Consider the following 55,431-nt stretch of genomic DNA (forward strand, 5'->3'; position numbering starts at 1 on the left):
ATTCAACGCCTGCCCGCACGCGTTGTCCTTGCCTCACGCGCTCATGGTCGAGGGCAGGCATCGAACAAACCTAAACGGTTTGCGTCCGTTCGCTCCTCAAACTCGTCGCTGGACAGCGGTAAGTGGAGTTCAGCTGCCCAGGAGCGCCGAATCGGCAGCGGCTCTTCCCAACCCCGAACAGCCGTTGAAAGTTCCCGAAGCCGACGTTTTAGGGCTGCGGAAGTCCCCCTGCGTAAAATGCGCTAGGCGAACGTAGCGCGTCGTCGCACGTGCGACAATTTGGTTTTCGCCTGCGCCCGCACCGCCCTTGAGCGCCTGCACCGCATCGGCACAGGTCGGGCCATCCGGGGCCATATATCATGAACCTACAAACACCGGTCTTGCCCCCCGACTGGGTAAGGCGTGCCGAGTCGATAGAAGGCGTCGAGCGCATCGAAGCGTGGTTTCACGGCAGCGCGTATTCGATGCACCGCCACGACACCTACGCGATTGGCCGCACGCTCGCTGGCGTCCAGAGTTTCAACTATCGGCGCAGCCAGAGGAACAGCCTGCCGGGCAACACGCTCGTGCTGCATCCCGATGAGGCTCACGATGGCCAAGCGGGCACCGATGAGGGGTTCCAATACCGGATGGTCTACGTAGAACCCGCTCTCTTTCAGGAAGTGCTCGGCGGACGAGCGCTGCCGTTCCTCGAAGGTGGCGTGACTACCGATCCGCGCCTTGCGGTTGCGACCGCAGCGTTGCTGCAGCATGTCGGCTATACGCTTGAGCCGCTTGAACAGAGCGATGCGCTTGCCGAATTGGCGAATGCCCTGGCCGCCGTCACCGGTACGCCTACACGAACTGCCAAAGGGGACTTCCTCGCTGCGCGGCGCGCACGCGACTATCTGCACGCGAACTGCTCGCGCGTTGTCACGCTCGACGAACTTGAAGCGGTGACGGGCCGCGATCGCTGGAGCCTGTCGCACGATTTTCGCAGGTTCTACGGCACGAGCCCGTATCGGTATCTGACGATGCGGCGTCTCGACGCAGTGCGCCACATGCTGCTCGCTGGCACCTCGCTCGCTTGCGCTGCTGCAGCCGCGGGTTTTGCTGATCAGAGTCATATGACGCGACACTTTTCGAAGACATTTGGACTGACGCCGGGGCGCTGGTTACAAGTCGCGGGCGGCGTTTTGCGCGGCTAAAAACACCACGATCGTTCAATACGACCGAAAGGAGTATGCGTATCCTCAACGCATCAACCTTTGAACGGAGAGAACGATGTCCCAATCCTCGAACCATCCCACCGCGCCGGTCACCCGCGGCCAGTGCCACACCATCGATCTGATGGGCAAGATCGCGCAGATTAACGATCACTGGCAACCGCGCGTTGTCGCTGAAATGAACGACTATCAATTCAAGGTCGTCAAGGTCGAAGACGACTTCGAGTGGCACCGACATGCCGATACCGACGAAGCGTTCATCGTCCTTGATGGTGAGCTGCGTATCGATTTTCGGGCAGGGCCTTCAGGCGATGGTTCGATCGTATTACGTGCCGGACAGCTGGGAGTAGTTCCGAAGGGCGTCGAGCACAAGCCCTGTGCAAACGGAGAAGTTAAGCTGCTGCTTATCGAGCCGCGAGGTGTGGTGAACACGGGCGACGGCGCGACAAGCGAGCGTACTGTCGCAAACGACCAGTGGATTTGAGCCGGCCGCCGGGGTATGACCGGTGAGATGAGCGGACGGACACGGGCGATTCTTCGGGGGCGCGATTGTCGTGGATTTGAACCCGCCAGTTGAACGTCCGCTCGTGTCCGGATCGAGGTAGTGCCGCCCGCGATTCGCTCGCCGGAGACCGTCCATTGAGCGTCGGCGGACGACGCCTTGGATATTCAAATTGGAGGGTGACCCCGACCGACCGCTGATGGCCCGCAAGTACGCATTGGCGCCGGTGTAACGCGCCATTTGCGGCCCGCGAGCTGCGGATGGCTGGAAGGCGGAGTACAGCAGCCTCAGCACGGCCAACCGCCGAAGCATCGCTATGGCCGACGATCTGCCGGAGGAACGGAGTGGTCGACGGCCATTGTTCGTTTGAGGCGACCTCGCGTGAGGCTCAGCATCGGCCTCGTGGCTCGAAGAGCCGATTTTCAAATCGTCAAGTCAACCGTCTTCCGCCGCCGCAAGGCGCGAATGGCCGAAAAACGCGCCGCATCCGCCCTGATGCGCCGTAACGAGTAGCCATCCCGCGCGCGTATCAAAAGCTGCAGGCTAAAGCGACTGAGGAAGGTATTTCTGCGCCAACGCCTCATACAGCGGCGGAGCGAAGAGCCTAGACACCTGGCTCGAAATCAGCGCCGTGGCCATCAGCGACAGCACGAGCGCGTGACCGTTGATCATCTCGATGACGATCACGAATGCTGTAATCGGACTCTGCGTGACTGCGGCGAGATAGCCCACCATGCCCAGCGCGATCAGCATCGGCAATTGCATGCCGCCGAAAATCTGGTGAAGCGCGTTGCCGATGCCCGCTCCAATCGCGAGCGATGGCGCGAAAAGTCCGCCGGGCGCGCCGGGAAGATACGAACCGACCATCGACGCCATTTTCAGTAGCGGATAGCTCGCGCCGAGCCGCGAATTGCCTTCGAGCATACCGCGCGCTTCCGCATAGCCGCTGCCGAACGTATGACCGCCCGCTGCCACCCCGATCACGGCGATGAACAGGCCGCACATGGCGCCGAAAGCCACGGGATGCGACTGGCGCCAGCCGACCATTCGTGCCGGCATCCAGCGCTGCGTGTTCAGCAATAGCCAGCAGAACATCCCGCCAGCGATGCCCGTTACCGCGCCAAGCAGAACGACTGCGAGCGCGAGCGATTCGGGAAAATGCCCGTCCAGTTGAATGGTGCCGAAATAGGTGTAGTTGCCTTGCAGCGCGAGCGACACGATACCGGCAAAGATGATCGCCGTGATCAGCACGCCGCTGGTGCGCTGCTCGAAGCTGCGCGTGAGTTCTTCGATAGCGAACACCACGCCCGCGAGCGGCGCATTGAACGCAGCCGACAATCCGGCGGCCGCGCCCGCGAGCGCCAGCTTGCGCTCCATTGCGCCGCCGCGAAAGCTGCGCAAGCGCAACGGATAGAAGCGACGCAGGCTATACATGAGCGCCGCGCCGACGTGAATGGTCGGCCCTTCCCGCCCGATGGTGAAGCCCCCGAGAATCGACAGGAACGACAAGGCGATCTTGCCCACGAGAATCCGGATGGTGAGCAGCCGCGGCCCGAGCTCCCGCCCGTCATGCAGCGTCGCGATGACCTGCGGAATGCCACTGCCTTCCGACCCGGGAAAGAAGCGGCGCGTCACCCAGACGCCGAATGCGCCGATCGCCGGCGTGATCACCAGAGGCAACCACCAGCAGACGGCCGTGAAGCGTAGAAAGGTGTCGTATCCGAAGTCGATGAGCCGCGCGTACATGACCGCGACGAGCCCCGTCGCGACCGCGCCGAGCCAGAACACGCCGTAGTGCAGCCATAGCCGCCTGCCGCGCAATATCGTGCGTCGGTCGATGAATCCGGGGATGCGCATCGGAAAATGGAGAACTCGAATTTAAGGCACATTGTGACATAAATTCGATTCTTCCTTCGATGCGACCCGGCTCGTGTGTTATCGGCTCACTCTCGCCTGTCGTCGAAGACCCAGCCGAACGACCCATAGTGCGATTTGTGTTCCGCTGCCAGCCTGAGCAGACATCGCTCGCCTTTGGCTGTCAGATGCACCTGCACCTGTCGACGATCCGTCTTGTCGATCTTGCGCGTGACGAGGCCCGCAGTCTCGCATCGCGACACCAATGCAGCCGTTCCGTTGGGCGCGGCCTGCAATCGCTCCGCGAGTTCGCCGACGGTGGCCCACTTGCGCTCGGGGAATCCGCGAACGTGCAGGAGCAACTGATATTGAAGCGTGGTGATCCCGGCCGCATTGGAGATCTCTTCCGACACACGCAGGAATTTGCGTAGCTCGTAACGGAAGAGCGACATCGCTTCCAGATCGTGCTTGTGAGGAACTGCGGCTTTCTGTTTCGTGCTCGATGACATGGGCGGCCCTGATTCGACATTGACATGACGATCCGACCACGCGCATCGGATTTCGTCATTCGTGTTCGCGGATCATACCCAGTCCTGGAAACGCGGGCGTGCCGTGACGCCCGCTTCGCCTTATTGCGACATCGCGCCCGATGCGGGATGGTCCATGCCCATCGCGTCATGCTTCTTCATCTTGTCGCTCTTGCTCATCTTGTCGTGAGACATCTTGTCGTTGGACATGCTGTCTTTCTTCATCGCGTCGTGCGACATCGCGTCGTTGGACATCGTGCCGCTTGCCTGTGCGAACACGGCCGATGTGCCCATGGCCAGCGCCGCTGCGAGTACGGCCGTCATCAATCGCTTCATAGCTTCTCTCCTTGGTGAGTCAAACATGGCATCCGGACAATCCGGAACCGGTGGATGGTTCGGCGCTCAGGATCCGCCGAACCAGTTGTATCCCTGGTCGACCCAATAGCCGCCCGGATAGGTGTTGGTCACGAATATCTCGACGATGTGCTTCGGATTCTTGTAGCCGAGCTTGGTCGGCATGCGCAGCTTCATCGGATAGCCGTATTTCGCCGGAAGGCGCTGCCCGTCGTATTCGAACGTGAGAAGCGTCTGCCGATGCAGCGCCGTCGGCATGTCGATGCTTTCGTAGTAGTCGTCGGCGCAGCGGAAGCCGACGTACTTCGCCGTCGTGTCCGCGCCCACGCGCCGCAGGAACTCGGCGAACGGCGTGCCGCCCCAGCGCCCGATGGCGCTCCAGCCTTCGACGCAGATGTGCCGCGTAATCTGCTCTTCGTGAGGCAGCGCGTATAACTCCGGCAACGTCCAGACGCGTTGTCCCGTCACGAGCCCGCTCACCTTCAGGCGATAGTCGCTGCCGTTCACTTCGGGTACGTCATCGATCCCATAGAAGGCGTTGAATGGAAACGGCCGCGTGAGTTGCGCTTCGGTATAAGTCGGCGCGAGCCGCTTCGGATCGAAGAGCCACGCCTGCGCACGATCGTTCAGACGCGATACGGCGGTGAGGAGCGTGTTGACGGAGTCGTCGTCGGTGATCGAGCAGCCGGTCAGCAGAGCGAGCCCGCCCAAGGTCAGCATGCGCTTGCCGAACAAGCGCCGCGACGGCATATCGAGTTCGCGGCGCGCATCCGCCAGCACGGAAGCACGATCGACCGTGATGATTCGCTTGTCGTTGGATTTCATGGCGTGTTCCTCAAATGCATCAGCGGCCGCGCAGCATCGTCACGAGCGAGCGCGGCACGAGCGCGACCATCGTCACGTGCACGACGACGAACGCCGCCATCAATGCCATCGCGCAGAAGTGCACGACGCGCGCGTTGTCATAACCGCCCATCAGCTCGCGCAAGAGCGGAAACTGCACGGACTTCCAGATCGCGAGCCCCGAGAGCACGAGCACGATCAGATCGACGACGACCGCGAGGTAAGCGAGCTTCTGCACCGCGTTGTACTGGCGCAGATCGGCGTGCGCGAGCTTGCCGCTCAATGCGGCGATGAGATCGCGCAGCACGGCGCGCGGCGATAAAGGGAAAAACTTCGAGAAGAATCGGCCGCTCGCAACATTGAGCGCGACATAGACGATGCCGTTGAACACCAGCAGCCACATCGCCGCGAAATGCCACTGCAAGGCGCCGCCGAGCCATCCGCCGAGCGTGATCGACGGGGGAATGACGATGCCGCGGAACACCGGCGACGCGTCGTAAATGCGCCACCCGGAGAACATCATGATCAGCGCCGCGATCGCATTGAGCCAGTGCGTGACGCGCAACCAGAACGGATGGATCGGTGCATCGGGAGGCGAGCTTTCGCGCACTGGCGAAAGTGGCGGTCTCATCGCTTTCATATGGATTACCTCGAAAGTCGAACTGAAGCTTGGTTACCGGTTAATTCGTCGCCTGGGCGTCGCTGGTTACAGCGCGCGAATGAACCGGCATCTTTTTGTGACCGATTCGGGAGAAACCCGCGAAACAGGCAGGCCATGCTGTAACGCGTGGAGGGAAAAGAACGAACTAAGGAAAGGCACGAGGGAAACGACGAACATGAACCAGGACGGCGTCATTGCAGCGCATCACGGCTTCGCGTACTGTGTAGCGACCGATGCAAAACGCAGCACGCCGCTCGCTTGCGCTGCGGCGCGCGAAATTTCGTCCCGTTGTCCCGCCCCTACAGGAACCATGTCGCACGATGCGGAAAGCCGGCTGAAAGCGTTGTTCATCAGCGGACTTGCAGGCGATCAGAACGCGTATCACAGCTTTCTGCAGGCTCTCACACGGCATCTGCGCGGCTATCTGCGAAAGCGCATTCCGCATCGTCTCGACGATGTCGAAGACCTCGTCCAGGAAATTCTGCTGGCGGTACATAACGCGCGACACACCTATCGGTCCGATGAGCCGTTGACGGCGTGGCTGCACGCGATCGCGCGCTACAAGCTGATGGACTTCTTCCGCTCCCACGCACGTCGTGAGTCGCTGAACGTCCCGCTCGACGATCATGAGGAACTGCTCGCCGCCGCCGACGACGAACCCGCGCAGGCGCGGCACGACATCGGCAAGCTGCTCGAGCATCTGCCGGACAAGCAACGTCTGCCGATCGTTCACATGAAACTCGAAGGGCTGTCGGTGACGGAAACCGCGCAGCTCACCGGTCTTTCCGAGTCGGCCGTCAAGGTGGGCGTGCATCGCGGACTCAAGGCGCTCGCGGCTAAAATCCGGGGATTGCGATGAACACCGACGAACTCATCTCCCTCCTTTCGAACCAGGTGACGCAGGTCGACCGTAGGGCCATCGCACGCCGGTTCGTTCAGGCGCTGCTGATCGGCGCAGCGGGCTCGCTGGTCCTGATGAGCATCGTGTTCGGCGTTCGTCACGATCTCGGGAGCGTCGCCGGTACGGGCATCTTCTGGGCGAAGCTGGCCTTTCCGCTGGCGGTCGCCATCGGCGCGCTGCTCGTCATCGCCCGGATCGGCCGGCCCGGCGCTCGTGCGGGATATGCGTGGGCGCTCGTGGCCTTGCCGTTCGCGGCGGTCTGGATCGCGGGCTGGATGATCGTCGACAACGCGGGCCCGAACGCGCGTGCCGCATTGGTGCTCGGTCAGACGTGGCGCACCTGCCCGTTCAACATCCTGCTTCTTTCGATGCCGACCTTTCCCGCTGCGATGTGGGCGATGCGATCGCTCGCGCCGACGCGACTGCGGCTTGCAGGCGCCGTCGTCGGCTTGCTGGCAAGCTCGACGGCGACGATCGTCTATTGCCTGCACTGCCCCGAAATGAGCCCTGCATTCTGGGGCGTGTGGTATGCGATCGGCATGCTGTTGCCCGCGCTCATCGGTGCGTGGACAGGCCCGCGATTTCTGCGCTGGTAGTGCGACCGCTATCCGACGACGCGTGCCCATGCCGCCCGAATGCGACGCCCGCGATCTTCGAGAAGATACGAAGCGAGCAGCGCCAGAAGTCCGGAGACGACGCCCGTCAGCAGGTGCTCGACATAGGGCAGACGGTAACGGCTCGCGTGCGCATACGCATCGCCGATTGCAGTCAGCAAGCCGACGATCGCTGCATTGCCGTACCGGTTTTCGTAGAGCTTCGCGGCGGGCGTAAAAGTCAGAAGCACCGCCAGAAGTCCGGTGAAAAGTCCGGTCTTGAACGCTACGGTCCAGTGAGCCATGCTCGCGATATTGCTCCAGCTGCCCGGCATGCAGGTCATGCACGCGCTGGTCGGCTGCCAGAAACGCTGAACGAATAATCTGACCCGCCGCTTCAACTCGCTCGACATGATCGACACCCCTTCTCATTCGTCGATGAGATTCGACTGGCTTCCGAGCGCGCGATCTATTGCTTCGAGCGCGTAAATGAAACCGGACTTCCGGCCTTCTTGCCTGATTCGCTGAAGCTCCTTAATCGAGGCAGCGTTCCGATCACCCCTTCCGTACGAGACAAGCGCGCGTGCGCGCCCCACGTAGAACGCTGAAAAGAGCGATGGCTCCCGGCGAGCGTATTCCTCCAGCGCCGCCGCATGATGCTCGGCCGCATCCCAGCGGCGCCGATCGATGCACGCTTCGATCGCGTCACGTCGAAAGAGAAAGTGATTGTGGCTCACCGCGCCGGCCGTGAGCAGCGCCTGCGCTTCCGCAAGCGCGCTTTCGAATACATCGATGTCGTCTGTCACGCGCGCAAGGACGCCCAGATAATGCGCGCCCAGGTAGGCCATGCCCGTCTCCCGGCTGATCGACAAGGCCTCCGCGATATCGTCCAGCGCTTCGCGCCCGCGCCCCGCGATCCGATGCAGTTCCGCACGAAGCGCAAGCGCTTCGCCTTCGAATCTTTTCGACTTCAGTTCGCGCGCACATCGCAGCGCAGGTTCGACGTGCTCCCACGCACGATCCCATTCGGCGAGATCGTGCAGGCAGTGCCAGGCCGCGTGATGAGCAACGGCGAGCGCCCGAAGATGCCTCACCTTCTCGGCCGCGGCGACACTCGCGAGCGCGGCTTCCAGTGCGGCCTGTGTCTTGCCTGCGAACCACGCCGTGATGGCGCGCATGGGAAGATTGGCGACAGCGATACGTCCGAACCCGTGGCCTTCGCAGAGTTCGATGCAGCGGCGGAAGGCGTCGTGAGCACTGATCATCCGTCCGCGCATGTACTCGGCATCGCCAAGCCCGCCCAGCGCTGCCGCTTCCTGTTCGGCGTCGTGCGCCTCGCGCGCGAGTGCGAGACTGCGTCCATGTTCGCGCACGCAGCCCTCGATATCGCCGCGCGGAAAGCAGAGATTGCCGCGCAGGAAGTGAATGCGCGCCGCCTCGCGCTGAAAGCCCTGTGCGGCAGCGACGCCGGCGGCGAGATGGAGATCGGCCCATGCGCCGTCGAGATCGTCCGTGACGCGCTTGACCGTGGCGCGCCCGATCCACGCCTGGCAGCGCTGCGCGTCGGACACCGCGACCTCGAGCGCGGCTTCGAATGCCGCGAGCGCCGACCGCATGTCGCCGACATCGTGCAGGATATCGCCGCGAAGGCACTCGAGCGCGACGCGCTCGCTGCTCTCGCGCGCAAGCTGAAGGCCCCGTTCGACGAGCCGGAGCGCGGATTCATGGCGATGCGCCCTCGCCTGCGAGCGCGCCGCGTCGCAATAGGCGCGCGCCGCCTCGCTGTCCATTGCCCGATCGAGATGTTCGGCTCGCAGCAGCGGGTCACGTTCCGCATACCACTGCGCGGCGCGACGATGCAGCTCGCGACGCCGGCTTTTCAGCAAGCCGTCATAGACGGCGTCGCGAATGAGTGCGTGATGGAACAGGAATCCGGCACCCTGACGCCGCAGCAAAAGACTCGTCACGAGCGGCTCCAGTGCGGCGCCGGCGCCATCGACGAGATACTCGAGCGCGTCCTTCTCGAAGAGTTGACCGAGTACCGAGGCGGCCTGCAAGACTGTCCTGTCGACGGCGTGGAGCCGATCCATCCGCGCCTGCACGAGACTGCGCACCGTGGCCGGTACGCCGGTTTCGCCGGTTTCGTCGCTTTCCTCCGCGTTGCCCAGCAGCTGCTCGAGAAACAGCGGATTGCCCGCCGCCCGCGCGATGCAGCGCGACGCGAGGTCCGCCGCCGCACCGGGAAACGATGCGGCCATCGCGTGCGCCTCGCTGACGCTGAGCGCAAGGAGATCGACGAGCGCGTACGGCGCGCCGGCCGCCGCGCGCCACGATTCATCGAACGCGTGGCCGGCGGGACGAGCGGTCAGCACCAGCACTGCCGGACACTGCGCCACGGTCGCCGACAGCCCGGCAAGGTCATTGAGCGTCGATCCATCCGACCAGTGCATGTCCTCGACGGACAATAGTCGAGGTTGCCGGCGGCTCGCGCGCTCGACCAGCCGGCTCACGACATGGCGCCGCCCGCCGGCGCGCGTCGCGTTGTCCATCGCTTCGTAGATTGCGCGATCTTCGAGTGACATCGGCACATCGGCGAGATCCTTCAGAAAAAGCGCGTCGCCGCGATCGATCAGGCCGTCGCCGATCGCGTGCTCGACGCCGCTCACGCCGGCCTGCGCATCACTCGCGTCGTCGAGCGCCAGAAGCCCGCGCACGAGAGACTGCATCGCGCCCCGTCCGGTGGCGGCGCCGAAATCGAGCACGAGGCCGCCGTGGCAGAGAAAGCCCGCATCGCGCGCCTCGCGTTTGAGCTCATCGAGAAGGCGCGTCTTGCCGATTCCGGCCTCGCCGCGCAGTAGCACGGTGCGACCGGCGCCGCTCTCGCGACATGCCTCAAGCATCGCGCGAAGCTGGCGCAGTTCGTCGAGACGACCGACGAACGGCCGTCCCGGCGCACTGTGCAGGAGACCCGCGATACACCACGCCGAAACCGGCTCCGCGAAACCCTTGACGGAAAGCGCGCCGCGTCCGGCGCACTCGACGCGGCCGGCCAGCGCGCGCCGCACAGCCTCCGAAATCAGAATTTCCGCGGGCCCGGCCGCGTCGGTGAGACGCGAGGCGAGATTGACCGTCTCGCCGGTCACGGTGTACTCGCGATGCGCGGCGCTGCCCGTGCCGCTCGCAACGACCTCGCCGCCCGCAATGCCGATATGCACCGCGACCGAACGAGTGAGAGCGCGCGACAGGGCGGGCATCGCGTCGCTGATCGTGAGCGCCGCCCGCACGGCGCGTTCGACATCGTTGCCGTGCGAAACCGGCGCGCCGAAAACCGCCATGATCGAGTCGCCGACATGCTTGTCGACGTAGCCTCCATGCTGCTCGACGATGCGATCGGCCGTCTCGAAGTATCGATCGAGCACGGCGACGATTTCTTCCGGATCGGCTTCCCGGCTCATTTTCGTGAAGCCGCACAGATCGGCGAAGAGCACCGCGACCTGCCGCCGTTCTCCTTTCGCCCCGTTCGGGCTCGTGCCCGCGTCTGCCGGGCCGGTGCGCCCGCGCAGTTCCGTCAGCGCATCGAGCAATTTCCGGCGATGCCCGACCGAAGCGATTCCAAGATCTTTCAGGTCGTCCGCGGTAAGGCTGCGCAGCACGTCGGCGTCGATGGCGTTCTCGGCGAACACCGTTTCGTACCGTTCCATTCCGAGGCTGCGCAGCCAGACGGCGACGTCCACGATATCTCCGGGCGAAGGAATCGAGTCACTTCAAAGATAGCATCTGGACCCCCGGAGACTCCGTCAATCGGCGGACCGATAGTGATTGGAACGATTAATGTCAAATCGCGAATACTGATTTGGGCGAATCAGGGTTTTTACCTACAACGCCGCGTCCTACACTGCCTCTCAACGACGAAGCAGTGGAGAGAAACCTCACCACCCACGACGTTCCCCAAAATCAGCATTCGGAGGTCATCATGTTCAAGTCCATCGTTCCCGCCATCGCCATCGCTGCCGTTCTCGCCGTTCCGGGTTTCGCCCAGGCGCGCGAAGACGGCCCGGTCACCCGCGCGCAAGTGCGCGCCGAACTGGTTCAACTCGAGCGCGCGGGCTACAACCCTGCGGCCGATCAGACGACCTACCCGGCCCAGATCCAGGCAGCACAAGCCCGTGTCGATGCGCAGCAAGGCGCCGCTGCGTCGTCTTTCGGCGGTGCAAGCGAAGGCGCATCGGCGTCGGGGCATGCGGGCCGGTCGAGCTTCCTCGACCGCATCGTCCGTCCGGAGGCGGCCAATCCGGTCGATTTCAATCGTCCGTAAGCCGCTTTTAGCGCAAGAACGCCCGGCCGCGCGCCGGGCTTTGCGCTTTCCAGACCGATGATTCGAGCCGTCCGGCCACCTTTCATCACCCTGTAATCCGTCGATTCGACGATGTTTTCAGACTCGGCCTTTTTCATCGGCCAGTCCGGCGGCACTACAATTTGTGTCTGTCGTTGACACAAACTTTGGATCCGCTGCCTCATGCCCATGCCGTCCCTGCGCCTCGTTTTCGCCTCCCTCGGATTTCTCGCCCTCGCTGCCTGCGCAGGCCGCAGCGCGGTCACGCCGAGCTATCAGCAGGAGCTGTTCAGCACCGGCGCGAGCCCGTTCGCGCACAATTTCGACGCCACCGTCAACGAAACTTGCGAGGCCGCGCGCCGCGCGCTGCTGTCGCAAGGCTTTCTCACGACGATGGGCCAGCCCGACACCGTCGACGCGACCAAAAACTTTCAGCCGAGCGCCGAGACGCACGTCGTCGTGTCTTTCCATGTGGTGTGCACGCCTGGCGAGAACGCGACCAATCAGAGCATCGCGTATGTGAATGCCGTGCAGGACGGCTATGCGCTCAAGAAGAGCGATACGTCGGCGAGCGTCGGGTTGAGCGTGTTGGGGTCGCTGTCGCTGCCGATCCGCTCGAACAGCGACGCGATGGTCAAAATCTCGAGCGAGACCGTGCCCGCCGGCAAGTTCTACGACCGCTTCTTTTCCCTGATGGGCCACTATCTGAACACCGTGCCGCGCAGCGCGCCCGTCGCGGCGGACGAAGTGAAGAGCAAGCCGCTCGCGCCGTCGCTCATCGTCAACTCGCCCGAACTCACGCCGACACCGATCGTCGTGCAGACGCCCGCCGCTGCAACGGCGATCCAGGCATCGGATGCAGTCGCGGCCGGTGCCTCGGATGTGTCCGCGGCGGCGTCCGCAGCGCCAGCGGCGCCGCGAACCACCACGACTCAATAAGCCGCGCGCCGCGTCAGTTCGGCACGTTGACGATGCCGCCCGCCGTCGTAATGGCGTTCGCGCCCGGATCAACGGCGATCGGCGGCAGATTGGACGCCGTGAGCGCAGGCGCCGATCCCGCCTTGCCGCCGCGCGCCACCGTGCGCACCACTTGAGAAGGGGGCAGCGGCGCATTGTTCTTCAGGTGATTCCACATCAGGTTGAGCGCCTGAATGTCGTAGTAGTGGACCGGAATGAAGCGCGTGTCGAAGCCCGCCACGCTCAGGAACGCGTCGAAGTGCTGGCCGTTCGTGATTTCATAGAGCGAAAGCTGGCTGTTGTTGCCCTCAGCCACCCGATTCGCGCCGAGATACGGCCGCGACGCATGGTTGATCGGCACGAGCGCATCGGCGCGGCCCTGCACGATGATCGCAGGCTTGCCGCGCAGGTTCGCGTTCACGCGGATCGCATTGACGTTGGCCACCATCGTCGCATTGCCGTTGGTCCACAGCGAGCGCAGGCATGCGGCGCCCGCGTAACTGGCATCGGGCGTCGCCAGGCGATGATCGGCCGCGCCCGCCGTCCCCGCGTTGTAAATCAGGTTGATGCCGTTCGTCGGCGGCACGCCGTTGCCGTTGCCGAAGAGCGTCGGCATCGGCGAGACGAGCGGCGCGACGCCCGCCGCGCCCGTTAGCGCGTTGGTCGTGCCGAAGCTGAAGTCGCACAGGTTGTCGAGCACGCTCGCCTTCATGTACGCGTCGGCATACGTGACGGCGACGGCCGGCACCGCTTGCGAGTCCCACATCGGCGCATGGAGCGTGTCGGAGTCGGTCTCGTAGCCGGCCTGATGCAACTGGTTGAGCGCGTCCGTGGCCTGCGCGACGGTATTGCCGCCGGCGACGAGCCCGCTCGCGGCGAGCGTCGCGCACCGCGCCGTGCGGATCGCGTTCGTGGTCGCCACGGGCAACGTCGTCAGATACGGCGCGCCGGCTGCGGCGGGCGCGAGCGCCGCGCAGGGCTGAAGCAGATTGGCGAGCGTCATGTAATCCGCGAGCGGCCGCCCGAACGAGCCGACCGGCACGCCCCCCTGCCGCACCGAGACTTGCGACGGCAAATTCAGATTGATCTGCGGCTCGCCGACGACGACCGCCGTGATCCAGCCATCGGTGTCCTGCTCCGCCGCCGCCAGCGATGCGCCGCCGCCGTTGCTCACCGATGCCGCGATCGTCGTGATGCTGCCTTTGCTGTAGCGCACCTGATGCGTCGAGCCGCTGACCGGGCCGAACATGTCGTTGAGCGCCCAGTATGCAAACTGGATCGCCTGCAGCGTGTTCTTGCCCCAGTCCTTTTCAGGGTTCTGTTGCGAATGCGCGTGCTTGTACGCGTAGCGGTTCGGGAAGGCCGAATTGAACGACGACAGCGCCGATGCGCTCGCGTTCGCCTTGAAGATCGCCTTCGTCCCGGCAATGTCGGCGTTCGCGAGCGTGCCGTCGATCAGCGTGACGAGATTGGTCGACAGTTCGTGGCCGCCGTTGCCGCTGCCCTTGTCGTTATAGGCCACCGCGCAGCCGCGCTTCAGGCCCCACTCGCCTGCCGCCGAAATCGCACCGTAGACGCCGCGCGACCCCGACGACGTCGCCGTGACGATGCAGGGCTGATCCGGGTTGAAGCTCTGCGGGATCTGCACGAGCAGGCTGACGTTCTGCGTGCCGCTGCCGTCATCCGCGTAGGCGATGTATTCCTTGCCCGCGATCTTCCCCTCGCCGAGCGTGTCGTTGCCGTTCAGATCGACGTTCGGCCCCCAGAAGCGCCCGTAGCCGCCGTTCGACGACATGTCGACGAGCGCGCGGTAGTTCGAATAGATCGCGAGGCGGCGCAGTTCGGCGGCCGTCGGCGCCGCCGGCTTGGCGAGCGCGGGCGCGGTCGCCGACGCGAGGCCCGTCTTGCCGAGACCGGCCGTGAGCAGGTCGTCCGAGACGCCGTCGTAAGTCTGCGTATTGACCGAGCCGGAGATGAAGCTCGGCAAGGTGTTGGTCGGCTGGCTGCTGCCGTTGTCGTCATCGCCGCCGTGGCATGCGGCGAGCGCCAGTGCGGCGAGCGCCGCCAGCGCGACAGTGCGCGGCATGTGCTGCAAAGTCTGCAACCTCTGGGTACGCGCGAATCTTTTCATTGTGGGTCTCCGCCATACGTTCCGATGAGTGGTGCAACCTGAGAGGGCAACACGTCCGCGAGGCTCGCGTGCGCGCCGCGCGGCCGTTGGTGCAAGTATCGCGCCTTATCCGCCGGCGGTCTTGGCCAAATTCACGCCGCGGCAGCGAAAGCGCCAAACGACAACGGGCTCCGGCAGCAAAGCCGGAGCCCGTTTGAACGCTCGCTTGACGAGCTAAAGCCGGCGGCATCGTGCGACGTCGCCGGCTTTCTGTAACTCGTGTTACTGCCCGCCGCCTTGCACGCCGAGGGTGAGCTTATTGGAGACCGACTTCACACCCGGCACGCCCTTTGTCACTTCTTCGGCCTGGGCGATCTGGCCGCCTTCCGGCACCGTGCCCGTCAGCGTCACCGCGCCGCTGCGCGCGCGCACGAACACGTTCGACACATCGAAGCCCTGCGCCTTCGACAGCGCGCGGCGCACGTCGTAGCCGAGCTTGCGGTCGGTCTTCTTGGTCGCGGATTTCTGAGCCTTCGCCTGCGCCGCCGAGTCGGTGCTCGTGGCCGCCGCGTCGCTCGATTGGGCATAGGCGCTCGATGCCACGGCCACGCACACCACCACGCCCAGCGCCTTCAACAGATCGACTGCTTTCATGATTTCTCCTTTTGTTTCGCTTGTTGACTTCGCACAGTTGCTACTTCGCTCGTTTTTGCACTACAAAACCGGACCGCATTCCCAGCGGCTGGGCTACGACATCGAGCGGCTGCCCGTGGCCACGCGCGCCCGGGGCCTGAAACGGCGCGCGGGCATGACGGCGGCGAGCCGGCGAATGCGGCTCACGGTGCTGCGAGAGACTGGCGAAAGAAACAAACTGCGGCCGGTTGGTCGGGCGGAAAAACCCCGTCGGCTCGAATATGACCTGCCGCATGGCGGCTGACTGGCGCGGCTCACGAACCCACATTCCGGGCTGCGGCCCGCGAAAAGCCTTGTCGTGCGGCGGCGAACGTCAATTTAGCCCAGCGCGGCCATTAGCGCAAAGCATTTAACAATGCGACCTTCCGCGAAGCCGCGCACGCGCAACAGCACCGCCTGCGCCGACACACGTCCGTCACAGTCCGCACGCGCCGCGCGGCCCGCCGGAGGCCGATCCATCTCCTGTACCATCGACGCCATGCCGGCCGCCCGGACGCGCCGCTCGCGCGCCACGCCGAACCCGTTCGTGGAAATGACCGCGCATCGCGATCGGTTAAGCTCGCGGGCACGCAGTTTTACGATTACCGACGAGATGACCCACCCTTCAGGAAACAATCCGGGCACCGATCCGGACGTCCCACCGGCACGCAAGCCGCAGCAGCGGATCGTCGCACGCTTCGTCGCGATATCCTGGCGCGACCTCGCGCTCACCTTCGGCCCGATCCTGCTCGTCTGCGCGGCCGCGCTCTATGTCGCCGTGCGGCTGATCCAGCCCGCGCCGCCGAGCACGCTGACCATCGCCGCCGGGCCGAAAGGCAGTTCGTTCTGGACCAGCGCGCAAAAATACAAGGCGATCCTCGCGCGCAACCGCGTGACGCTCAACGTGCTCGAGACGCAAGGCTCGCTCGACAACCTGACCCGTCTCGACGATTCGAAATCGAACGTCGACGTGGGTTTCGTACAGGGTGGCCTGACCAAGCCGGGCACGACGCACGACAACCTGGAATCGCTCGGCAGCGTGTCCTATGTGCCGCTCGCGGTGTTCTATCGCGGCGCGACAGTCGTCAGCCGATTGTCGGAGCTGAAGGGCAAGCGGCTCGCGATCGGCGCGGAAGGCAGCGGCACGCGCGTGCTCGCGCTCACGCTCCTGAAGGCGAACGGCATCGAACCGGGCGGCGACACGGAGCTGCTGCCGCTCGCCGGCGACGACGCCGCGAAAGCGCTCGAAGACGGCCGCGTCGACGCCGTTTTCCTGACAGGCGACTCCGCCCAGCCGCCGACGATGGCGAAACTCTTGCGCTCGCCGGGCATCCGCTTCATGGATTTCGTCCAGGCCGATGCGTACGCGCGCCGCTTTCCGTACCTGACGGAAATCGAGCTGCCGATGGGCGCCTTCGACTTCTCCCGCAACCTGCCGCCGCGTCCGGTCCACATGATCGCGCCCACAGCCGAACTGGTTGCGCGCGACAGCCTGCATCCGGCGCTCTCCGACCTGCTGATCGAAGCCGCGCGCGAGGTGCACGGGCGCGCCAATCTGCTGCAGCGGGCCAACGAATTCCCCGCGCCGCTCGTGCACGAATTTCGCATCAGCGACAACGCCGAGCGGTATTACAAATCGGGTAAGAGCTTCCTCTACCGCACGCTGCCGTTCTGGCTCGCGAGTCTCGCGGATCGCGTGCTCGTCGTGCTGCTGCCGCTCATCGTGGTGCTGATTCCGGGCTTGCGGCTCGTGCCGGGGCTGTATCGCTGGCGCGTGAAATCGCGAATCTATCGCTGGTATGGCGCGCTCATTGCAATAGAGCGGGAAGCGATCAGCGGCCCCGATACCGCCCAGCGCGATGCCCTGCTCGACCGCATCGACGCGATCGAAACGGCCGTGAATCGCATGAAGATGCCGCTCGCGTTCGCGGATCAGTTCTACGTGCTGCGCGAGCACATCGGCTTCGTGCGGCAGCGCCTCGCGCATGTGCCCGTCGCGCAGCCCGACGAAGCCCCCGCGCGCGACGTGGCGCAACCGGACGCGTCCGTTGTCGCTTCGCGGGCAGACACGGAACAAGGCAGCACGTAATATCTATTGGAGGAACGCAAGAACGGGATGCAACGCCGCGCGCGTCGCATCCGCCATGCAGGACACGACAAAAAACGAACAGATGAGGCTCAGGCGCGCGTTTGCGCGAGCAAAGCCAAGGAATCTCAGGGAGAAGGGAACATGAGTGCCCCGCATTCGACCAGTACTGGTCATCCGTACTTTTTCTTCGACTTCATTTCGCCGTTTTCGTACTTGCTGCTCGAACAGCATGAAAAATGGCCGGACATGCCGTTCGAGCTCGTCCCCGTCCAGTTGATGAAGCTGCTCGACCGCTGGGGCCAGCCCCACGCCGCGACGATTCCCTCCAAACGCGTCTTCACCTACCGGCACGCGCTGTTCCGCGCGGAACAACTGGGCATTCCGTTCAGGATGCCGCCCGCGCATCCGTTCGACCCCAGCAAGGCACTGCGGCTCGCCGTGCTGGCGAACGGCGAGATCGGCCGCGTGCGCGAGATCTTTCGCTACATCTGGCGCGAGGGGCGCGATCCCTCCACGCCGGAGGGCTTTCGCGGATTGTGCGAGCGCGTCGGCATGCCGGACGGCGAAACGCGCATCGAGGACGAGGACGTCAAGGCGAAGCTGCGCGACAACAACGACCGCGCGGTGGCGATGGGCGTGTTCGGCGTGCCGACCTTCCTCGTCAACGATCAGATCTTCTGGGGCGAGGACACGCTGCCGATGGTGCTCTATGTCGCGCGCTCGCCGAACTGGCTCGACGGCGCGGAAGTGAAGCGCATCAGCGCGCTGCCCATCGCGCCGCGAGATGCCGATTTCGGTTGATGCTGGCCGGGTGGGCGCTCGCGCCTATGCCGTGCATAGCGCGCTCGCTATGGTGTCAAAAACGGATAAGCGTTTAACTTCGGGTGAGGGTTCGCGAGTTCGCGCCCGTGCAACCCGAATTCAACCGTTTCGCAAGCCATGAACGATCCCGCCGACTCACTCGACATCTGGCTCATCCGTGTGCTGCGCACCCTGCTGCTGGAGCGCAGCGTGACGCAGACCGCGCAACGGCTGAACCAGACGCAGCCGGCGATCAGCACCGCGTTGCGCCGCCTGCGCGAAATCCTGAACGATCCGATTCTCGTGCGCGGCAAGCAGGGCATGGTGCCGACCGAGTACGGCGAATCGCTGCTCGCGCCGGCGCAACGCGCATTGCGCGAAGTGGAATTCGTCGCGACGCCGCACGGCGATTTCGATCCGGCAAGCTCGCGCCGCACCTTTCGCGTCGCCGCGCCGGATTATCTGAACGATTTCTTCATGCCGACGCTCGTCGCGGCTTTTCGCGACGCGGCGCCCAATGCGCGTCTGGAGATCGAGTCGCTCACGCCGATGCGCGACCACGAGCGCATGCTCGACGAAGGCGAAATCGATCTGATGGTCGCCAACTGGACGAAGCCCGAGCCGCGCTTCGAACGCCAGGATCTGTTCACCGACGTATTCGTCTGCCTGATGCGCGCGAACCATCCGCTCGCGCGCGAGCCGCTGACGGTGGAACGCTATGCCCTCGCCGCGCATCTCGCGCCGACGCCGTATAGCGGCGGCAGGCGGCATCCGATCGACGTCGGCCTTTCGCGCGCGGGCATCGAGCGGCGCATCGTCACGACGATTCCCTACTTCGGACTCGTGCCGCAGGTGCTTTTGCAGTCGGACCTCATCTTCACCGCGCCGCGCCGGTTCGCGCAGCACTATGCGGCGATGCTGCCGCTCGCGGTGCTCGACTCGCCGGTGCCGTTTCCGCGCATCAAGTGCTATCAGCTTTCGGTGCCGCAGCCCGATCAGCCGACGGATGTCGCGTGGCTGCGCACGCTGATGTCGACCGTGTCCGATTCGCTCACCCGCAAGAAGGCCGTCGCGGCGCCCTCGGGAGACGAGACCCGCGAACTGGGCGAACTCGCGAAGTAGCGCACGCCTGGCGGGACTTCGGTACTATCCGGAACGACACCTCGCCGGCCCGCCCACATGGACGCACTCGACAAACTGATCCAGCTTGCGCACCTCTCCGGCGCCCTCGATCTGCGCTGCCTGCTGAGCGGTCCGCTGGAACTCGATCACGCGCCCGCGCCCGCTGGCGAAGCGGTGTATCACGTCGTGCTCGATGGCGCGTGCACGGTGCTTCGAAAGGGTCATGCGCCGCTCGAACTGCGGGCAGGCGACATCTTCTTCTTGCCGCGCGGCGACGCGCACGTGCTGAGCATTCAGCCTCGTGAAAACGGGGCGGCGAAGACGGAGATGAACGTGCGCCACAACGGCGCGGTCACCGTGGAAAGCAATTGCGGCGGGCAGCCCCCGGGCGTGGACTTGCTGTGCGGTCGATTTCTCTATGCGCCGCGCGCCCTGCTGATCGACGTGTTGCCGGATGTCGTGCATGTGTCGTTCGCGAATGCATCGGCGACTTACCTCGCGCCGCTCGTCCAGACGATGCGCCGCGAGGCGGAAGAGGCGCAACTGGGCGCGCCGTCGATCGTCACGGCCCTGTCTACCGCACTCTTCACGATGGTGTTGCGCGCCTGGCTCGACGGGCAGCCCTCGCTCGCGGGCGTGCTCGGACTGCTTGCGAACCGGCGGCTGGGCGCGTCGATCATCGCGATGCTGGAGCGCCCCGCCGAACCGTGGACACTCGAAATGCTGGCCAAGGAAGCGGCCATGTCGCGCGCGACGTTCATGCGCGCGTTCTCGGCGCGCTCCGATAGCTCGCCGCTCGCCTTGCTGAGTCACGTGCGCATGCAGCTCGCGAGCACGATGCTCACGCATACGAAAAAGAGCATCGCGGATATCGCGGCGGATGTGGGGTATCAATCCGAGGCGGCGTTTTCGAAGCGTTTCAAGGAGCTTTACGGGGTGGCGCCGGGGAGGTTTCGGGCGACGAACGGGTTGGGCTAAGTCAGCGGAAATCGGAGCGGTAATACGCGTGGTGATCCTCGGCAGCATCGTGCTGCGCGGCGGGCGCCGCGATTTCGCTTGCGGCGGACGCCGGCGCATCGTGCTCGACGAGTTCCGTCGCCTGGCCGAGGTTCGCTTCGCTTACAAAGATGCCGTGCGAAAGAAAGTAGCCGCGCAGCGCGCACACGACGCGCTCCTGCACGCACATTCTGAATTCGAGCGATGCCGATTGCCTGCGCGACGGCTGCCGCGCGCCTTTCGTTCTCAGATTGGTGACGTGGTAGATGCCGGTGCCCGGAATGCTCGTCGTGATGCGGCCGCGCGTGTTGTAGGTGAACCCTTTTACGCCGATCGAGGTGCTGATCCCGCTCTTGCTCAGATTGACCGCACGCCGGGCAATATCTTGATGCTCTCGCGAAAACCGAACCCCATCACTGCTTCCCTTACTCAAATCGTCGATTCCGACATGTCAGGGATGCAGGTTGAGCGATCTATCCGACCGTTCCGAGGACATCGCACCGAGATCGACAAAGACAGTCACGAGGAGCGAAACGGTGCTTCACGCGGTCGCGCAGACTGTTCGTGACGCTTCGGCCCCCACTCGCGCCGCCACCTCCTTCACCCTCAACAACTGCGCCGCGACCGCCAACCCGATCGACCACGGCGCTTTATCGGCGATCCCTTCCACGCCGATCGGACACGTGATCTCCGTCAGCCGCTGCGCCGCCACCCCGCGCTCCATCAAACGCCGCTCGAACTTCACACGCTTCGTCTTCGATCCGATCAGGCCGAAGTAGGCGAAGTCGTCGCGCCGCATGATGCGTTGCGTGAGCGCGAAGTCGAGCGAATGATCGTGCGTCATCACGATGAAGTACGCGCCCGCCGGCGCCTCGTCGACGATCGCATCGTGCAGATCGGTCGCTTCGATCTGCACGTTCGCCGGGACTTCGTCGGGGAAGAGTTCGTCGCGCGCATCGACCCACTGCACGACGCACGGCAGCGTGCCGAGCACCTTCACGAGCGCGTGGCCGACATGGCCCGCCCCGAACAGGACGACGTGCATCATGACCGCGCACTCCTCACCGCGTTGACTGCCTTGAGAATCGCTTCCGCCGTGGCGGGCGCGTTCAACGGCGGATTCACCTTGTGATCGCCGACCGCGGAAACGGCGTCGCGGATCGCGAAGAACACCGAGAACGGCAGCAACAAGGGCGGCTCTCCCACGGCCTTCGAGCGATGGATGCTGTCTTCCGCGTTGCGGTTCTTGAAGAGATCGACGCGGAAATCGGCGGGCATGTCGTTCGTCGTCGGAATCTTGTAGGTGGACGGCGCGTGCGTCATCAGCTTGCCGTTGTCGTTCCACCAGAGTTCTTCCGTCGTCAGCCAGCCCATGCCCTGCACAAACGCACCTTCGACCTGGCCTTTGTCGAGCGCCGGGTTCAGCGACGCGCCCACGTCATGCAGCGCATCCGCGCGCAGCACGCGCATCTCGCCGGTCAGCGTGTCGATCACCACTTCCGATACGGCCGCGCCATAGGAGTAGTAGAAGAACGGGCGGCCCTGCATCGTCGCCTGATCCCAGTAGAGCTTGGGCGTCGCGTAGAAGCCGTCGGACCACAACTGCACGCGCGCGAGATACGCCTTCTGCACGACTTCGCCGAACGGAATCGCATCGTCGCCGACGATCACGCGATCGTTCGCGAAGCGCACCTGCTCCGGCGTGACCGTGCCGCCGCCGAACTTCTCCGCCGCGAATTTCGCGAGCCGTTCGCGCAACTGGCGCGCGGCGTCCTGCGCGGCCTTGCCGTTCAAATCCGTTCCCGTCGATGCGGCCGTCGCCGATGTATTCGCAACCTTGCTCGTGTCGGTGGCCGTCACGCGCACGCGCTCGAAGTTCACGCCGAGCTCATGCGCGACGACCTGCGCGACCTTCGTGTTCAAACCCTGGCCCATCTCGGTGCCGCCGTGGTTCACGAGCATCGAGCCATCCGTATAGATGTGAACCAGCGCGCCCGCCTGATTGAAATGCGTCACGTTGAACGCGATGCCGAACTTCACCGGCGTCAGTGCAAGGCCTTTCTTCAGGATTTCGTTGTTCGCGTTGAATGCGTTGATGGCCGCGCGCCGCCGACGATAATCGCTCGTCTCTTCGAGCTCGGCGATCAGCTCGTGGATGACGTTGTCTTCGACCGTCTGCCCATAAGGCGTCTTGTTGTTTTCCGTCTTGCCGTAGAGATTCGCGCGGCGCACGTCGAGAGAATCCTTTCCGACCGAACGCGCGACGTTGTCCATGATGTACTCGATCGCGAACGCGCCCTGCGGCCCGCCGAAACCGCGGAACGCGGTGTTCGACTGCGTGTTCGTCTTGCCGCAATAGCCTTCAATCTTCACGTCCGACAGCCAGTACGCGTTGTCGAAGTGGCAGACGGCGCGCGTCATCACGGGACCGGACAGGTCGGCGGAGAAGCCGCAGCGCGAGGTCATGTCGACGCAAACGCCTTCGATCTTGCCGTCGTCGTCGTAGCCGACTTCGAAGTCGTAGATGAAGTCGTGGCGCTTGCCGGTGATCATCATGTCGTCGTCGCGATCGGGACGCAGTTTCACCGGGCACAGCAGCTTCCACGCGGCGAGCGCCGCGCAGCACGCGAAAATCCCCGACTGCGATTCCTTGCCGCCGAACCCGCCGCCCATGCGCCGGCATTCGACGAGCACGTTGTGCGAATGCACGTTGAGCACGTGCGCGATGAGATGCTGCATTTCCGTCGGGTGCTGCGTCGAGCAGTAGACGTGCATGCCGTCGTCGTCCTTCGGCACGGCATAGGCGATCTGCCCTTCGAGATAGAACTGTTCCTGACCGCCGAGCTTCATCGCGCCGCGCTCGTGGTGCGAGGCTTTCGCCATGCGCCCTTCGGCGTCGCCGCGCGACAGCTTCAGCGGATTCAGCACATACGATTCGGCCTTGCGCGCGTCCTGCGCCGTCAGGATCGGCACGAGCTCTTCGAACTCGATCGTCGCGCGGCGTGCGGCAAGACGCGCCGTATCGTGCGATGTAGCGACGACGATGAACATCGGCTGGCCGACGAACTGCACGATGCCCTGCGCGAGCACCGGATCGTCGTGAATGATCGGGCCGCAATCGTTGACGCCGGGAATGTCCTCGGCGGTAAAGACGGCGACGACGCCCGGCGTCGCGCGCACGGCGTCGAAGTTCATCGACACGATCTTCGCGTGCGCCTTCGGGCTCGTGCCGAGCGCGGCGTGCAGCGTGCCCGCGACGGGCGGGATGTCGTCGGTATAGCTCGCGCGGCCGCTCACGTGCAGATGCGCCGATTCATGCGGACGCGACACGTGGACCTGCTTGAACGCGTCGATTTCGTTCGCGAGCGACTGGGCTTCGGCGAGAAAGGCTTCGGCTTGCTGATTCATTGTCTTGTTCTCCCTTTTCGCTTACTTCGCTTCGACCAGTTCGATTGCACGCACGTCCAGCTTCGATTTATCGAGCGGATCGTGCGGACGCGTCTCCAGCCAGAAGCGATACAGCAGGCTCTTCGCGGTGTCGAGGCGATAGTCGCTGCTCGCGCGCATGTCGGTGAGCGGCTGGTAGTCCTTCGAGAGCGCGAGCATCGCGGTCTGGACGGTGGCTTCGTGCCAGTGGGCATCGGCGAGAACGGCTTCCGCGTGCGATGCGCGCTTCGGCGTCGCGGCCATGCCGCCGTAGACGAGGCGTGGCTCGCGGATCGTGTCGCCATCGGCGATGAACGAATACGCGGCGTACACGGCGGAAATATCGGAGTCGAAGCGCTTCGACAGCTTGTAAGCGCGGAACTGCAGCGTCGCGCGCTCGCCTGCGCGCGTCGGCACGCGAATGGCGGCGACGAACTCGTTCTCGCGCATGTCCTTCTTCTGGTACGCGATGTACAAGTCTTCGAGCGGCATCTCGCGCGTGCCGTCCACGCTTTGCAGCACGACGCGCGCATTCAACGCGATGAGGCCGGGCATCGAATCGCCGATCGGCGAGCCGTTCGCGACGTTGCCGCCGAGCGTGCCCGCATTGCGAATGGGCAGCGACGCGAAGCGCTGGCACGTTTCCCCGAGTTCGGGATAGATCTTCACGAGTTCCGCATACGCGCGTTCGACCGACACGCCCGCGCCGATCTCGATCCAGTCGTGCGTCGTCTCGACGTGCTTGAACGATTCGATCTGCCCGATATAGACGATGTCGCCCAGATCGCGCAGTTGCTTGGTGACCCACAAACCGACATCGGTGCTGCCCGCGAGAATGCGCACGTTCGGATTTTTGTCCTTGATCGCAGCGAGCGCCTCGGCGGTGCGCGGCGCCTCGAACCGGCGGCCGGCGTGCTCGTAATGAAACGTGTCGTCGCGTTGGATGCTTTCGAGCGTGCGCGCGATCGCCGGAACGTCGAGGGGCGCGAGCGGCGCGTGATCGAACATCTGCTCCGCCGCGTCGATGATCGGCCGATAACCCGTGCAGCGGCACAGATTGCCCGTCAGCGCGTCGCTGATTTCCTGGCGCGAAGGCTTCGTCTTCTCGCATGCGCCCGGGCAGCCGGTCGTCGCATGGCCGTGCTTTTCGTAGAGCGCGAACATCGACATTGCAAAACCCGGCGTGCAGAAACCGCATTGCGAGCCGTGGCAATCGACCAGCGCCTGCTGCACCGGATGCAGCGTGCCGTCCGGCTGGCGCAGGTCTTCGACGGTGAAGAGCGCGCGGCCATCGAGCGTCGGCAGGAACTGCACGCACGCGTTCACGGCCTTGAATGCGACGCCGCCCGCGCCGTCCGGCTCGCCGATGACGACTGTGCACGCGCCGCAGTCGCCTTCCGCGCAGCCTTCCTTGGTGCCGGTGCAGCGCGCGTCCTCGCGCAGGTATTGCAGGACGGTGCGCGTCGTCGACGCGCCGCTCACTTCCTGGATCGCGTTGCGGTGATAGAAGCGGATCGGCTGGGTCATGTGATGTCTCGGGGCTCTTCGATGCTTTTCTGCTGGTTGCGCGGGATGCGCAGCCGGTGGCATGTGCGACTTCGCGGGACTTTCTCGGACGGGTCCTGTCGCTTCGATGATTCGAAAGCTATCACCACCAAAAACCACAACCCATAGGCGGCATTGCATGAACGACATATTCTTCGTCCGATATGTGCCCTGAGCTTTATGCAGCAAGCCTTTCGGAGTTGCCGCCCGATCGTTCTGACCGTCGATTTGTCCCACCTGGTTACAAAACACGTGCGACGTTGCGCCGCAACATATGGGAGAATCACGCCTTCGCGCCGAATTCAACCCCGCACTTTCCCTATGTCCTCCGAGCCTCGCATCGCGCCGCAGGGCGATTTCGCAGTCACGCTGCGGATTCTGCCCGTCGTCCTGTACACATTCCTTTGCTACCTGACGATCGGTATTCCGCTCGCGGTGCTGCCGGGTTACGTGCATACGGATCTGGGCTACGGCTCGGTCATGGCGGGCGCGGCGATCAGTGTCCAGTACTTCGCGACGCTGATGTCGAGGCCGCTCGCGGGCCGCACCGCCGACACGCTCGGCCCCAAGAAAACCGTGCTGTACGGCCTCGCGGCGTGCGCGGCGAGCGGCGTGCTGCTGCTCGCGTCGGCGCTCGCGGCGCAATGGCATGCGGTGAGCCTCGTGCTGCTGGTGATTGCGCGGCTCGTGCTCGGCTTCGGCGAAAGCTGGGTCGGCACGGGTTCGATCACGTGGGGCATCGGGCGCGTCGGGGTGACGAACAACGCGAAGGTGATTTCGTGGAACGGCATCGCGACATACGGTGCGCTCGCGATCGGCGCGCCGCTCGGCGTCGCGATCGATCATTCGCTCGGGTTCGCATCGCTCGGGGTGATCGTGATTGCGCTTGGCGGCTTCGGCTACTGGCTCGCGACCCGCATGGCGAGCGTGCCGATCGTGCATGGCGAGCGCATGTCGTATCGGAGCGTGTTCTTCCGCGTGTTGCCGCACGGGCTGGGACTCGCGCTCGGCTCGGCGGGCTTCGGCTCCATCGCGACGTTCATCACGCTCTATTACGCCGCGCACAACTGGCCGAACGCGGCGCTGTCGCTCACGGTGTTCGGCACGATGTTCATCGGGGCGCGGCTGCTGTTCGCCAATACCATCAAGGCGTACGGCGGGTTCCGCGTGGCGATCGTGTCGTTTGCGTTCGAGTGCGCCGGGTTGCTGATGCTGTGGCTCGCAGCCGAGCCGACGATCGCGCTCGCCGGCGCCGCGCTGACCGGCTTCGGCTTCGCGCTGGTGTTTCCGGCGCTCGGTGTCGAGGCGGTCGGGCTCGTGCCGCCGGCGAGCCGGGGCGCGGCGCTGTCGGCTTATTCGGTGTTTCTGGACTTGTCGCTTGGGCTGACCGGGCCGCTCGCGGGCTATGTCGCGGGCGAGTTCGGGTATGGGTCGGTATTCTTGTTCGCCGCGCTGGCGGCGGCTGCGGCGGTGGCGCTGTCGTTTGCGCTTTATATGCGCGCAGGGCGCGGGGTGGGTGGGCCGGCTACGGTTTGAGACGCGCTTCGGGCCCATGGTCGATACGAAGCTGCAGAATGCGAACCGGGCGGCTCGAAGTGCAGGGAACCTCGTCAAGATAAGAGACGGGACGCCCCTTCGTCTTCAATGTTTGTCTTAAAATCCCCGCTTGGCCCATTAGCGTCCGCTTTATGAACCCGACCTCGGAAGACCGCTGGCGCGACTTGCGCCCGGACCCGGACAGCGACACACCGCTCTATCTCCAACTCGCTCGCAAGCTCGCCAACGCCATCCACGACAATCGCTGGAACGCAGGCGAAGCGCTGCCCTCCGAGCGCGTGCTGTCCGATGCGCTCGGCGTCTCGCGGATCACATCGAGAAAGGCGATCGCGCTGCTCGTCGAACAAGGGCTGATTCGCCGCGAGCAAGGCGCGGGCAGCTTCATCACGCCGCGTTATGAAGATCCGCTCTCGCGTCTGTCGAGCTTTTCCGAGATGCTGCGGCGGCGCGGCTTCACGCCGAGCTCCAGGTGGCTCTCGCGCACCATCGAGCCCGCCAATCGCGATGAAGTCATTCAGCTCGGCCTCTCGCCCGCCGCCACCGTCACGCGCCTGAAACGCCTGCGTCTCGCCGATGACATCGTGATGGCCGTCGAGAACTCCACGTTCCCCGCGTCGTGCATTCCCGATCCGCAGACCATCGGCGATTCGCTCTACAGCTATCTCGATGCGCGCGGACTTTCCATCGTGCGCGCGCTTCAGCATTTTCGCGCAGTGAACGCGAGCGAGGAGATCGCGCGGCAAATGGGCATCGCGCCGCACGACGCGCTGCTGCTCATCACACGCGTCGGCTACACGGCCGATCAGCGCGCGATCGAACTCACCGATACCTACTGCCGCAACGATTACTACGATTTCGTCGCGGAGTTGCGAAAATAAGCCCAGCCCGATGACCGACACTGCCACAGCCCAGCCGTCCGACCGATCGCTCTCCATCATGCTGTGGCTCGTCGCCACGGGCTTCTTCATGCAGACGCTCGATTCGACGATCGTCAACACCGCGCTTCCCGCGATGGCGAAGAGCCTCGGCGAAGCGCCATTGCGCATGCAGGGCGTCGTGATCGCCTACTCGCTCACGATGGCGATGATGATTCCCGTCTCCGGCTGGCTCGCCGACAAGCTCGGCACGAAGCGCGTGTTCTTCAGCGCGATCCTCGTGTTCACGATCGGCTCGCTGTTGTGCGCGAAAGCGCAGTCGTTGCAGGCGCTCGTCGCGTATCGCGTCGTGCAGGGCGTGGGCGGCGCGATGCTCTTGCCGGTCGGGCGTCTCGCCGTGTTGCGCGTGTTCCCGGCGGAACGGTACCTCTCGGCGCTCGCGTTCGTCGCGATTCCGGGGCTGATCGGCCCGCTCATCGGCCCGACGCTCGGCGGCTGGCTCGTGCAGATCGCGTCGTGGCACTGGATCTTTCTCATCAACGTGCCGGTGGGCGCGATCGGCTGCATCGCGACGAATCTGTACATGCCCGACAGCCGCAATCCCGCGACCGCGCCCTTCGATCTCGCCGGCTATCTGCTGCTCGCCGTCGGCATGGTCGCGCTGACGATTTCGCTCGACGGCCTCGCCGATCTCGGCCTGCAGCATGCGATCGTCATCGTGCTGCTCGTCCTCTCGTTCGGCTGCTTCGTCGCCTACGGCCTCCATGCGACGCACGCCGCCCAGCCAATCTTCTCGCTCGATCTCTTCAAGATCCACACCTTCAGCGTCGGGCTGCTTGGCAATCTGTTCGCGCGCATCGGCAGCGGCGCGATGCCGTATCTGATTCCGCTGCTCCTGCAGGTGAGCCTTGGCTACACGGCGTTCCAGGCCGGCATGATGATGCTGCCCGTCGCCGCCGCGGGCATGGCGTCGAAGCGCGTCGTCACGCGTCTCATCGAAAAGCACGGCTATCGGCGCGTACTGGTCGTGAACACGGTTCTGGTCGGGTTGATGATGGCGAGCTTCGGACTCGCGAGCGCGCATCAGCCGCTATGGCTGCGGCTCGTGCAACTGGCGATCTTCGGCGCCGTCAATTCGATGCAGTTCACCGCGATGAACACGCTCACGCTGAAGGATCTCGGCACGGGCGGCGCGAGCAGCGGCAATAGCCTGTTCTCGCTCGTGCAGATGCTGTCGATGAGTCTCGGCGTGACCGTGGCGGGCGCGATTCTGTCGACGTTCACGGGGCTTCTGCCGCAAGTCACCGAATCGAACTCGCTGCCGGCGTTCCACGCGACGTTCCTGTGCGTCGGGATCATCACTGCGGCGACGGCGTGGATCTTCGGTCAGCTCGCGCCGGAAGTGCGCGCGGCACGCCGCAAGCCCGATCCTTCCGAGTCGAACTGAGACGGCGCGTGAACGCGCACCGCGCCGGTGCCCGGACGCACGATCGCGCGGCGCGCGCTCCCGGCTCTGTTGCACAAGCGTCCAATCCGCACACGAAAGGGCCGCGCGGCGCACCCGGTAACCGCTGCGACCCGCCTGGGTATTGAATTCGCACGCTTTTTGCTCGAACGCTGAGATGCCGATCCGGTAAACTATCTCGATAAAAATCACCCGCCTTGCGCCCAGACCCCATGAGCATGGTTGATCTCGACCCTCCCCGCTTCCAGCCGCCTCGGCCCGTCGCCGGCGACGATGGATCGCGTCGCACCGTGCTGTACGGCGAGTACACCGTTTTCAGCGTGTTCCAGCCCGTGTTTTCCGTGTCGCACCGGCGCGCGATCGGCTATCACGCGTCCCTGCGCGCCCGCGATGACGCGCATCGTCACATTCCGTCTCACGAGGTGTTCACACAAGCGGCGCGTCGCGGCGATCTGCTCGAACTCGGCCGGCTCGCGGAATCGCTGCATCTGGGCAACTTCAACGCCTTCGACAGCCACGACGAATGGCTTTTCCTGAGTCTGCATCCCGCTGCGCTGATGGACACGAGCTACGGCGATGCCCTGCTCGCATCGCTGAAGGATGTCGGCCTGCCGCCGCAGCGCGTCGTGCTCGAAGTTCCCGAGCAGGCGGGCGGCGAGACGACGCGATTTGCCGAAATCGTCGATTCGCTGCGCAAGTCGGGCTTTCTGATCGCGCTGGACGGCTTCGGCGTGAAGCATTCGAATATCGATCGCGTGTGGCATCTGCGACCCGATATCGTGACGCTCGACCGCTGCATCCTGCAGCAGGCGACCGAGCATTCGCATATCGAGCGCGTGCTGCCGCGTCTCGTGTCGCTGCTCCATGAATCCGGCCAGCTCGTGTTGATGGGCGGCCTCGCGACCGAGCGCGACGCGTTGATCGCGCTCGAATGCAACGTGGACTTCGTGCAGGGCGCGTATTTCGCGCAACCGAGCGTCGATGCGGTGCACAGCGAAGTCGCGGCAGGTGTGATGGATGCGCTGGCGGCGGCGTCGCGCGAACGCGTCGCAGCGCGCGAGCGGGCGCAGGTTGCGCGTCTCGGACCTTACGTGAGCGGGCTCGAGCGCGCGTCCGTCAAACTCATGGAAGGCGAATCGCTCATCACCGCGACGAGCGAGTTGCTGCAGCTCGCCGACACCGCGCGCTGCTTCCTGCTCGATCAGGCCGGACGTCAGATCGGCGACAACGTCGTGCCGGTCGTGCGCACGTCGCAGCGCGCGAAGCGCTTCAGCCCGCTGCTGCATTCGGAGGGCGCGAGCTGGGAACGCCGGCCGTATTTCATCGAGGCGCTGCGCGCGCCGGGGCGTGTGCATCTAACGGCGCCGTATCTCTCCATCAACGATGCACATCTTTGCGTGACGGCGTCGATCGCCGCGCAGACGCCTTACGGACTGCAGGTGCTGTGCGTGGACATCAACTGGGAAGGCGCGAAGCAGCGATAGGTCTACGCGCCGTTTCCGGAATCGGGGCGAAGCAGATCGAAGCCGGCGAGTGCGAGCACGCCGGCGAGCACGATGAGCGCGGCGGAATGGCGGCCGAAATACAGCAGCGCGGCCGCCGACCAGGCCGCGAGGCACAGGCCTGCGAAGCGTTTCATGATGACGATGCGATTAGGAACATTGCGACAAGCCGCCATTCTAGGCTCGTGTTCCGACCCGCGCAGCGACGGCACGGCTGAATGCGCGTCAGGCGCTCGTCCGCACGTGCTTTGAGAACCAATGAAAAAAGCCCTCTTACGAGGGCTTTATCTGTCTGCGGCCTTCAAAACTCACTGAAGAACGCCGCAACCGGATTCATGCGTGATTACGCACCGAAATTCTTGGCGGCGAAATCCCAGTTCACGATGTTCCAATAAGCCTCGATGAACTTCGGACGGGCATTGCGATAGTCGATGTAGTAAGCATGCTCCCACACGTCGATGGTCACGAGCGGCTTCGCGTCGGTCGTGAGCGGCGTGGCGGCGTTGCTCGTCGACACGATATCCACCGTGCCGTCGGTCTTCTTCACGAGCCAGGTCCAGCCCGAGCCGAACGTGCCGGTCGCGACCTTCGCGAATTCTTCCTTGAACTTGTCGTAGGAACCGTACTTTGCGTTGATCGCATCGGCCAGCGCGCCGGTCGGCGCACCGCCGCCCTTCGGCGACAGGCTGTTCCAGAAGAACGTGTGATTCCACACCTGCGCCGAGTTATTGAAGACGCCGCCCGACGACTTCTTCACGATTTCTTCCAGCGGCAGGTTCTCGAATTCGGTGCCGGGGATCAGCTTGTTCAGGTTCGTCACATAGGTCTGGTGGTGCTTGCCATAGTGATACTCGAGCGTTTCTTCCGACATGTGCGGAGCGAGCGCGTTCTTGTCGAACGGCAGCGGCGGGAGCGTATGTTCCATGATGCGAGCTTCCTTTCTATGTGGATTGTGGGAATGTGAGGATGAGGCAGTGGAGCAATGGATTGTAGGCGAGTTGGGATAACCCAGCAAACCGTGTGCCCTTTATGAGCAAGATTGCTTTCTATATGCCTCGGGCGGCGTAAAAAGTGCTCTTACGAGCCTCTCCGGGCACGTCAAATGTACGCCGATTTTGCGTCTCGCGTCGTGCTCAGAATTCGTCCGACAGACGCGGCTGAACATCAGCGAGCAACACGTCCGCGGACCCTTGCGCGAGATGCACCGTGAGCGGCCGCCTCGGTTTCAACGCGTTCGGCGCACGCACGGCGCGGCCGGATTGCGCATCGATCAATGCGGCATAGCCGCGTTCCAGTGTGCGCTGCGGACTGAGCACCTGCAAGCGCGCCGCCAGTTCCGAGACGCACGCTTTCTCCCGCTCCGCGCGTCGCTGATGCGCGCCGCCGATCCGCTGTGCAAGTCGCAGCAAATGCTCGCGTTCAGTCGATACGTCCGGACGCTTGCGCTGCCAGCGGTAATGCACCAGCGCGAAATGCGCGCGCGCGTCGCGTACGGGTCGCGCGCCTGCCGCTGCGAGACGGCTCGCCAGTTGCCGCAGATGCGCCCGCTGCCGCGCGAGCCGCTCCGCGGGACTGACGAGCCTGCGCGCGAGCCAGTCGAGTTGCTGCGCGCGCCGCTCCATCGTCCGGCCGAAGCTGCGCGCGAGCGCCGCATGGCGATGATCCAACTCGCGCAACAACAGCACGCGCTGCGGGCTGACGAGTTCGGCGGCGGCGGTCGGTGTCGGGGCGCGCACGTCGGCGGCGAAATCGGCGATGGTGAAATCCGTTTCATGGCCGACGCCGCTCACCACGGGCAACTCGCTCGCCGCGATCGCGCGGGCGAGCACTTCTTCGTTGAACGCCCACAGATCCTCGATCGAGCCGCCGCCGCGACACACGATGAGCACATCGACTTCGCGACGCGCGTTCGCGGCCTCGACCATCGCCGCGAGCTTCACGCCGACGCCCGCGCCTTGCACCGGCGCGGGATAGACGACCACCGGCACATGCGGCGCACGACGCGCGAGCGTCGTGAGCACGTCGCGCAAGGCGGCTGCCTGCAACGACGTCACGATGCCGATGCCACGCGGATGCGCGGGCAGCGCCCGCTTGCGTTCAGCCGCAAAGAGTCCTTCGCTTTCGAGTTGCGCCTTCAGCCGCAGGAACGCCTCATAAAGCCGGCCCTGCCCCGTGCGCCGCACCGCTTCCACGTTGAGTTGCAGCTCGCCGCGCGGCTCGTACATCGTGACGAGCGCGCGCACCTCGATCTTGTCACCCTCGCGCGGCATGAACTCGGCATATTGCGCGCGGCCGCGGAACATCACGCAGCGCATCTGCGCGTTCGCGTCCTTGATCGAAAAGTACCAGTGGCCGCTTGCCGCACGCGTGAAGTTCGACACCTCGCCCGACACCCAGACGAGCGGAAACGACCGTTCGAGCATCGAGCTGATCGCGCGATTGAGCACGGAAACGGGGATGACGGCATCGCCGCTTTGCGACGACAGGGAATCGGGAGTCATGTCTGGATGAGAAAAATGCCTTGGGCCGCAGCTGCTGTGTCCGATGGACAAACGGCGCCAATCGAGGTACGCAAGTGTAACAAGTGTCCACACAGAAATACTTACCGCCAGCCGCGCCGCGGTGTCGCCGAAAGCCCGTCACTGCATATCAAGTATCTGTTTTTATAGCGATTTGTTTTCGTGAACACTCTCATTCCCGGAGCAACTCTTTCCTTACGCGGTTTCGCGCTCGCCGCGTCGCAAGTTCTTCACAGACTTATCCACAGGCGCCTGAAGCGAGCCGAGCCGAATTCTCATACGTGCGGGCGACTGGCGCCCACGGCTCACGCGCGCTAGAGTGCCGGGTTCCAGCACCGGCTGGCGCGGCCGGGTCTCATTCGTCCCGAGCCGCGACTCGCCGGGCATCGTCCAACGCCGACCGTATTCGAGGAGCTGCCGTTGCACGCCATGCCGTACCCGACCTGCCGCCCGCCAGCGTTTCGCGCGAAGGCGGTCCATGTCTGATTTCAAGCCGCCGATCGAGAACTTCCTCGCCCGCGAATGGCGCCGCCGCGGTCCGGTCGCCTGGGCGCTGACGCCCTTCGCCTGCATCTTCGGTGCGATCGCAGCCGCGCGGCGCGCCTGCTACGAACTCGGCTGGATAAAGCGCGTCGATGTCGGCGTGCCGGTGGTCGTCGTGGGCAACGTGACCGTCGGCGGAACGGGCAAGACGCCGACTGTCATCGCGCTCGTCGAGGCATTGCGCGCCGCAGGGTTTCAGCCGGGCGTGGTCTCGCGCGGCTACGGCGCGAAGGTCGCGAAGCCCACGGGCGTCACGCCGTCCTCCGCCGCCGCCCAAGTCGGCGACGAGCCGCTCCTGATCGCGCGACGCACGCACGCGCCGGTGTTCGTCTGCCCCGATCGCGTCGCCGCTGCGCGAGCGCTGCTAGAGGCGCATCCGAACGTCGATGTCCTCGTCTCCGACGACGGCCTGCAGCACTACCGCCTCGCTCGCGCGTTCGAGCTCGTCGTGTTCGATGCGCGTCTCGGCGGCAACGGCTTTCTGCTGCCCGCGGGTCCGCTTCGCGAACCGATGTCCCGCCGCCGGGACGCCACGCTCATCAACAGCCCGTACGAACGCACGCTGCCGCCGTGGCCGGACACGTTCGCGCTCGAACTCGAATCCGGCGACGCGTGGCTGCTCGACGATCCGCATCAGCGCCGCCCGCTCCATCAGTTCGCGGGCGAGAAAGTGGTCGCCGCGGCGGGCATCGGGTCGCCGGAGCGATTCTTCGCGACGTTGGGCGCGGCGGGCATCGTGCCCGCGACGCGCGCGTTCCCCGATCACTATTCGTATCGCGAGAATCCGTTCGCGGGCGTCGAAGCCGATGCGATCCTGATCACCGAAAAGGATGCAGTAAAATTTGGGGCCTGGCGCGACGCACGCATCTGGGTCGTTCCGGTGCAAGCCGTGCTGAGACCGCGCCTCATCGCTCTTGTTGTGGAGAAACTCCGTGGACGCACGTCTGCTTGAAATCCTCGTTTGCCCGATCTGCAAAGGCCCGCTCAGTTACGATCGCGCGGCGCAGGAACTCGTCTGCAGCGCCGACAAGCTCGCCTATCCGATCCGCGACGGCATTCCCGTGATGCTCGTCGACGAAGCGCGCCAGACCGTCGAGGGCACGCCCGTCGAGCCGATCAAGCCGAACGGCGACGCCTGAGTGCGCTGACATGTCCGTTCCGTTCATCGCGGTCATTCCGGCGCGTCTTGCTTCCACCCGCCTGCCGAACAAACCGCTCGCCGATATCGGCGGCAAGCCGATGGTCGTGCGCGTCGCCGAGCGCGCGCGCGAATCCGGCGCGAGCCAGGTGCTCGTCGCCACCGATTCCGATCGCGTGGTCGAAGCCGTGCGCGATCACGGTATCGAAGTGATGATGACGCGCTCGGATCATCCCACCGGCACGGACCGTCTCGCCGAAGTGGCGACGCGCCTCGGCTGGGACGATGACGCGATCGTCGTCAACGTGCAGGGCGACGAGCCGCTCATCGATCCGCAACTCGTGCGCGATGTCGCCGCGCACCTGTCGGCGCATCCCGGGTGTGCGATCGCGACGGCCGCGCATCCGATCCACGATCCCGCAGACGTATTCAATCCGAACGTGGTGAAAGTCGTGCTCGATGCGAAGAGCGTCGCGCTCTACTTCTCGCGCGCGCCGATTCCGTGGACGCGCGATGTCTGGCAGCCGCACTGGCCGGATGTCGCCGCGCTGGCAAAGCTGCCTTCCGTGCCGGAGAACGTGCTGCGCCACATCGGGCTTTACGCGTATCGCGCGAAGTTTCTCCGCGACTTCCCGACGCTTGCGCAAGCGCCGATCGAAGCCGCCGAAGCGCTCGAGCAACTGCGCGCGCTGTGGCACGGTGAGCGCATCGCGGTGCGCGTGACGCAGGACGCGCCGCCGCCCGGCGTCGATACACCAGCCGATCTCGAGCGCGTACAGGCGCTCTTCCCCACAGCCGACTGAGCGCCGCCGCACAACCCGTGTAAACCCCGCCGACGCCCAATTGGCGGGGTTTGTGGCGTTTTCTATCCGCGTTATTACGGTCGCGATCGTAAAGAGCCGTGGCATAATCAAGCGATTGCGCGAGCCTTCCGGTCAGCGCCACGCTCAACGTTGCGCCGCTGTCCGCAGGTGCCCGCCGTCTCCCTTTCGGCCGCGCGCCCTGTCGTCGACGCCGCACGAGCCAAGCACCGGATGTCAAATCAGCCTCGCGGCTTGAAGCGGTTTATAGACGATTCGGAGAGATCACCATGCGTTTGATCCTGTTGGGCGCACCCGGTGCGGGCAAGGGCACCCAGGCAAACTTCATCAAGGAGAAATTTGGCATTCCGCAGATTTCGACCGGCGACATGCTGCGCGCAGCCGTCAAGGCAGGCTCGCCGCTCGGCGTCGAGGCGAAGCGCTACATGGACGCGGGCGAACTGGTGCCGGATTCGCTCATCATCAATCTCGTGAAGGAACGCCTGCAGGCGGACGACTGCAAGAACGGCTATCTGTTCGACGGCTTCCCGCGCACGCTGCCGCAAGCCGAAGCCATGAAGGATGCCGGCGTCGCGATCGACTACGTGCTCGAGATCGATGTTCCCTTCGACGAGATCATCACCCGCATGAGCGGTCGCCGCGTGCATGCGGCATCGGGACGCACGTATCACGTCAAGTTCAATCCGCCGAAAGTCGACATGACCGACGACGTCACCGGCGAGCCGCTGATTCAGCGCGACGACGACAAGGAAGAGACCGTGAAGAAGCGTCTCGAGGTGTACGTCGCGCAGACCAAGCCGCTGATCGCGTACTACAACGACTGGGCGAAGACCGGCGAAGCGCCGAACGGCCTGAAGGCGCCGGCGTATCGCAAGATCTCGGGTCTCGGCACCGTCGATGAAATCCGCACGCGTGTGTTCGACGCGCTGAAGTAAAGCGCGCGAGGCATCACGCCAGGAAAAACCCGCTCTCGACGAGCGGGTTTTTTTACGCCCTCGCGTATGAATTCGCATGACCATCGTGCGAATTTGCAGCATGCGGCTTCGCTACAATCGACGCGTTTCCCACGAGGACGACATCGGCGCGAGCGGCCTGTACCCGGGCCCTCGCACGCACGAATCACATAAAGGAGAAGAATCATGGAGATGCAAGGCAATGTCTTTCTGATTACCGGCGGCGCGTCGGGACTCGGCGCGGCAACGGCGCGGGTGATCGCGGCGCAAGGCGGCAAGGTCGTGCTCGCCGACATGAACGAAGCGGCGGGCGAAGCGCTCGCGAAAGAGCTGTCCGGCGCGTTCGTCAAATGCGACGTGAGCCAGGAAAGCGATGGTCAGCGCGCCGTCGATACCGCGTCGAGCCTCGGCACGTTGCGCGGTCTCGTGAACTGCGCGGGCATCGCGCCGGCGGCGAAGACGGTCGGTCGCGACGGTCCGCATGCGCTCGACCTGTTCTCGAAAGTCGTTGCGGTCAACCTCATCGGCACCTTCAACATGATCCGGCTCGCGGCCGCCGTGATGTCGAAGAACGAAACCAACGATGCGGGCGAGCGCGGCGTGATAGTGAACACGGCGTCGGTCGCGGCATATGACGGGCAGATCGGCCAGGCGGCCTATGCGGCGTCCAAGAGCGGCGTGGCGGGCATGACGCTGCCGATCGCGCGCGATCTGAGCAAGAGCGGCATCCGCGTGATGACGATCGCGCCGGGGCTGTTCGAAACGCCGATGCTGCTCGGCATGCCGAAGGAAGTGCAGGACGCGCTCGGCGCGATGGTGCCGTTCCCGCCGCGTCTCGGAAAGCCGGACGAATACGCCATGCTCGTCAAGCAGATCTTCGATAACCCGATGCTCAATGGCGAAGTGATCCGTCTCGACGGCGCGATCCGCATGCAGCCGAAATGACGCTTCGGATGTGAAAACGGCGGGCTTCTTTCGAAGTCCGCCGTCCGCGTTCAGTCGCCGTTGTGCTGCGTGCGCTGCCGCAGCTCATGCAGCTCGGTTTCGACGACCGTCGCGTCCTCGGCATCCGGGCGCATCTCGATGTAACGCTGCAAATCTTCGAGCGCCGGCCGCAGATAATCCAGACGCGCATACGCGAAGCCACGATCGCGTACTTCCTCGATGCTGTTCGGCAATGCGATCACGAGCCGCTGCTGAACCGCGAGCAGACGCTGCCAGCGTTCCGTCTGCAAGTAGACGCCCTTCAGATTCCGCAGCATGCGCGCGACGATCTCGCGCCGCGTCGCGGGTTGCAACAGCACGCGCAGCGCGCTGCCGATCGATTCGCCCACGCGCTGCACATACGGCTCCAGCATCTCGACCATCTGCGCTTCGGAAAGCGTCTGACCGGTAGTCGGATCGAGCATCAGATCGTGGCCCGGCGTGGCGACGCGCAGCAGGAAATGCCCCGGAAACGACACGCCGCGCACCGGCAATCCGAGTTGCTCGGCCATTTCCAGATAGACCACCGCGAGCGAAATCGGAATGCCGCGACGCCGGCGCAGCACCACGTTCAGATGGCTGTTGTCGGGATCGTAGTAATCGTTGAGATTGCTGGAAAAACCCAGCTCGCGAAAGAAGTATCGATTGAGCGCATCGACTTTCTGCTTGACGCTTGCGTCCTCGGGCATGCGGCGGCGGGCGCGCACGACGAGTTCGTCGATCTCCGCGAGCGCGGCCTGCATGTCGAGATCGGGATACGCGTCCTGCGCGAGCGACAAAGCCGCTTCCGTGAGCGGAAGGCTGTCGTCATCCGCCATCAGCGAAGAAAAGTAGTCGAGGATACGCGTTGTCGTCATCAAAGCGTGCGTCTCTTGAAATAGGCGTACTTGAAGCCCATCGCGGACAGAATACCGAAATATAGCGCGGCGAACACGACGAGACTCGCGCCGAGCAGCGCGATGCGCAGGAACGGCGTCGCGCGCATGCCGATCCAGTCGAAATTGATCGTCACCCAATGCATCGCGCCCGCAAGAATCAGGCAAGCGCCGATCAGTTGCACGAAAAAGCGCAGCCAGCCCGGCGACGGCTGGTAGATCTTGCGGCGGCGCAGGCCCGCGAACAACAGGAGCGCGTTGGCGAGCGCACCGAGGCCGATCGAGAGCGTCAGACCCGCATGCGAAAAAATCGGCACGAAGATGTAGTTGCTCACCTGCGTCATGATCAGCACGAAGACCGCGATCTTCACCGGCGTCTTGATGTCCTGCTTCGCATAGAAACCCGGCGCGAGAATCTTGATGAGGATGAGCCCGATCAGCCCGATCCCGTACGCCGCCAGCGCGCGGCCGACCATCACGACGGAATGGCTGTCGAACTTGCCATAGTGAAAGAGCGTCGCGGTGAGCGGCTCGGCGAAGAAGAAGAGCGCGATCGCGCTCGGCGCGGCCAGCAGGAACGTGATGCGCAGGCCCCAGTCGAGCAGCGCGGAGTATTCGTCGTTGTCGGCGTCGACGTGCGCTTTCGAGAGGCTCGGCAGCAGGATCGTGCCCAGCGCCGCGCCCAGCAGCGCGGTGGGAAATTCCATCAGGCGGTCGGCGTAGTTGATCCACGACACGGCGCCCGCCCCGATGTTCGACGCGATATTCGTGTTGATGATGAGGCTCAACTGCCCGACCGACACCGCGAACATGGCCGGGACCATCTTCAGCAGCACCCGCTTGACGCCCGGATGCGCGAGCGCGCGCCTGAAGTTCAACCCGACGCGCGGCGTCATGTCGATCTTCTTCAGGCCGGGCAGTTGCACGAGCAATTGCAGAACGCCGCCGACGATCACCGCGTAGGCGAGCGCGTAGACCGGCACCTTCAAATGCGGCGCCACGAACACCGCCGCGAAAATAAACGCGACGTTCAAGAGCACGGGGGCGAACGCGGGTAGCGAAAACTGCTTGTACGTGTTGAGCACGCCGGAGGCGAGCGTCGTCATCGAAATGAGGACGATGTACGGGAACATGATGCGCGTCATCTCGACGGCAAGCGTGTATCCGATGCCTTCGTGCCGGAGCCCGGACGCCACCGCATAGACGACCCAGCTCGCGCCCGCCATGCCGGCCAGCGACAGCACGACGAGAAACCACGTGAGCACGGTCGACATCGCGTCGACGAGCGCCTTGGTCGGATCGTGGCCCTTGCTGTTCTTGAACTCGGCAAGGATCGGGACGAACGCCTGCGCGAACGCACCTTCCGCGGAGAGGCGCCTCAGCAGGTTGGGGATGCGGAACGCGACATAGAACGCGTCGGTATAGAGACTGGCGCCGAAAGCTCGGGCGATCAGCGTTTCGCGGATCAGGCCGGTCACGCGCGACAGCAGCGTGAAGCCGCTGACCGTCAGGAGGGCTCGGAATAGATTCATGGGGCGCTTATTATACGGGCCACGTGCGGCGCGCCCATCAGACTGCGCTTGCTGCTGGCGGCCAATGGCGAAGGATTGACCAATTGCATCAAATCGCCCGGCGGCGGCGCAATCCACGCCGCGCTTGTCACGTCTCATATTCCCTTGCTATAATTTCCGGTTTCGAAGCTCCAAAAATCTGTTGGATTGCGTAGCTTCGCGTCTTTTCCGGCCCTGGCCGGCGATGTTTTAGAGGTTCTCGGGCAATCGTTCCCGGGATTTCAGATCAAAAGGCAGCGCGCTCGAGTGCCCGCGTCAGGGCTTTTCAAGGCCTTCGTCGGCCGCGCGCGCCGGACAAGTAACAGCAGAAACAGGACAAGGAAACCGTCATGGCAAATTCCGCTCAAGCTCGTAAGCGCGCCCGTCAGGCCGCCAAAGCAAACTCGCACAACTCGGCGCTGCGCTCGAAGTTCCGCACGGCCATCAAGGCAGTTCGCAAGGCTATCGACGCCGGCGATCAGGCCAAGGCCGCCGAAGTGTTCAAGTCGTCGGTCAAGACGATGGACATCATCGCGGACAAGAAGATCGTCCACAAGAACAAGGCCGCTCGCCACAAGAGCCGCCTGGCTGCAGCCATCAAGGGCCTGCAGGCCCCCGCTGCCCAGTAATTCCGGCTCGCTTCTGGCGGGCGCTCTCCGGTCATCATGAGTTTTCGTTGACGGAGCGTTCGCCGAAGCAGCTTCCTGTTTCCGCTGCGCAGTAACGAAAAAGCCCGCTTCGGCGGGCTTTTTTGCGTCTGCTCATACTTCGATGTTTCAGGGCTGTTGCTGCTGAGTCTGCGTGCCGTGATGCGGCGGCAGCTCGCACGCCTCGGTCACGAGCAGGTCATTGTCCTTTGCGAAGTTCAGCACGAAGTCGAAGGCCATCGGCTCGATGTCGCGCAGGCGCGAATCGACGATCACGACCTTGATGTCGCCGATCATCGTCGGACGCACGTAGATGGAATATTGCAGACGGGCGTTGGGCCCTTTCGCCTTGGGGCCGAATCCCGACATCACACCGCACAGGCGCTCGGACCAGTCGCTCGGCCGAAACTTCCTCCCGTTCTTGGTGATGCCCTGTATGAAGTATTCGGTAGGAGATGTTTCAGCCATGTAGAAATACCTTTTGACGGCCGGTGACGCGCACCGGGACGCACATGCCTGACGCAGGGAACCGCAATGGCAGGCGCAGGAAGCGCGCCGGGCGGTTTCGCGCGAGTCGATTCCGTTGGAACCGTCCGCGCCCGCGGCAAGAATGGCGGACTCGACAGCACTGGGCCATCCACCGCGAAATCGAAACGCGCAAAGTTACGCCGACCGGATTCTTGGAACCCTTCGCCGCAGATGCGCGTGAAACGGTGCTGAATGTTGCAGAACTGTTGAAACGAGCGAGCGCAATTATACAGCAGCGACCTCTTTTCCGCAGCGCACACAGACATCGGGCGCGTCCATTAGGGGCACTACGAAGTCATGGGTACGGCTTGCGCGCTCGCCATCGTCCTTTTGCCCAGCCTCGTCAAACATCGCAAAATCCTTTATGCTCAAATGCGATACCACTCACGACGGCGGCGCCGTCCGGCCCTGACGCCTGTTGGCGAAGCGGCCGGTTCGAAGCCGCCGCTTGCGTTTCATGACCGCCAAAAAAATTCGCCACTATCTTCAGTTCAAGGATTTTTCGCTCGACGACTACGAGTACGTGCTCGAACGCGCGCGCATCCTGAAGCGCAAGTTCAAGAACTACGAGACCTATCATCCCCTGCACGACCGCACGCTCGCGATGATCTTCGAGAAGAGTTCGACGCGCACGCGTCTCTCCTTCGAAGCGGGCATTTTCCAGCTCGGCGGCCACGCTGTCTTCATGAACACGCGCGACACGCAACTCGGCCGCGGCGAGCCGATCGAGGATTCGGCGCAGGTCATCTCGCGCATGGTCGACATCATCATGATCCGCACGTTCGGCCAGGACATCATCCAGCGCTTCGCCGAAAGCTCGCGGGTGCCGGTCATCAACGGGCTGACGAACGAATATCACCCGTGTCAGGTGCTCGCTGACATCTTCACGTTTTACGAGCATCGCGGTCCGATTCACGGCAAGACTGTCGCGTGGGTCGGCGACGCGAACAACATGCTCTACACATGGATCGAGGCCGCGCACATCCTCGGCTTCAAGTTGCGTCTCGCGACGCCGCTGGGCTACAAGCTCGATCCCGCGCTCGTCGCCGAGGAAAGTAAGCCGTTTTACGAGGAGTTCGACGATCCGAACGAAGCGTGTGCGGGCGCCGATCTCGTCACGACGGACGTCTGGACGAGCATGGGCTTCGAAGCCGAGAACGACGCGCGCATGAAGGCGTTCGCCGACTATTGCGTCGATGCGGAAATGATGGCGCGTGCCAATCCCGACGCGCTCTTCATGCACTGCCTGCCCGCGCATCGCGGCGAGGAAGTGAGCGCGGAAGTGATCGACGGCCCGCAGAGCGTGGTCTGGGACGAGGCGGAGAACCGTCTTCACGTCCAGAAGGCGCTGATGGAGTATCTCCTGCTCGGCAAGCTCAATCACTGAGCGGATACCGGGCAAAATTGGCGCCATCGATGATGAGCCGCGACGCCCGAAATGACGGAAGCGCGGCTTTTTTGCTTTAAAAAAGCGTTTTTTCCGCGCACTTCGATCACACGCAGGAAAAGGTCAACGGCTGGGTGCGCTGGAAGCTCTACGAGGGCAGCGTGTCGGTCGTCTCGCGCGATTCGAAGGAAACGCTGTTCGACAAGACCATCGCCCCTGCGCATGCGCATCGCGGAAAACGCACGCCACAAGCGCAGCGCGTAATTCGCCGGTCGCTGAATGTGAAAAAACCGCCGCACTTTCGTCCGGCGGTTTTGTCTGCGCATCGGGAATCAAAGGCAGACCGGTTCCATCTCCAGATCGACGCCGAAGCGCGCGAGCACATCGCGCTTGATGGCTTCGGCGAGTTCCAGCACTTGCGCGCCCGTCGCGCCGCCGCGATTCACGAGAACGAGCGCCTGACGGTCATGCACCGCAGCCCCGCCGATGCCGCGCCCTTTCCAGCCGCATTGGTCGATCAGCCAGCCCGCCGCGAGTTTCACTTGTCCATCCGCCTGGCTGTATGAAACGACGCCGGGTTCGCGCTGTTTCAGCGTCTCGAATGCCGTCGCGCTCACGACGGGATTCTTAAAGAAGCTGCCCGCATTGCCGAGCACGGTCCAATCGGGCAGCTTGGCGCGGCGCACGGCGACGACCGCATCGAAAATAGCCTTTGCATCCGGTTTCGCCGCGGCTTCGAGCGCGCGCGCGACATCGGCATAGTCGGCGCGCGGCGTCCACGCTTTCGACAACCTGAATACCACCGACGTGATCATGAAGCGCCCGCGCCCTGCCCGCTTGAAGAAGCTGTCGCGATAACCGAAGGCGCACGCGGCGCGATCGAAGTCCGCACGTTCGCCGGTCGCGAGTTCGACCGCGCTGAGCCGCTCGAAGCGCTCGCCCATTTCGAGCCCGTAAGCGCCGATGTTCTGAATCGGCGCCGCGCCGACCGTGCCCGGAATCAACGCGAGGTTTTCGAGGCCCGGCATGCCGTGTGCCAGCGTCCAGGCGACGAACCCATGCCAGTTCTCGCCCGCGCCGGCTTCGACGAGCCACGCATCGTCGTCTTCGCCGATCAAGCGTTTCCCGGTGATGCCGACGATCAGCGCGACGCCGTCGAAATCGCGCGTCAGCACGATATTGCTGCCGCCGCCGAGCACGAGTTGCGGCATGTTCGCGATGCGAGGATCGGTGGCGAGCGCGACGGCCGCGTCGACGGAATCGATGTGCATCGCATGACGCGCGCGCGCATCGAAGCCGAACGTGTTGTGGACGAGCAGAGAGAAATCGGAGAGAAGCTGGAGCGACATGAGCGAGGCGCGTCGGTAGAATGACGACAGGTCCGTGATTATAGCGATTGCGCGAGCCGCGCTTCCGCAGCGCGCTCGCCTCAATGAAGGAGAAAGACAGATGCCATCGTTTGACGTCGTCAGCGAAGCAAACATGATCGAAGTAAAGAACGCGATCGAGCAGTCGAACAAGGAAATCTCGACGCGCTTCGACTTTAAAGGCTCGGATTCACGCGTCGAGCAAAAGGAGCGCGAACTCACGCTCTACGCCGACGACGATTTCAAGCTCGGCCAGGTGAAGGACGTTCTGCTGAACAAGCTCGCCAAGCGCGGCGTCGACGTGCGTTTTCTCGACTACGGCAAGCAGGAGAAAATCGGCGGCGACAAGCTGAAGCAAGTCGTCACGGTAAAGAAAGGCGTGTCGGGCGATCTGGCGAAAAAAATCGTCAAGATCGTGAAGGACAGCAAGATCAAGGTTCAGGCGAGCATTCAGGGCGATGCCGTGCGCGTGCAAGGCACGAAGCGCGACGACCTGCAGAGCGCCATCGCGCTGCTGAAGAAGGAAGTCACGGACACGCCGCTCGACTTCAACAACTTCCGCGACTGATTCGTTGCCGCGTAAGAAGTGAAAAAGCCGTTCCGGTTCGCGCCGGAACGGCTTTTTGCTTATTCGGGCGCTTGCGCCGCTTCCTTCTTTTCACCGATGCGGCTTTCCTTCCCCGCCAGCAACTTCGAGATATTGGCGCGATGCCGCCAGATGAGCAGCAGGCTCATTGCGAGGACGGCGAGCGAGATGCGGCTCGGTCCGAACAGGAATACCTGAAAGAACGGCGCGAACACGGCCGCGACGAGCGCCGCCAGCGACGAGTAGCGGAAGAAGAACGCGATGATCAGCCAGGTGAGCAGCGTCGCGATACCGAGCGCCGGATGGATCGCGAGCAGCACGCCGGCCGCCGTCGCGACGCCCTTGCCGCCCTGAAATCGGAAGAAAACCGGGTACAGATGCCCGAGGAAAACCGCAATGGCCGCGAGCGCCGTGGCCGTGTTGATGCCGGCGCTGTCCCAGCCGAAGCTCGCACCGAAGTTCGCGACGATCCACACGGGCAGCCAGCCCTTGAACGCGTCGCCGATCAACGTGAGGATCGCGGCCTTCTTGTTGCCGGTGCGCAGCACATTGGTCGCGCCGGGATTGCCCGAGCCGTACGAGCGAGGATCGGCCAGTCCCATCGCGTGACTCACGACGACGGCGAATGAAATCGAGCCGATCAAATAGGACACGACGGCGACGATCAGAAAAATCATGGTGTCTTTTCAGTTGTGGCGAGAGCGGAACGCATTCTAATCGACGCTCGCGCACTGCACGGGCTTTGCGTCGAGCAATTCGGTCAGAACGGACGGCTTCAGGCTCACGAGATAGCCGCGCCGCCCGCCGTTCAGGTAGATCCGGTCGAGCTCCAGAATGCTCGATTCGACGTACACCGGCATCGCTTTCTTCGTGCCGAACGGCGACGTGCCGCCCACGAGGAAACCCGAATGCCGGTTCGCCACTTCCGGCTTGCACGGCTCGATGCGCTTCGCGCCCGTTTGCCGCGCGAGGTTCTTCGTGGACACGGTGCGGTCGCCGTGCATGAGGACGATGAGCGGCTTCGCGTGCTCGTCCTCCATCACGAGCGTCTTGACGACGCGATGCTCGTCCACGCCCAGTTGCCGCGCGGATTCCTGCGTGCCGCCGTGCTCGACGTAATCGTAGGGATGCTCGCCGAACTCGACCTTGTGACGGCGCAGAAATTGGGTCGCAGGCGTTTCGGACACATGTTTGGCTTTCGACATGGACGCATTGTAGCGGCGTGTTTCCCGCCTCACCATTGGCCATTCGGCCGAGTGTTCAGCAGCGTGCCGCCGTGGCACGATCGTTCGACAATGAAGCGATTTATCCGCGCGGATGATGCTCGCGATGCAGCTTCTGCAAACGCTCGCGCGCGACGTGCGTGTAGATCTGCGTCGTCGAGATGTCCGAGTGGCCGAGCAGCAATTGCACGACGCGCAAATCCGCGCCGTGATTGAGCAGATGCGTCGCGAACGCGTGACGCAGCGTGTGCGGCGAGAGCGGCGCATGCACACCGCCCTTCAACGCATGGCGCTTGATGATGTTCCAGAACTGCTGACGCGTCATGCCTTCGCCGCGCGCGGTCACGAAAAGCGCATCGGCGGAACGCGCGCCGAGCAGCGCCGCACGCGCTTCGCGCAGATAGCGTTCGAGCCAGGCGTGCGCCGTCTCGCCGAACGGGATCAGGCGCTCCTTCGAGCCTTTGCCCATCACGCGCACGACACCTTCGTTCAAGCCGACCTCGACCGTTTTCAGCGTCACGAGTTCGGTCACGCGCAGACCGCTCGCGTACATCAGCTCGAGCATCGTGCGATCGCGCAGGCCGAGCGGAGTCTCGACGTCGGGCGCGCCGAGCAGCGCTTCGACTTGCGCCTCGTTGAGCGTCGAAGGAAAGCGCGGAGGCTGCTTGGCCGAACGGAGCTTCAGCGTCGGATCGGAGGACACGCGGTGCTCGCGCAGCGCCCACGCGTAGTAGCGTCGAAAGACGGACAGGCGCCGGTTCGCGGACGTCGCCTTGTCGCCGCGGCGCGCGGCCATGTAGCCGTTCATGTCGGCTTCGGTGACGGCATCGATCGATGCGCCGCGCGTCGTGCCGAGCCATTCGGCGAACAGCTTGAGATCGCGCCGGTACGCTTCGAGCGAGTTTTTCGCGAGCCCGTGTTCGAGCCAGAGCGCATCGCAAAAGAGATCGATCGCGCCCTGACTCGCGGTCAGTTCCGGTTTTTGTATTGCTTCGGTCGTTGCGCTCGTCATGCGATCCGTACACCTTCATGCGCCAGCAGCCAGCGCTTCACGTTGCGATAAAAACCGTCGCCGGGATGATGCGCGAAGCCGCCGATCCCGCCCGATGCCACTACCCGGTGGCACGGTATCACGATCGGCAGCGGATTAGAGCCGCACGCCTGCCCTACCGCGCGAGGCACGCTGCCGATCTCGCGCGCGAGCTGGCCGTAGGTCCAGACATGCCCGGCCGGGATGGCGCTGATGCCCTGCCATACACGCTGCTGAAACACGGTGCCGCGGATCGCGAGCGGGAGGTCGAAATGCATCGACGGCGTGTCGAAGTAGCGGCGGATCTGCGCGGCGGCTTCCTGGGCGAGCGGCGTTCGCGGCTCGATGATGTCGACATCGCCGGGCAGATACACGATCTCGCGCACCGACTGCGCATCGGCGCGAATGCCCACTTTGCCGAACGGCGCGTCGATCACGGCATCGAACGGGATGCTCGTCATGATTGCTCCAGTGCCCACCGAACGTGTTCGCGGACGAGTTCGGACGGATCGTCCTCACGCGCCTCCAATGCGTCGACGATTGCCTGGCGTTCGCCCGCATCCAGCCCGGACGCGCGCAACGCATTGCCCATCGCGACCGCGATGTTGCGCAGCCAGCGCTCATGCCCGATGCGCCGGATCGCGCTGCCCTGCATGCGCGTGTCGAAATCCGCGGCGCTCCATGCAAACAGTTCGACGAGCGTCGCGCGATCGAGCCCGTGCCGCACGTCGAAATCCGCGACGGGCGCGGCCTGCGCGAACTTGTTCCACGGACACACGAGCTGGCAGTCGTCGCAGCCATAGACGCGATTGCCGATCAGCGGACGCATGTCTTCGGGGATGCTGCCGTGCAGTTCGATCGTCAGATACGAGATGCAGCGCCGCGCATCCACGCGATACGGCGCGACGATCGCGCCCGTCGGACATGCGCCGATGCAGCGCGTGCACTGCCCGCAATGCGCGCCCTCGCGCTCGGGATGCGGATCGACGGGCAACGGGACATCGACGAAGATCTCGCCGAGAAAGAAAAGCGAGCCGGCATCGCGATCGAGCAGCAGCGTATGCTTGCCGCGCCAACCGTTGCCCGCCTTCTGCGCGAGCGCGACTTCCAGCACCGGCGCGGAATCCGTGAACGCACGATGCCCGAACGGCCCGATTTCCTTCTCGATGCGCTCGGCCAGTTGCTGAAGGCGATTGCGCATGACCTTGTGATAGTCGCGGCCGCGCGCATAGATGGAGACCATCGCCTGCGATGGCTTCGCGAGCCTCGACCATTCGATCGCGCGCCAGTCGTTCTTCTGACCATCGGCTGTCGCGACACTTTCATCGCCGGTTTTCGCGAGCGTTTGCGCCGGCAGATAGGCCATGCGCACGGTGATGACGCGTCGCGTTCCGGCCACAAGCTCGGCCGGTCTTGCGCGTTTCATCCCATGTATGGCCATATAATTCATTTCGCCGTGATAGCCTGCTTCGAGCCAATCAGTGAGGCCTTTCTCGGCATCCGCCAGGTCGATATCGCTGATGCCGACCGCACCGAACCCCAGCTCGCGCCCCCACACCTTGATGCGTTGCGCGAGTTCCGCCAGCGCGTTTTCATCGATATCGAAAACGCGAGGCTCTGAAACAGATTCAGCGGCAGCGTCGCAGGACGCGGTCGTGACTTCAACGGAATGTTCCGGCAATCGGTTCATCACGACATTTTACGAGCAATGCCCGAAAGCCCCGCACGAACGACGCAAGACCTTCCTCCCGCGCTTCTCGAACGCCGCTTCGACCTGCGCGACGAAGCCGCGACGCTCGCTTTCGGAGAACGCTTCGCGCACGCCATCGACACCACGCGCCTCTTTGCATCGCGGACTTCGTCTGAACGATTCCACGGTCTGCAGGTCCAGTTGATCGGGGACCTGGGCGCGGGCAAGACCACGCTCGTGCGCGCCACACTGCGCGCGCTCGGCCACGCCGGCCGCGTGAAGAGCCCGACCTATACGCTCGTCGAACCGTACTCGCTCGTCATCGAAAGCGGCCCGCTCGACGTTTATCACTTCGATCTCTATCGCTTCGCCGATCCGGCCGAATGGGCCGATGCCGGCTTCCGCGAATATTTCGATGCGGGCGCGCTGTGCCTCGTCGAGTGGCCGCAACAGGCGGGCGGCCTGCTCGGTGTGCCGGACCTCGTGTTCCAGCTATCGCTGCCGGGCGAGCACGGCTCGCCGTGCAATTCGAACGAAGAAGAAGGCCGCGTGCTGACCGCGCGGGCGTTCAGCGAAACAGGAAAGTCATGTCTCGAAAGATGTTGATCAAGCCATTTCATTCGATCGAAGCTGCGGCCCACGCGCCGCACAACTGGCGCCGCCGCCAGGTGCTGCGCGCAGGCGCCTCGACGCTCGCGCTCGCGCTCGCGCTCGTCGGACCGAAGCTCGCGCACGCAAGCAGCGTGCTCGGCGTGCGTGTATGGCCCGCGCGCGATTACACCCGTGTGACGATCGAATCGGACCAGCCGCTCCAGAACGCCAACCAGCTCTTGCAGGGACCGGACCGGCTCGTCGTCGATCTCTCCGGCATCGACCTCGATCAGTCGCTGCGGGATCTCGTCTCAAAGATCACGCCGAACGATCCGCAGATTCAGGCAGTGCGCATCGGGCAGTATCAGCCGCATGTCGTGCGCATGGTGTTCGACCTGAAAGGATCGGTGAAGCCGCAGGTGTTCACCCTGGGTCCCATCGGCAGCTATAAATACCGGCTCGTGTTCGACCTGTATCCGGCCGTCGCGCCCGATCCATTGATGGAACTGCTCGCCCAGACCGAGCGCAAGCAGGAGGCGCTCGACCGCGCGAATCCCAATCCGTCCGCGCCGCCGCCCGCCACGCTCGCCGGCCCGGCCACGCCGCAGAAACCGACGACGCCCGATTCCACCGACGAGTTCTTCCAGAAGTACGCGCAGAACGATGCGCCGGCAGGAACCGCACCGTCCGCGCCGCTCGCGCCGCCCGCGCCGAAGCCCACCGCCAAGCCGCGCGTTTCGTCGCCGCCGGTCATCGCCCAGAAGGACGACGACAACGATCAATACACTTTCTCGGCGCCCAAGCAGGGCACCGGCACGACGCGCCTGCTCACGGTCGCGATCGATCCGGGTCACGGCGGCGAGGACCCCGGCGCGATCGGCGGCCAGGGCACGTACGAGAAGCACATTGCGCTCGACATCGCGAAGAAGCTGCGCGCGAAGATCGACGCCCAGCCCAACATGCGCGCGATGATGACCCGCGACGCCGACTTCTTCGTGCCGCTCAACGTGCGCGTGCAGAAGGCGCAGCGCGTCTCTGCCGACCTGTTCGTGTCGATTCACGCGGATGCGTTCACCTCACCGGACGCCCGCGGCTCGTCCGTGTTCGCGTTGTCGGAGCATGGCGCGTCGAGCGCGGCCGCGCGCTGGATGGCGGCCAAGGAGAACTCGTCGGATCAGGTCGGCGGCATCAACGTGAAGTCGCAGGACGCGAGCGTCAACCGCGCGCTCTTCGACATGTCGACGACCGCGCAGATCCGCGACTCGATGCGCTATGGCAGCTTCGTGCTGAATGAGATCGGCGGCATCAACAAGTTGCACAAGGGCTCGGTCGAACAGGCCGGTTTCGCCGTGCTGAAGGCGCCGGACATTCCGTCGATCCTGGTCGAGACCGCGTTCATCAGCAACCCGGACGAGGAAACGCGCCTGAACGACGACGCCTATCGCGACAAGATGGCCAACGCGATCATGAAGGGCATCAAGCGCTACTTCGCGGCGAATCCGCCGCTCGCGAAGAGCCGCATGACGTAAGGCGCGTGCCCTGCTCCGTTCAGCGCGCCGGCAAGAGTCGCTGGACGAGCCGGGCGCCGAACACGTTCACCACCAGTCCCGCCATCACGAGCGCCGCGCCGACCACTTGCGCGGCGCTCAGCCCCTCGCCGAGAAACACCGCGGCCGACGCGAGCCCGATCACCGGAACGAGCAGCGAAAACGGCGCAACGCTTCCCGCCGGGTAGCGCGCGAGCAACTTCCCCCACAGGCTGTAACCGACGATCGTCGCGATGAACGCGAGGTAGAGAATCGCGAACACGGAAACGAGCGGGATGGACGCGAGACTCGCCTCGATGCGCGCCGGCCCTTCGAAGATCAGCGAGAGCGCGAGGAACGGCAGCGGCGGAATCAGGCTGCCCCACACGACGAGCGATAGCAGATCGACCTTGCCCATGCGCTTCGTCGCGACATTGCCGAGCGCCCACATCGCGGAAGCGGCGAGCGTGAAGAGAAAACCGGCGAGGGTCATCGCCTGGCCACCGCGCATGCCGATCAGCGCGAGCCCCGCCGCCGCGATCACGAGTCCGGCGACGTTCGCCGCGCGGATGCGCTCGCCGAGAAACATCGACGCGAAAATGAGCGTGAAAAACGCCTGCGCCTGTAAGACGAGCGACGCGAGTCCCGCCGGCATCCCCACATACATGCCGTAGAAGAGCAGTGCGAATTGCCCGAGGGAAATGGTGAGGCTGTAGGCGAACAGCCAGCGCAGCGGTATTTGCGGGCGTTTTACGAAGACCACCGGCACGGCGGCGAGCGCGAAGCGCAGCGCGCCGAGCAGCATCGGCGGCACACCGTGCAAGCCAAGTTTGATGACGACGAAATTGACGCCCCACGCGACAATGACCACCGATGCGATCAGCAAATCCTTAGGCGACATCACCCTTCCCCCGTCTCATGTGCGTCGTTGGCGAGCCGTAAAGTGTAGCGGAGCGTGTGGCGGCAGGCTTGTCAAAAGCTGCGCGGCGCGACGAAGGACGCAAAAAAGCGCCCGCGCCGGGCAAACGGCGCGAGCGCTTTCCTCGGAGTGTCGGAACGGGTCCTTACTTGCTCTGCCCTGTTTCCGTCCCGGAGTCATTGCCGGTTTCCGCGGCGGGCGTTTTTTTGGTCGACGTATGCGCCGATTGCTTGTGCATCTTGTGCTTCTTATGTGTCGTGGGGGCCGCCGAATTGTCGGTGGCCGCGCCAGCGGTATCGTTGCCCATCGCCGCCGACGAATTGCCCGACGAAGTTTGCGCGAATGCACCTGTCGCGGCGGTGGCGGTGAGAAGACCCGTGGTAATGGCGATCAACAGTTTGTTCTTGCTCATGGCGAAGCTCCTATCGAGGTTGCGGAAGTTGCGTGAAGCCGCACGCGTACTGAAAAGCGCGGCGACGTAAAAAACGAGAGCCTCGGCGGCACGTCTGCGCCGCGCGGCATCGGCCGGTAGAATCGACTCAGACACGCGCCATTCCGGCGCGCGATCTTCCCATCGGAACCTGCCATGCCTTCGCCGATCCGTGCATTGCTCAAGCCCCACGAACACGACGTCGGCGGCCTCATGGTGCGGCGCGTCCTGCCCGCGCTCGCGGCGCGCACCGTCGGACCCTTCATTTTTTTCGACCACATCGGTCCCGCAACGCTCGTGCCCGGCAAGGGACTCGACGTGCGCCCGCATCCGCATATCGGACTGGCGACGGTCACGTATCTGTTCGACGGCGCGATCATGCATCGCGACAGCGTCGGTTCGGTGCAGAAGATCGTGCCCGGCGACGTGAACTGGATGACCGCGGGCCGCGGCATCGTCCATTCCGAACGCACGCCCGATGAAGAACGCGCCTCCGGCCAGACGATGCACGGCATCCAGACGTGGATCGCGATGCCGGTGGCGAGCGAGGACATCGAGCCTGCGTTCGAGCATCACGCGGCGTCCGCGCTGCCGCAAATCGAGCGCGACGGCGTCACGCTGCGCGTGATCGCGGGCACGGCGTTCGGCGCAAAAGCGCCCACTCGCACGTTCTCGCCGACGCTCTATGTCGCCGCGCAGTTCGCGGCAGGCAGCGCGATCACGCTCGACACCGAGCACGAGGAACGCGGCGTCTATCTCGTGAGCGGCGATTTGTCGATCGACGCCGAATCGCTGCCCGAACAGCAGATGGCCGTGCTCACGCCGGGCGCGGACGTGAAGCTGCACAGCAGGAGCGGCGCGGTCGCGATGCTGCTCGGCGGCGCGCCGCTCGACGGCTCGCGCTTCATCGAATGGAACTTCGTGTCCAGCTCGCGCGAGAAGATCGACGCGGCCAAGCTCGCATGGAGCGAGCAGCGCATGGGCCACGTGCCCGGCGAGACCGAGTTCATTCCGCTGCCGCCGCAGCGCCGGGAAAATCGCGCGCCCGAGGCATGAGGCCTGCGTGCGCGCTTGAGAGTCACGCGGATCGTCCCTAACTGATTGGGATAGACCGCAAGCATTAGGAGAAAACGCATGGATACGACCCTCGCCACCTTCGAGCACGACGTCATCAACGCGTCGATGCTCGCGCCCGTTCTCGTTGATTTCTGGGCGCCCTGGTGCGGCCCGTGCAAGACACTCGGGCCGATGCTGGAGAAACTCGAAGCCGAAGCCGCGGGAAAGTGGAAGCTCGTCAAGGTGAACGTCGACGAAAATCAGGAGCTCGCCGCGCACTTTCAGGTGCGCAGTATTCCACACGTGGTCGCGTTCGCGGAGGGCCGCCCGGTCGATCAGTTCATCGGCGTTCTGCCGGAAGGCCAGTTGCGTGCATTCCTCGACCGGCTCGTGCCTGAAGGCGCCGACGCCGAGCGTCACGCCGCGCAAACTGCATGGGCCGCGGGCAGGCGCAAGGAAGCGATCGACACGATCAAGGCCGCGCTCGCGCTCGATCCCGGTTACGACGACGCACGCCTCGACCTGATCGAATGGCTGATCGCGGAACGCCGCATCGACGAGGCGAAGGAAGAGGACAAGCTGCTATCGCCGAAGACGACGCAAGGCATCGATGCACGTTACAACGCGCTGAAGACCGAACTCGACGCCGCCGATGCAGCAGCGGATCTGCCGCCCGCCGACGCGCTCATCGACGCGGTCAACGCGAACCCCGACGATCTCGAAGCACGCTTCGCGCTCGCCAATCGCCTGATCGCGGGCCGCGATTACGGCGGGGCGCTGGAGCATCTGCTCGCGATCGTCGTGCGCGATCGTGCCTTCATGGACGATGTCGGCCGCAAGACGATGCTTTCGGTGTTCGAGCTCGCCGCGAATCAGCCGGATCTCGTGTCGCAATGGCGGCGCAAGCTGAGCGCGGCGATCAACTGATCGTCGGCTTCAACGAAGAACGGCCAGCTATTAAAGCTGGCCGTTTTTCGTTTCAGGCCGCGCGCTTCGCCAGATCGCGCAGCACATGCGCGGCGGCCGCGAAGCCGAAGCTCGCCGTCACGCAGACGCTCGATCCGAAGCCCGCGCAATTGAGACCGACCGGCCCGGAATAGCCCGCGCCGGTTTCGAGATGCTCGGCGCCTTCGCTGATATCGCACGCGGGCGCTTCCGGATAGATCAGCGGTTCGTCCGAATACACCGCGCTCACCTTGAAACGCGCCTTCGGTCCCCGCGGAAAACCGTGCAGCTTGCGCAACTGGCCGCGTACTTTGGACAACAGCGGGTCCTGAATGGTGAGCGCGAGATCGTCGATGCGAATGCGCGTCGGGTCCAGTTGCCCGCCCGCGCCGCCGACGGTGATGAGCGCCTGCCTGCGCGCCACGCACCACGCGATGAGCGCGGTTTTGGTGCGCACGCTGTCGATCGCATCGACGACATAGTCGAAGCCGCTGCCGAGCGTCGCGTCGAAATTGCCGGGCTCGACGAAGTCCTCGATCTGCCGCACGTCGCAAGCCGGATCGATCAGCTTGATGCGCTCGGCCATAGCCGTGACTTTCGCCTTGCCGTAGTTGCCGTCGAGCGCGTGAATCTGCCGATTCGTGTTGCTTTCGGCGACATTGTCGAGATCGATCAGCGTCAGCTTTCCGACAGCACTGCGCGCGAGCGCCTCGGCGACCCACGAGCCGACGCCGCCGATGCCGATCACCGCGACATGCGCCCTTTCGAACGCGGCGAGCGCGGGCGCGCCGTACAGACGCGCGATGCCGCCGAAGCGTCGGTCGCGGTCGGCGGCGTATGCGGCGGTCGGTGTGAGAGCAGTTTCGGTTGAAGCGTTCATGGCGTGCGTCGATAAGGCCGGGTACGTTGAAAGCAAGCTAAAAGCTCGCAAAATGCGGCGCCCGTTGTGCGGCGTCAATCAAGGCTTACAGGCGGCTGTCGAGTGCGCAAACCTGTGCGCTCGATCATGCAAAATGCGGGCGAATTGCGTATTCTGCCTTATCGAAACCTTGGACGTGATAGCTGCAAGCGCCGCACCCGCCGGCACGCAACAGGTCCATGGGTTAATCAGGGCAAGATCGTTTCACCTTGGCTATACTGACCCGACTGTAGCGCTTGCATAAAAATGACGACTCTCGCAGACCTTCGCAAAAATTATTCGCGCGGCGCGCTCGATGCCACCGACGTCGACCC

56 protein-coding genes and 1 pseudogene (1 of these 57 only partly in view) are annotated in these 55,431 nt (G+C 64.3%); 29 read left to right on the top strand and 28 right to left on the bottom strand.

The features are described 5' to 3' along the window. Positions 1-359 precede the first annotated feature (359 nt). On the top strand, positions 360-1,187 hold the full coding sequence (locus NCR38_RS10645; RefSeq protein WP_250477021.1) for an AraC family transcriptional regulator: 828 nt from the start codon (positions 360-362) through the stop codon (positions 1,185-1,187). 76 nt (positions 1,188-1,263) lie between these two features. Next, a complete protein-coding gene (locus NCR38_RS10650; protein ID WP_061119356.1) occupies positions 1,264-1,689 on the top strand; it encodes a cupin domain-containing protein in 426 nt (141 codons plus the stop codon). Between the two features lie 561 nt (positions 1,690-2,250). On the opposite strand, the gene NCR38_RS10655 is transcribed toward NCR38_RS10650, so the two are convergent. The 5 genes from NCR38_RS10655 to NCR38_RS10675 form a co-directional block, all read right to left on the bottom strand. Then, on the bottom strand, positions 2,251-3,564 hold the full coding sequence (locus NCR38_RS10655) for a chloride channel protein (RefSeq protein WP_250477022.1): 1,314 nt from the start codon (positions 3,562-3,564) through the stop codon (positions 2,251-2,253). A gap of 86 nt (positions 3,565-3,650) precedes the next feature. Next, on the bottom strand, positions 3,651-4,070 hold the full coding sequence (locus NCR38_RS10660; protein ID WP_061119358.1) for a MarR family winged helix-turn-helix transcriptional regulator: 420 nt from the start codon (positions 4,068-4,070) through the stop codon (positions 3,651-3,653). A 120-nt stretch (positions 4,071-4,190) separates the two neighbouring features. Further along, entirely contained in the window at positions 4,191-4,424 is a 234-nt protein-coding gene (locus tag NCR38_RS10665) for a pentapeptide MXKDX repeat protein (RefSeq protein ID WP_061119359.1), read from the bottom strand. Between the two features lie 66 nt (positions 4,425-4,490). Beyond that, the gene (locus NCR38_RS10670; RefSeq protein ID WP_061119360.1) at positions 4,491-5,267 is read right to left on the bottom strand and encodes a molybdopterin-dependent oxidoreductase; all 777 of its coding nucleotides are present in this window, start codon (positions 5,265-5,267) and stop codon (positions 4,491-4,493) included. Positions 5,268-5,286: 19 nt separating this feature from the next. Next, complete coding sequence (locus tag NCR38_RS10675) at positions 5,287-5,925, bottom strand: cytochrome b/b6 domain-containing protein (RefSeq protein ID WP_250477023.1); 639 nt, start codon at positions 5,923-5,925, stop codon at positions 5,287-5,289. A 331-nt stretch (positions 5,926-6,256) separates the two neighbouring features. Here NCR38_RS10675 and NCR38_RS10680 point away from each other — a divergent pair, with 331 nt between their 5' ends. Then, the gene (locus tag NCR38_RS10680) at positions 6,257-6,805 is read left to right on the top strand and encodes a sigma-70 family RNA polymerase sigma factor (protein WP_061119362.1); all 549 of its coding nucleotides are present in this window, start codon (positions 6,257-6,259) and stop codon (positions 6,803-6,805) included. Then, positions 6,802-7,443, top strand: a complete 642-nt coding sequence (locus NCR38_RS10685; RefSeq protein ID WP_061119363.1) for a DUF1109 domain-containing protein — start codon at positions 6,802-6,804, stop codon at positions 7,441-7,443. Before NCR38_RS10680 ends, NCR38_RS10685 begins: the two co-directional genes overlap by 4 nt. Before the next feature lie 8 nt (positions 7,444-7,451). Here the strand turns inward: NCR38_RS10685 and NCR38_RS10690 are convergent, their stop codons facing one another. Further along, entirely contained in the window at positions 7,452-7,853 is a 402-nt protein-coding gene (locus tag NCR38_RS10690) for a hypothetical protein (RefSeq protein WP_250477024.1), read from the bottom strand. 15 nt (positions 7,854-7,868) lie between these two features. Then, positions 7,869-11,174 carry an adenylate/guanylate cyclase domain-containing protein gene (locus NCR38_RS10695; RefSeq protein ID WP_250477025.1) on the bottom strand — a complete coding sequence of 1,102 codons (3,306 nt, stop codon included), beginning with the start codon at positions 11,172-11,174 and terminating at the stop codon, positions 7,869-7,871. A gap of 239 nt (positions 11,175-11,413) precedes the next feature. Here NCR38_RS10695 and NCR38_RS10700 point away from each other — a divergent pair, with 239 nt between their 5' ends. Together NCR38_RS10700 and NCR38_RS10705 are read left to right on the top strand one after the other, a co-directional pair. Further along, complete coding sequence (locus tag NCR38_RS10700) at positions 11,414-11,755, top strand: DUF4148 domain-containing protein (protein ID WP_250477026.1); 342 nt, start codon at positions 11,414-11,416, stop codon at positions 11,753-11,755. 201 nt (positions 11,756-11,956) lie between these two features. Continuing rightward, a complete protein-coding gene (locus tag NCR38_RS10705) occupies positions 11,957-12,712 on the top strand; it encodes a DUF2242 domain-containing protein (protein ID WP_250477027.1) in 756 nt (251 codons plus the stop codon). A gap of 13 nt (positions 12,713-12,725) precedes the next feature. Here NCR38_RS10705 and NCR38_RS10710 read toward each other — a convergent pair whose 3' ends face one another. Further along, the gene (locus tag NCR38_RS10710) at positions 12,726-14,816 is read right to left on the bottom strand and encodes a D-(-)-3-hydroxybutyrate oligomer hydrolase (protein WP_250477060.1); all 2,091 of its coding nucleotides are present in this window, start codon (positions 14,814-14,816) and stop codon (positions 12,726-12,728) included. 306 nt (positions 14,817-15,122) lie between these two features. Next, positions 15,123-15,494 carry a BON domain-containing protein gene (locus NCR38_RS10715; protein ID WP_061119368.1) on the bottom strand — a complete coding sequence of 124 codons (372 nt, stop codon included), beginning with the start codon at positions 15,492-15,494 and terminating at the stop codon, positions 15,123-15,125. On the opposite strand from NCR38_RS10715, the gene NCR38_RS10720 reads away from it, so the two are divergent. From NCR38_RS10720 to NCR38_RS10740, 5 genes are all read left to right on the top strand, one after another. Next, positions 15,493-15,777, top strand: coding sequence for a hypothetical protein (locus NCR38_RS10720; RefSeq protein ID WP_061119369.1), 285 nt, complete (start codon positions 15,493-15,495; stop codon positions 15,775-15,777). The two genes, NCR38_RS10715 and NCR38_RS10720, sit on opposite strands and share 2 nt — an antisense overlap. Positions 15,778-16,125: 348 nt before the next feature. After that, positions 16,126-17,601 carry a TAXI family TRAP transporter solute-binding subunit gene (locus NCR38_RS10725; protein ID WP_250477028.1) on the top strand — a complete coding sequence of 492 codons (1,476 nt, stop codon included), beginning with the start codon at positions 16,126-16,128 and terminating at the stop codon, positions 17,599-17,601. 141 nt (positions 17,602-17,742) lie between these two features. Further along, on the top strand, positions 17,743-18,402 hold the full coding sequence (locus NCR38_RS10730) for a 2-hydroxychromene-2-carboxylate isomerase (RefSeq protein WP_061119372.1): 660 nt from the start codon (positions 17,743-17,745) through the stop codon (positions 18,400-18,402). 138 nt (positions 18,403-18,540) lie between these two features. Next, complete coding sequence (locus NCR38_RS10735; protein ID WP_250477029.1) at positions 18,541-19,524, top strand: LysR family transcriptional regulator; 984 nt, start codon at positions 18,541-18,543, stop codon at positions 19,522-19,524. A gap of 57 nt (positions 19,525-19,581) precedes the next feature. Next, entirely contained in the window at positions 19,582-20,502 is a 921-nt protein-coding gene (locus NCR38_RS10740; RefSeq protein ID WP_250477030.1) for an AraC family transcriptional regulator, read from the top strand. Between the two features lies 1 nt (position 20,503). Here NCR38_RS10740 and NCR38_RS10745 read toward each other — a convergent pair whose 3' ends face one another. The 4 genes from NCR38_RS10745 to xdhA all read right to left on the bottom strand — a co-directional run bounded on the left by NCR38_RS10745 (position 20,504) and on the right by xdhA (position 25,473). Next, positions 20,504-20,953: a DUF4236 domain-containing protein gene (locus NCR38_RS10745; RefSeq protein WP_250477031.1), complete on the bottom strand. Its 450-nt coding sequence runs from the start codon at positions 20,951-20,953 to the stop codon at positions 20,504-20,506. A 108-nt stretch (positions 20,954-21,061) separates the two neighbouring features. After that, positions 21,062-21,568, bottom strand: a complete 507-nt coding sequence (xdhC, locus tag NCR38_RS10750; protein ID WP_250477032.1) for a xanthine dehydrogenase accessory protein XdhC — start codon at positions 21,566-21,568, stop codon at positions 21,062-21,064. Beyond that, a complete protein-coding gene (gene xdhB / locus NCR38_RS10755) occupies positions 21,565-23,928 on the bottom strand; it encodes a xanthine dehydrogenase molybdopterin binding subunit (RefSeq protein WP_250477033.1) in 2,364 nt (787 codons plus the stop codon). The genes xdhC and xdhB overlap by 4 nt, the downstream gene beginning before the upstream one ends. Positions 23,929-23,949: 21 nt before the next feature. Next, a complete protein-coding gene (gene xdhA / locus NCR38_RS10760; protein ID WP_250477034.1) occupies positions 23,950-25,473 on the bottom strand; it encodes a xanthine dehydrogenase small subunit in 1,524 nt (507 codons plus the stop codon). A gap of 339 nt (positions 25,474-25,812) precedes the next feature. Here xdhA and NCR38_RS10765 point away from each other — a divergent pair, with 339 nt between their 5' ends. From NCR38_RS10765 to NCR38_RS10780, 4 genes are all read left to right on the top strand, one after another. Continuing rightward, complete coding sequence (locus NCR38_RS10765) at positions 25,813-27,027, top strand: MFS transporter (RefSeq protein WP_250477035.1); 1,215 nt, start codon at positions 25,813-25,815, stop codon at positions 27,025-27,027. A gap of 152 nt (positions 27,028-27,179) precedes the next feature. Continuing rightward, the gene (locus NCR38_RS10770) at positions 27,180-27,926 is read left to right on the top strand and encodes a GntR family transcriptional regulator (protein ID WP_061119380.1); all 747 of its coding nucleotides are present in this window, start codon (positions 27,180-27,182) and stop codon (positions 27,924-27,926) included. A 10-nt stretch (positions 27,927-27,936) separates the two neighbouring features. Beyond that, positions 27,937-29,370: a multidrug transporter subunit MdtD gene (mdtD, locus tag NCR38_RS10775; RefSeq protein ID WP_250477036.1), complete on the top strand. Its 1,434-nt coding sequence runs from the start codon at positions 27,937-27,939 to the stop codon at positions 29,368-29,370. 230 nt (positions 29,371-29,600) lie between these two features. Further along, complete coding sequence (locus NCR38_RS10780; RefSeq protein ID WP_061119382.1) at positions 29,601-30,872, top strand: EAL domain-containing protein; 1,272 nt, start codon at positions 29,601-29,603, stop codon at positions 30,870-30,872. Between the two features lie 2 nt (positions 30,873-30,874). On the opposite strand, the gene NCR38_RS10785 is transcribed toward NCR38_RS10780, so the two are convergent. From NCR38_RS10785 to xseA, 3 genes are all read right to left on the bottom strand, one after another. Further along, a complete protein-coding gene (locus tag NCR38_RS10785; RefSeq protein ID WP_250477037.1) occupies positions 30,875-31,027 on the bottom strand; it encodes a hypothetical protein in 153 nt (50 codons plus the stop codon). Positions 31,028-31,233: 206 nt separating this feature from the next. Next, entirely contained in the window at positions 31,234-31,815 is a 582-nt protein-coding gene (locus tag NCR38_RS10790) for a superoxide dismutase (protein WP_061119383.1), read from the bottom strand. A gap of 208 nt (positions 31,816-32,023) precedes the next feature. Further along, positions 32,024-33,391, bottom strand: a complete 1,368-nt coding sequence (xseA, locus tag NCR38_RS10795; RefSeq protein WP_061119384.1) for an exodeoxyribonuclease VII large subunit — start codon at positions 33,389-33,391, stop codon at positions 32,024-32,026. A gap of 496 nt (positions 33,392-33,887) precedes the next feature. On the opposite strand from xseA, the gene lpxK reads away from it, so the two are divergent. The 5 genes from lpxK (at position 33,888) to NCR38_RS10820 (ending at position 37,809) form a co-directional block, all read left to right on the top strand. Further along, positions 33,888-34,904 carry a tetraacyldisaccharide 4'-kinase gene (gene lpxK, locus NCR38_RS10800; protein ID WP_250477038.1) on the top strand — a complete coding sequence of 339 codons (1,017 nt, stop codon included), beginning with the start codon at positions 33,888-33,890 and terminating at the stop codon, positions 34,902-34,904. Beyond that, entirely contained in the window at positions 34,885-35,091 is a 207-nt protein-coding gene (locus NCR38_RS10805; RefSeq protein WP_061119386.1) for a Trm112 family protein, read from the top strand. The genes lpxK and NCR38_RS10805 overlap by 20 nt, the downstream gene beginning before the upstream one ends. Before the next feature lie 10 nt (positions 35,092-35,101). Further along, the gene (gene kdsB, locus NCR38_RS10810) at positions 35,102-35,893 is read left to right on the top strand and encodes a 3-deoxy-manno-octulosonate cytidylyltransferase (protein ID WP_250477039.1); all 792 of its coding nucleotides are present in this window, start codon (positions 35,102-35,104) and stop codon (positions 35,891-35,893) included. A gap of 287 nt (positions 35,894-36,180) precedes the next feature. Further along, positions 36,181-36,846: an adenylate kinase gene (gene adk / locus NCR38_RS10815; RefSeq protein WP_061119388.1), complete on the top strand. Its 666-nt coding sequence runs from the start codon at positions 36,181-36,183 to the stop codon at positions 36,844-36,846. A 204-nt stretch (positions 36,847-37,050) separates the two neighbouring features. Further along, complete coding sequence (locus NCR38_RS10820) at positions 37,051-37,809, top strand: 3-hydroxyacyl-CoA dehydrogenase (protein ID WP_061119389.1); 759 nt, start codon at positions 37,051-37,053, stop codon at positions 37,807-37,809. A gap of 50 nt (positions 37,810-37,859) precedes the next feature. Here the strand turns inward: NCR38_RS10820 and NCR38_RS10825 are convergent, their stop codons facing one another. Continuing rightward, positions 37,860-38,705 carry a SirB1 family protein gene (locus NCR38_RS10825; protein ID WP_061119390.1) on the bottom strand — a complete coding sequence of 282 codons (846 nt, stop codon included), beginning with the start codon at positions 38,703-38,705 and terminating at the stop codon, positions 37,860-37,862. Then, positions 38,705-40,255: a murein biosynthesis integral membrane protein MurJ gene (gene murJ, locus NCR38_RS10830; RefSeq protein ID WP_061119391.1), complete on the bottom strand. Its 1,551-nt coding sequence runs from the start codon at positions 40,253-40,255 to the stop codon at positions 38,705-38,707. The genes NCR38_RS10825 and murJ overlap by 1 nt, the downstream gene beginning before the upstream one ends. 368 nt (positions 40,256-40,623) lie before the next feature. Between murJ and rpsT the strand changes: the two genes are divergently transcribed. Further along, the gene (gene rpsT / locus NCR38_RS10835; protein ID WP_061119392.1) at positions 40,624-40,902 is read left to right on the top strand and encodes a 30S ribosomal protein S20; all 279 of its coding nucleotides are present in this window, start codon (positions 40,624-40,626) and stop codon (positions 40,900-40,902) included. Between the two features lie 147 nt (positions 40,903-41,049). On the opposite strand, the gene NCR38_RS10840 is transcribed toward rpsT, so the two are convergent. Beyond that, entirely contained in the window at positions 41,050-41,388 is a 339-nt protein-coding gene (locus tag NCR38_RS10840; RefSeq protein WP_061119393.1) for a DUF3579 domain-containing protein, read from the bottom strand. A 517-nt stretch (positions 41,389-41,905) separates the two neighbouring features. Here NCR38_RS10840 and argF point away from each other — a divergent pair. Together argF and NCR38_RS10850 are read left to right on the top strand one after the other, a co-directional pair. Further along, positions 41,906-42,835 (top strand): ornithine carbamoyltransferase, encoded by a 930-nt coding sequence (gene argF / locus NCR38_RS10845; RefSeq protein ID WP_061119394.1) that lies wholly within the window; start codon positions 41,906-41,908, stop codon positions 42,833-42,835. A gap of 104 nt (positions 42,836-42,939) precedes the next feature. Then, positions 42,940-43,099: pseudogene (locus NCR38_RS10850) on the top strand (argininosuccinate synthase); the annotation flags it as partial. A 68-nt stretch (positions 43,100-43,167) separates the two neighbouring features. Here NCR38_RS10850 and murB read toward each other — a convergent pair. After that, positions 43,168-44,184, bottom strand: a complete 1,017-nt coding sequence (gene murB / locus NCR38_RS10855; protein ID WP_250477040.1) for a UDP-N-acetylmuramate dehydrogenase — start codon at positions 44,182-44,184, stop codon at positions 43,168-43,170. 100 nt (positions 44,185-44,284) lie between these two features. On the opposite strand from murB, the gene NCR38_RS10860 reads away from it, so the two are divergent. After that, on the top strand, positions 44,285-44,770 hold the full coding sequence (locus NCR38_RS10860) for a YajQ family cyclic di-GMP-binding protein (protein WP_061119396.1): 486 nt from the start codon (positions 44,285-44,287) through the stop codon (positions 44,768-44,770). Positions 44,771-44,829: 59 nt separating this feature from the next. Here NCR38_RS10860 and plsY read toward each other — a convergent pair whose 3' ends face one another. From plsY to queG, 5 genes are all read right to left on the bottom strand, one after another. After that, positions 44,830-45,465 (bottom strand): glycerol-3-phosphate 1-O-acyltransferase PlsY, encoded by a 636-nt coding sequence (gene plsY / locus NCR38_RS10865; RefSeq protein ID WP_061119397.1) that lies wholly within the window; start codon positions 45,463-45,465, stop codon positions 44,830-44,832. A gap of 36 nt (positions 45,466-45,501) precedes the next feature. Next, positions 45,502-45,993, bottom strand: coding sequence for a Cys-tRNA(Pro) deacylase (gene ybaK, locus NCR38_RS10870; protein WP_250477041.1), 492 nt, complete (start codon positions 45,991-45,993; stop codon positions 45,502-45,504). Between the two features lie 100 nt (positions 45,994-46,093). Then, positions 46,094-47,023: a site-specific tyrosine recombinase XerD gene (gene xerD, locus NCR38_RS10875; protein ID WP_061119399.1), complete on the bottom strand. Its 930-nt coding sequence runs from the start codon at positions 47,021-47,023 to the stop codon at positions 46,094-46,096. Then, positions 47,020-47,502, bottom strand: coding sequence for a methylated-DNA--[protein]-cysteine S-methyltransferase (locus NCR38_RS10880; RefSeq protein WP_061119400.1), 483 nt, complete (start codon positions 47,500-47,502; stop codon positions 47,020-47,022). The genes xerD and NCR38_RS10880 overlap by 4 nt, the downstream gene beginning before the upstream one ends. Continuing rightward, positions 47,499-48,731 carry a tRNA epoxyqueuosine(34) reductase QueG gene (gene queG, locus NCR38_RS10885; RefSeq protein ID WP_250477042.1) on the bottom strand — a complete coding sequence of 411 codons (1,233 nt, stop codon included), beginning with the start codon at positions 48,729-48,731 and terminating at the stop codon, positions 47,499-47,501. The genes NCR38_RS10880 and queG overlap by 4 nt, the downstream gene beginning before the upstream one ends. An 18-nt stretch (positions 48,732-48,749) precedes the next feature. Between queG and tsaE the strand changes: the two genes are divergently transcribed. After that, positions 48,750-49,337, top strand: a complete 588-nt coding sequence (gene tsaE, locus NCR38_RS10890; RefSeq protein WP_061119402.1) for a tRNA (adenosine(37)-N6)-threonylcarbamoyltransferase complex ATPase subunit type 1 TsaE — start codon at positions 48,750-48,752, stop codon at positions 49,335-49,337. Beyond that, the gene (locus tag NCR38_RS10895) at positions 49,319-50,851 is read left to right on the top strand and encodes an N-acetylmuramoyl-L-alanine amidase (protein ID WP_250477043.1); all 1,533 of its coding nucleotides are present in this window, start codon (positions 49,319-49,321) and stop codon (positions 50,849-50,851) included. The genes tsaE and NCR38_RS10895 overlap by 19 nt, the downstream gene beginning before the upstream one ends. 19 nt (positions 50,852-50,870) lie before the next feature. On the opposite strand, the gene NCR38_RS10900 is transcribed toward NCR38_RS10895, so the two are convergent. Both NCR38_RS10900 and NCR38_RS10905 read right to left on the bottom strand, forming a co-directional pair. Continuing rightward, positions 50,871-51,749, bottom strand: a complete 879-nt coding sequence (locus NCR38_RS10900; RefSeq protein WP_061119437.1) for an EamA family transporter — start codon at positions 51,747-51,749, stop codon at positions 50,871-50,873. A 163-nt stretch (positions 51,750-51,912) separates the two neighbouring features. Continuing rightward, positions 51,913-52,314, bottom strand: coding sequence for a hypothetical protein (locus NCR38_RS10905; RefSeq protein ID WP_250477044.1), 402 nt, complete (start codon positions 52,312-52,314; stop codon positions 51,913-51,915). Positions 52,315-52,353: 39 nt separating this feature from the next. Here NCR38_RS10905 and NCR38_RS10910 point away from each other — a divergent pair, with 39 nt between their 5' ends. Both NCR38_RS10910 and trxA read left to right on the top strand, forming a co-directional pair. After that, positions 52,354-53,253: a pirin family protein gene (locus tag NCR38_RS10910; protein WP_250477045.1), complete on the top strand. Its 900-nt coding sequence runs from the start codon at positions 52,354-52,356 to the stop codon at positions 53,251-53,253. Positions 53,254-53,331: 78 nt separating this feature from the next. Next, complete coding sequence (trxA, locus tag NCR38_RS10915; RefSeq protein WP_250477046.1) at positions 53,332-54,180, top strand: thioredoxin; 849 nt, start codon at positions 53,332-53,334, stop codon at positions 54,178-54,180. Between the two features lie 52 nt (positions 54,181-54,232). Here trxA and NCR38_RS10920 read toward each other — a convergent pair whose 3' ends face one another. Continuing rightward, positions 54,233-55,078, bottom strand: coding sequence for a ThiF family adenylyltransferase (locus NCR38_RS10920; protein WP_250477047.1), 846 nt, complete (start codon positions 55,076-55,078; stop codon positions 54,233-54,235). A gap of 285 nt (positions 55,079-55,363) precedes the next feature. Between NCR38_RS10920 and pdxH the strand changes: the two genes are divergently transcribed. Further along, on the top strand, positions 55,364-55,431 hold the beginning of the coding sequence (gene pdxH, locus NCR38_RS10925) for a pyridoxamine 5'-phosphate oxidase (RefSeq protein ID WP_061119408.1). It continues 574 nt past the right edge of the window; only the first 68 of its 642 coding nucleotides appear in the window; it begins with the start codon at positions 55,364-55,366; its stop codon lies beyond the right edge, outside the window.

This window comes from Caballeronia sp. INML1 (assembly GCF_023631085.1).
Lineage (GTDB): Bacteria > Pseudomonadota > Gammaproteobacteria > Burkholderiales > Burkholderiaceae > Caballeronia > Caballeronia turbans.

Coding starts and splice junctions, on each gene's coding strand:
- NCR38_RS10645 (WP_250477021.1), top strand. CDS start 360: ATGAACCTACAAACACCGGTCTTGCCCCCCGACTGGGTAAGGCGTGCC.
- NCR38_RS10650 (WP_061119356.1), top strand. CDS start 1,264: ATGTCCCAATCCTCGAACCATCCCACCGCGCCGGTCACCCGCGGCCAG.
- NCR38_RS10655 (WP_250477022.1), bottom strand. CDS start 3,564: ATGCGCATCCCCGGATTCATCGACCGACGCACGATATTGCGCGGCAGG.
- NCR38_RS10660 (WP_061119358.1), bottom strand. CDS start 4,070: ATGTCATCGAGCACGAAACAGAAAGCCGCAGTTCCTCACAAGCACGAT.
- NCR38_RS10665 (WP_061119359.1), bottom strand. CDS start 4,424: ATGAAGCGATTGATGACGGCCGTACTCGCAGCGGCGCTGGCCATGGGC.
- NCR38_RS10670 (WP_061119360.1), bottom strand. CDS start 5,267: ATGAAATCCAACGACAAGCGAATCATCACGGTCGATCGTGCTTCCGTG.
- NCR38_RS10675 (WP_250477023.1), bottom strand. CDS start 5,925: ATGAAAGCGATGAGACCGCCACTTTCGCCAGTGCGCGAAAGCTCGCCT.
- NCR38_RS10680 (WP_061119362.1), top strand. CDS start 6,257: ATGTCGCACGATGCGGAAAGCCGGCTGAAAGCGTTGTTCATCAGCGGA.
- NCR38_RS10685 (WP_061119363.1), top strand. CDS start 6,802: ATGAACACCGACGAACTCATCTCCCTCCTTTCGAACCAGGTGACGCAG.
- NCR38_RS10690 (WP_250477024.1), bottom strand. CDS start 7,853: ATGTCGAGCGAGTTGAAGCGGCGGGTCAGATTATTCGTTCAGCGTTTC.
- NCR38_RS10700 (WP_250477026.1), top strand. CDS start 11,414: ATGTTCAAGTCCATCGTTCCCGCCATCGCCATCGCTGCCGTTCTCGCC.
- NCR38_RS10705 (WP_250477027.1), top strand. CDS start 11,957: ATGCCCATGCCGTCCCTGCGCCTCGTTTTCGCCTCCCTCGGATTTCTC.
- NCR38_RS10710 (WP_250477060.1), bottom strand. CDS start 14,816: ATGCCGCGCACTGTCGCGCTGGCGGCGCTCGCCGCACTGGCGCTCGCC.
- NCR38_RS10720 (WP_061119369.1), top strand. CDS start 15,493: ATGATTTCTCCTTTTGTTTCGCTTGTTGACTTCGCACAGTTGCTACTT.
- NCR38_RS10715 (WP_061119368.1), bottom strand. CDS start 15,494: ATGAAAGCAGTCGATCTGTTGAAGGCGCTGGGCGTGGTGGTGTGCGTG.
- NCR38_RS10725 (WP_250477028.1), top strand. CDS start 16,126: ATGACCCACCCTTCAGGAAACAATCCGGGCACCGATCCGGACGTCCCA.
- NCR38_RS10730 (WP_061119372.1), top strand. CDS start 17,743: ATGAGTGCCCCGCATTCGACCAGTACTGGTCATCCGTACTTTTTCTTC.
- NCR38_RS10735 (WP_250477029.1), top strand. CDS start 18,541: ATGAACGATCCCGCCGACTCACTCGACATCTGGCTCATCCGTGTGCTG.
- NCR38_RS10740 (WP_250477030.1), top strand. CDS start 19,582: ATGGACGCACTCGACAAACTGATCCAGCTTGCGCACCTCTCCGGCGCC.
- xdhC (WP_250477032.1), bottom strand. CDS start 21,568: ATGATGCACGTCGTCCTGTTCGGGGCGGGCCATGTCGGCCACGCGCTC.
- xdhB (WP_250477033.1), bottom strand. CDS start 23,928: ATGAATCAGCAAGCCGAAGCCTTTCTCGCCGAAGCCCAGTCGCTCGCG.
- xdhA (WP_250477034.1), bottom strand. CDS start 25,473: ATGACCCAGCCGATCCGCTTCTATCACCGCAACGCGATCCAGGAAGTG.
- NCR38_RS10765 (WP_250477035.1), top strand. CDS start 25,813: ATGTCCTCCGAGCCTCGCATCGCGCCGCAGGGCGATTTCGCAGTCACG.
- NCR38_RS10770 (WP_061119380.1), top strand. CDS start 27,180: ATGAACCCGACCTCGGAAGACCGCTGGCGCGACTTGCGCCCGGACCCG.
- mdtD (WP_250477036.1), top strand. CDS start 27,937: ATGACCGACACTGCCACAGCCCAGCCGTCCGACCGATCGCTCTCCATC.
- NCR38_RS10780 (WP_061119382.1), top strand. CDS start 29,601: ATGAGCATGGTTGATCTCGACCCTCCCCGCTTCCAGCCGCCTCGGCCC.
- NCR38_RS10785 (WP_250477037.1), bottom strand. CDS start 31,027: ATGAAACGCTTCGCAGGCCTGTGCCTCGCGGCCTGGTCGGCGGCCGCG.
- NCR38_RS10790 (WP_061119383.1), bottom strand. CDS start 31,815: ATGGAACATACGCTCCCGCCGCTGCCGTTCGACAAGAACGCGCTCGCT.
- xseA (WP_061119384.1), bottom strand. CDS start 33,391: ATGACTCCCGATTCCCTGTCGTCGCAAAGCGGCGATGCCGTCATCCCC.
- lpxK (WP_250477038.1), top strand. CDS start 33,888: ATGTCTGATTTCAAGCCGCCGATCGAGAACTTCCTCGCCCGCGAATGG.
- kdsB (WP_250477039.1), top strand. CDS start 35,102: ATGTCCGTTCCGTTCATCGCGGTCATTCCGGCGCGTCTTGCTTCCACC.
- adk (WP_061119388.1), top strand. CDS start 36,181: ATGCGTTTGATCCTGTTGGGCGCACCCGGTGCGGGCAAGGGCACCCAG.
- NCR38_RS10820 (WP_061119389.1), top strand. CDS start 37,051: ATGGAGATGCAAGGCAATGTCTTTCTGATTACCGGCGGCGCGTCGGGA.
- NCR38_RS10825 (WP_061119390.1), bottom strand. CDS start 38,705: ATGACGACAACGCGTATCCTCGACTACTTTTCTTCGCTGATGGCGGAT.
- murJ (WP_061119391.1), bottom strand. CDS start 40,255: ATGAATCTATTCCGAGCCCTCCTGACGGTCAGCGGCTTCACGCTGCTG.
- rpsT (WP_061119392.1), top strand. CDS start 40,624: ATGGCAAATTCCGCTCAAGCTCGTAAGCGCGCCCGTCAGGCCGCCAAA.
- NCR38_RS10840 (WP_061119393.1), bottom strand. CDS start 41,388: ATGGCTGAAACATCTCCTACCGAATACTTCATACAGGGCATCACCAAG.
- argF (WP_061119394.1), top strand. CDS start 41,906: ATGACCGCCAAAAAAATTCGCCACTATCTTCAGTTCAAGGATTTTTCG.
- murB (WP_250477040.1), bottom strand. CDS start 44,184: ATGTCGCTCCAGCTTCTCTCCGATTTCTCTCTGCTCGTCCACAACACG.
- NCR38_RS10860 (WP_061119396.1), top strand. CDS start 44,285: ATGCCATCGTTTGACGTCGTCAGCGAAGCAAACATGATCGAAGTAAAG.
- plsY (WP_061119397.1), bottom strand. CDS start 45,465: ATGATTTTTCTGATCGTCGCCGTCGTGTCCTATTTGATCGGCTCGATT.
- ybaK (WP_250477041.1), bottom strand. CDS start 45,993: ATGTCGAAAGCCAAACATGTGTCCGAAACGCCTGCGACCCAATTTCTG.
- xerD (WP_061119399.1), bottom strand. CDS start 47,023: ATGACGAGCGCAACGACCGAAGCAATACAAAAACCGGAACTGACCGCG.
- NCR38_RS10880 (WP_061119400.1), bottom strand. CDS start 47,502: ATGACGAGCATCCCGTTCGATGCCGTGATCGACGCGCCGTTCGGCAAA.
- queG (WP_250477042.1), bottom strand. CDS start 48,731: ATGAACCGATTGCCGGAACATTCCGTTGAAGTCACGACCGCGTCCTGC.
- tsaE (WP_061119402.1), top strand. CDS start 48,750: ATGCCCGAAAGCCCCGCACGAACGACGCAAGACCTTCCTCCCGCGCTT.
- NCR38_RS10895 (WP_250477043.1), top strand. CDS start 49,319: ATGTCTCGAAAGATGTTGATCAAGCCATTTCATTCGATCGAAGCTGCG.
- NCR38_RS10900 (WP_061119437.1), bottom strand. CDS start 51,749: ATGTCGCCTAAGGATTTGCTGATCGCATCGGTGGTCATTGTCGCGTGG.
- NCR38_RS10910 (WP_250477045.1), top strand. CDS start 52,354: ATGCCTTCGCCGATCCGTGCATTGCTCAAGCCCCACGAACACGACGTC.
- trxA (WP_250477046.1), top strand. CDS start 53,332: ATGGATACGACCCTCGCCACCTTCGAGCACGACGTCATCAACGCGTCG.
- NCR38_RS10920 (WP_250477047.1), bottom strand. CDS start 55,078: ATGAACGCTTCAACCGAAACTGCTCTCACACCGACCGCCGCATACGCC.